Annotated in this window: 49 protein-coding genes and 2 pseudogenes (2 of these 51 cut by a window edge); 27 read left to right on the top strand and 24 right to left on the bottom strand. The window is 65.2% G+C overall.

Annotated elements, in window-relative coordinates; translation table 11 throughout:
* A protein-coding gene (locus ACIBW7_RS18930; protein ID WP_397047823.1) for a Gfo/Idh/MocA family oxidoreductase crosses the window boundary here: on the top strand, nt 1-547 show its 3' portion. Its footprint begins 503 nt before the window's first position; the window shows 547 of its 1,050 coding nt (coding positions 504-1,050); the start codon falls outside the window, past its left edge; the stop codon is at nt 545-547.
* Between the two features lie 51 nt (nt 548-598).
* Nucleotides 599-1,399: a M50 family metallopeptidase gene (locus ACIBW7_RS18935; protein WP_040695980.1), complete on the top strand. Its 801-nt coding sequence runs from the start codon at nt 599-601 to the stop codon at nt 1,397-1,399.
* 17 nt (nt 1,400-1,416) lie between these two features.
* On the opposite strand, the pseudogene ACIBW7_RS18940 reads toward ACIBW7_RS18935, so the two are convergent.
* Nucleotides 1,417-2,010 (bottom strand): annotated as a pseudogene (locus tag ACIBW7_RS18940) (phosphatase PAP2 family protein); the annotation flags it as partial.
* 94 nt (nt 2,011-2,104) lie between these two features.
* Here ACIBW7_RS18940 and ACIBW7_RS18945 point away from each other — a divergent pair.
* The gene (locus ACIBW7_RS18945; protein ID WP_397047826.1) at nt 2,105-2,326 is read left to right on the top strand and encodes a hypothetical protein; all 222 of its coding nucleotides are present in this window, start codon (nt 2,105-2,107) and stop codon (nt 2,324-2,326) included.
* A 2-nt stretch (nt 2,327-2,328) separates the two neighbouring features.
* On the opposite strand, the gene ACIBW7_RS18950 is transcribed toward ACIBW7_RS18945, so the two are convergent.
* The 3 genes from ACIBW7_RS18950 to ACIBW7_RS18960 all read right to left on the bottom strand — a co-directional run bounded on the left by ACIBW7_RS18950 (nt 2,329) and on the right by ACIBW7_RS18960 (nt 3,852).
* The gene (locus ACIBW7_RS18950) at nt 2,329-2,832 is read right to left on the bottom strand and encodes a gluconokinase (protein ID WP_397048180.1); all 504 of its coding nucleotides are present in this window, start codon (nt 2,830-2,832) and stop codon (nt 2,329-2,331) included.
* 38 nt (nt 2,833-2,870) lie between these two features.
* Nucleotides 2,871-3,323 (bottom strand): RDD family protein, encoded by a 453-nt coding sequence (locus ACIBW7_RS18955; protein WP_397047828.1) that lies wholly within the window; start codon nt 3,321-3,323, stop codon nt 2,871-2,873.
* 229 nt (nt 3,324-3,552) lie between these two features.
* The gene (locus ACIBW7_RS18960) at nt 3,553-3,852 is read right to left on the bottom strand and encodes a hypothetical protein (protein ID WP_397047830.1); all 300 of its coding nucleotides are present in this window, start codon (nt 3,850-3,852) and stop codon (nt 3,553-3,555) included.
* Between the two features lie 67 nt (nt 3,853-3,919).
* Between ACIBW7_RS18960 and ACIBW7_RS18965 the strand changes: the two genes are divergently transcribed.
* Nucleotides 3,920-4,840, top strand: coding sequence for an LLM class F420-dependent oxidoreductase (locus ACIBW7_RS18965; protein ID WP_397047832.1), 921 nt, complete (start codon nt 3,920-3,922; stop codon nt 4,838-4,840).
* Here ACIBW7_RS18965 and ACIBW7_RS18970 read toward each other — a convergent pair.
* Together ACIBW7_RS18970 and ACIBW7_RS18975 are read right to left on the bottom strand one after the other, a co-directional pair.
* Nucleotides 4,829-8,275, bottom strand: coding sequence for a DNA-directed RNA polymerase subunit beta (locus ACIBW7_RS18970; RefSeq protein WP_397047834.1), 3,447 nt, complete (start codon nt 8,273-8,275; stop codon nt 4,829-4,831). The two genes, ACIBW7_RS18965 and ACIBW7_RS18970, sit on opposite strands and share 12 nt — an antisense overlap.
* A gap of 316 nt (nt 8,276-8,591) precedes the next feature.
* Nucleotides 8,592-10,616, bottom strand: coding sequence for a CocE/NonD family hydrolase (locus ACIBW7_RS18975; RefSeq protein ID WP_397047836.1), 2,025 nt, complete (start codon nt 10,614-10,616; stop codon nt 8,592-8,594).
* A gap of 280 nt (nt 10,617-10,896) precedes the next feature.
* Here ACIBW7_RS18975 and ACIBW7_RS18980 point away from each other — a divergent pair, with 280 nt between their 5' ends.
* Nucleotides 10,897-11,490 (top strand): dihydrofolate reductase family protein, encoded by a 594-nt coding sequence (locus ACIBW7_RS18980; protein WP_397047838.1) that lies wholly within the window; start codon nt 10,897-10,899, stop codon nt 11,488-11,490.
* Nucleotide 11,491: 1 nt separating this feature from the next.
* On the opposite strand, the gene ACIBW7_RS18985 is transcribed toward ACIBW7_RS18980, so the two are convergent.
* Entirely contained in the window at nt 11,492-12,223 is a 732-nt protein-coding gene (locus ACIBW7_RS18985; RefSeq protein WP_397047840.1) for a TetR/AcrR family transcriptional regulator, read from the bottom strand.
* Nucleotides 12,224-12,269: 46 nt separating this feature from the next.
* On the opposite strand from ACIBW7_RS18985, the gene ACIBW7_RS18990 reads away from it, so the two are divergent.
* Nucleotides 12,270-13,778, top strand: coding sequence for an FAD-dependent monooxygenase (locus ACIBW7_RS18990; RefSeq protein ID WP_397047842.1), 1,509 nt, complete (start codon nt 12,270-12,272; stop codon nt 13,776-13,778).
* Between the two features lie 8 nt (nt 13,779-13,786).
* Here the strand turns inward: ACIBW7_RS18990 and ACIBW7_RS18995 are convergent, their stop codons facing one another.
* Nucleotides 13,787-14,335, bottom strand: coding sequence for an LppP/LprE family lipoprotein (locus tag ACIBW7_RS18995; RefSeq protein ID WP_397047844.1), 549 nt, complete (start codon nt 14,333-14,335; stop codon nt 13,787-13,789).
* 171 nt (nt 14,336-14,506) lie between these two features.
* Between ACIBW7_RS18995 and ACIBW7_RS19000 the strand changes: the two genes are divergently transcribed.
* The 3 genes from ACIBW7_RS19000 (at nt 14,507) to ACIBW7_RS19010 (ending at nt 17,653) form a co-directional block, all read left to right on the top strand.
* The gene (locus ACIBW7_RS19000; protein ID WP_397047846.1) at nt 14,507-15,397 is read left to right on the top strand and encodes a bile acid:sodium symporter family protein; all 891 of its coding nucleotides are present in this window, start codon (nt 14,507-14,509) and stop codon (nt 15,395-15,397) included.
* A gap of 66 nt (nt 15,398-15,463) precedes the next feature.
* Nucleotides 15,464-17,185 carry a serine/threonine-protein kinase gene (locus tag ACIBW7_RS19005; RefSeq protein ID WP_397047848.1) on the top strand — a complete coding sequence of 574 codons (1,722 nt, stop codon included), beginning with the start codon at nt 15,464-15,466 and terminating at the stop codon, nt 17,183-17,185.
* Between the two features lie 99 nt (nt 17,186-17,284).
* Nucleotides 17,285-17,653 (top strand): DUF1304 domain-containing protein, encoded by a 369-nt coding sequence (locus ACIBW7_RS19010; protein ID WP_397047850.1) that lies wholly within the window; start codon nt 17,285-17,287, stop codon nt 17,651-17,653.
* Here the strand turns inward: ACIBW7_RS19010 and ACIBW7_RS19015 are convergent.
* On the bottom strand, nt 17,650-18,405 hold the full coding sequence (locus ACIBW7_RS19015) for a DJ-1/PfpI family protein (RefSeq protein WP_397047852.1): 756 nt from the start codon (nt 18,403-18,405) through the stop codon (nt 17,650-17,652). The two genes, ACIBW7_RS19010 and ACIBW7_RS19015, sit on opposite strands and share 4 nt — an antisense overlap.
* Nucleotides 18,406-18,531: 126 nt before the next feature.
* Here ACIBW7_RS19015 and ACIBW7_RS19020 point away from each other — a divergent pair, with 126 nt between their 5' ends.
* Entirely contained in the window at nt 18,532-19,614 is a 1,083-nt protein-coding gene (locus ACIBW7_RS19020; RefSeq protein WP_397047854.1) for a PQQ-dependent sugar dehydrogenase, read from the top strand.
* Between the two features lie 6 nt (nt 19,615-19,620).
* Here the strand turns inward: ACIBW7_RS19020 and ACIBW7_RS19025 are convergent, their stop codons facing one another.
* Both ACIBW7_RS19025 and ACIBW7_RS19030 read right to left on the bottom strand, forming a co-directional pair.
* Nucleotides 19,621-20,310, bottom strand: a complete 690-nt coding sequence (locus ACIBW7_RS19025) for a hemerythrin domain-containing protein (RefSeq protein WP_397047856.1) — start codon at nt 20,308-20,310, stop codon at nt 19,621-19,623.
* A gap of 176 nt (nt 20,311-20,486) precedes the next feature.
* Nucleotides 20,487-21,647, bottom strand: coding sequence for an RNA-guided endonuclease InsQ/TnpB family protein (locus tag ACIBW7_RS19030; protein WP_397048182.1), 1,161 nt, complete (start codon nt 21,645-21,647; stop codon nt 20,487-20,489).
* Nucleotides 21,648-21,704: 57 nt separating this feature from the next.
* Between ACIBW7_RS19030 and ACIBW7_RS19035 the strand changes: the two genes are divergently transcribed.
* Nucleotides 21,705-22,400: a TetR/AcrR family transcriptional regulator gene (locus ACIBW7_RS19035; protein ID WP_397047858.1), complete on the top strand. Its 696-nt coding sequence runs from the start codon at nt 21,705-21,707 to the stop codon at nt 22,398-22,400.
* Nucleotides 22,401-22,422: 22 nt separating this feature from the next.
* Here ACIBW7_RS19035 and hutI read toward each other — a convergent pair whose 3' ends face one another.
* The 5 genes from hutI to hutH all read right to left on the bottom strand — a co-directional run bounded on the left by hutI (nt 22,423) and on the right by hutH (nt 29,569).
* A complete protein-coding gene (hutI, locus tag ACIBW7_RS19040) occupies nt 22,423-23,592 on the bottom strand; it encodes an imidazolonepropionase (RefSeq protein ID WP_397047860.1) in 1,170 nt (389 codons plus the stop codon).
* Between the two features lie 53 nt (nt 23,593-23,645).
* On the bottom strand, nt 23,646-24,950 hold the full coding sequence (locus tag ACIBW7_RS19045; RefSeq protein WP_397047862.1) for a formimidoylglutamate deiminase: 1,305 nt from the start codon (nt 24,948-24,950) through the stop codon (nt 23,646-23,648).
* Between the two features lie 73 nt (nt 24,951-25,023).
* The gene (locus tag ACIBW7_RS19050; protein WP_397047864.1) at nt 25,024-26,223 is read right to left on the bottom strand and encodes an allantoate amidohydrolase; all 1,200 of its coding nucleotides are present in this window, start codon (nt 26,221-26,223) and stop codon (nt 25,024-25,026) included.
* Nucleotides 26,220-27,872 carry a urocanate hydratase gene (gene hutU, locus ACIBW7_RS19055; RefSeq protein ID WP_397047866.1) on the bottom strand — a complete coding sequence of 551 codons (1,653 nt, stop codon included), beginning with the start codon at nt 27,870-27,872 and terminating at the stop codon, nt 26,220-26,222. The genes ACIBW7_RS19050 and hutU overlap by 4 nt, the downstream gene beginning before the upstream one ends.
* A 140-nt stretch (nt 27,873-28,012) precedes the next feature.
* Nucleotides 28,013-29,569 (bottom strand): histidine ammonia-lyase, encoded by a 1,557-nt coding sequence (gene hutH / locus ACIBW7_RS19060; protein WP_397047868.1) that lies wholly within the window; start codon nt 29,567-29,569, stop codon nt 28,013-28,015.
* Nucleotides 29,570-29,670: 101 nt separating this feature from the next.
* On the opposite strand from hutH, the gene ACIBW7_RS19065 reads away from it, so the two are divergent.
* Nucleotides 29,671-30,453 (top strand): IclR family transcriptional regulator, encoded by a 783-nt coding sequence (locus ACIBW7_RS19065; RefSeq protein WP_397047870.1) that lies wholly within the window; start codon nt 29,671-29,673, stop codon nt 30,451-30,453.
* A gap of 176 nt (nt 30,454-30,629) precedes the next feature.
* The gene (locus ACIBW7_RS19070; protein WP_397047872.1) at nt 30,630-31,952 is read left to right on the top strand and encodes a family 1 glycosylhydrolase; all 1,323 of its coding nucleotides are present in this window, start codon (nt 30,630-30,632) and stop codon (nt 31,950-31,952) included.
* Between the two features lie 89 nt (nt 31,953-32,041).
* Here ACIBW7_RS19070 and ACIBW7_RS19075 read toward each other — a convergent pair whose 3' ends face one another.
* The 5 genes from ACIBW7_RS19075 to ACIBW7_RS19095 form a co-directional block, all read right to left on the bottom strand.
* Complete coding sequence (locus tag ACIBW7_RS19075) at nt 32,042-32,734, bottom strand: DUF1275 family protein (RefSeq protein WP_397047874.1); 693 nt, start codon at nt 32,732-32,734, stop codon at nt 32,042-32,044.
* Nucleotides 32,735-32,776: 42 nt separating this feature from the next.
* The gene (gene dmpI / locus ACIBW7_RS19080) at nt 32,777-32,962 is read right to left on the bottom strand and encodes a 4-oxalocrotonate tautomerase DmpI (protein ID WP_040689632.1); all 186 of its coding nucleotides are present in this window, start codon (nt 32,960-32,962) and stop codon (nt 32,777-32,779) included.
* 150 nt (nt 32,963-33,112) lie between these two features.
* The gene (locus ACIBW7_RS19085) at nt 33,113-33,994 is read right to left on the bottom strand and encodes a LysR substrate-binding domain-containing protein (protein WP_397047876.1); all 882 of its coding nucleotides are present in this window, start codon (nt 33,992-33,994) and stop codon (nt 33,113-33,115) included.
* 295 nt (nt 33,995-34,289) lie between these two features.
* Nucleotides 34,290-34,994: a hypothetical protein gene (locus ACIBW7_RS19090; protein ID WP_397047878.1), complete on the bottom strand. Its 705-nt coding sequence runs from the start codon at nt 34,992-34,994 to the stop codon at nt 34,290-34,292.
* 366 nt (nt 34,995-35,360) lie between these two features.
* The gene (locus ACIBW7_RS19095; protein ID WP_397048184.1) at nt 35,361-36,890 is read right to left on the bottom strand and encodes a phytoene desaturase family protein; all 1,530 of its coding nucleotides are present in this window, start codon (nt 36,888-36,890) and stop codon (nt 35,361-35,363) included.
* A 171-nt stretch (nt 36,891-37,061) separates the two neighbouring features.
* On the opposite strand from ACIBW7_RS19095, the gene ACIBW7_RS19100 reads away from it, so the two are divergent.
* The 3 genes from ACIBW7_RS19100 (at nt 37,062) to ACIBW7_RS19110 (ending at nt 42,326) form a co-directional block, all read left to right on the top strand.
* Nucleotides 37,062-38,612, top strand: coding sequence for an amino acid permease (locus tag ACIBW7_RS19100; RefSeq protein WP_397047880.1), 1,551 nt, complete (start codon nt 37,062-37,064; stop codon nt 38,610-38,612).
* 43 nt (nt 38,613-38,655) lie between these two features.
* A complete protein-coding gene (locus ACIBW7_RS19105; protein WP_397047882.1) occupies nt 38,656-41,049 on the top strand; it encodes an ATP-binding protein in 2,394 nt (797 codons plus the stop codon).
* 116 nt (nt 41,050-41,165) lie between these two features.
* Complete coding sequence (locus ACIBW7_RS19110) at nt 41,166-42,326, top strand: glycoside hydrolase family 19 protein (protein ID WP_397047884.1); 1,161 nt, start codon at nt 41,166-41,168, stop codon at nt 42,324-42,326.
* 78 nt (nt 42,327-42,404) lie between these two features.
* Here the strand turns inward: ACIBW7_RS19110 and ACIBW7_RS19115 are convergent, their stop codons facing one another.
* A complete protein-coding gene (locus ACIBW7_RS19115; protein WP_397047886.1) occupies nt 42,405-43,019 on the bottom strand; it encodes a dihydrofolate reductase family protein in 615 nt (204 codons plus the stop codon).
* A gap of 83 nt (nt 43,020-43,102) precedes the next feature.
* Nucleotides 43,103-44,299, bottom strand: a pseudogene (locus ACIBW7_RS19120) (PucR family transcriptional regulator); the annotation flags it as partial.
* Between the two features lie 180 nt (nt 44,300-44,479).
* Here ACIBW7_RS19120 and pruA point away from each other — a divergent pair.
* The 11 genes from pruA to ACIBW7_RS19175 all read left to right on the top strand — a co-directional run bounded on the left by pruA (nt 44,480) and on the right by ACIBW7_RS19175 (nt 57,637).
* Nucleotides 44,480-46,126 carry an L-glutamate gamma-semialdehyde dehydrogenase gene (pruA, locus tag ACIBW7_RS19125; RefSeq protein WP_397047888.1) on the top strand — a complete coding sequence of 549 codons (1,647 nt, stop codon included), beginning with the start codon at nt 44,480-44,482 and terminating at the stop codon, nt 46,124-46,126.
* Nucleotides 46,126-47,085 (top strand): proline dehydrogenase family protein, encoded by a 960-nt coding sequence (locus tag ACIBW7_RS19130; RefSeq protein ID WP_397047890.1) that lies wholly within the window; start codon nt 46,126-46,128, stop codon nt 47,083-47,085. The genes pruA and ACIBW7_RS19130 overlap by 1 nt, the downstream gene beginning before the upstream one ends.
* A gap of 165 nt (nt 47,086-47,250) precedes the next feature.
* On the top strand, nt 47,251-48,684 hold the full coding sequence (locus ACIBW7_RS19135) for an amino acid permease (RefSeq protein ID WP_397047892.1): 1,434 nt from the start codon (nt 47,251-47,253) through the stop codon (nt 48,682-48,684).
* A 232-nt stretch (nt 48,685-48,916) separates the two neighbouring features.
* Nucleotides 48,917-49,138 carry a divalent cation tolerance protein CutA gene (cutA, locus tag ACIBW7_RS19140; RefSeq protein ID WP_397047894.1) on the top strand — a complete coding sequence of 74 codons (222 nt, stop codon included), beginning with the start codon at nt 48,917-48,919 and terminating at the stop codon, nt 49,136-49,138.
* A 579-nt stretch (nt 49,139-49,717) separates the two neighbouring features.
* Nucleotides 49,718-50,518, top strand: coding sequence for an NAD-dependent epimerase/dehydratase family protein (locus ACIBW7_RS19145; protein WP_397047896.1), 801 nt, complete (start codon nt 49,718-49,720; stop codon nt 50,516-50,518).
* Nucleotides 50,461-51,948 carry a sugar porter family MFS transporter gene (locus tag ACIBW7_RS19150; RefSeq protein ID WP_397047898.1) on the top strand — a complete coding sequence of 496 codons (1,488 nt, stop codon included), beginning with the start codon at nt 50,461-50,463 and terminating at the stop codon, nt 51,946-51,948. Before ACIBW7_RS19145 ends, ACIBW7_RS19150 begins: the two co-directional genes overlap by 58 nt.
* Nucleotides 51,945-52,949, top strand: a complete 1,005-nt coding sequence (locus ACIBW7_RS19155) for a lactonase family protein (protein WP_397047900.1) — start codon at nt 51,945-51,947, stop codon at nt 52,947-52,949. The genes ACIBW7_RS19150 and ACIBW7_RS19155 overlap by 4 nt, the downstream gene beginning before the upstream one ends.
* Nucleotides 52,950-53,073: 124 nt before the next feature.
* Nucleotides 53,074-53,964 carry a LysR family transcriptional regulator gene (locus tag ACIBW7_RS19160; protein ID WP_397047902.1) on the top strand — a complete coding sequence of 297 codons (891 nt, stop codon included), beginning with the start codon at nt 53,074-53,076 and terminating at the stop codon, nt 53,962-53,964.
* 10 nt (nt 53,965-53,974) lie between these two features.
* The gene (gene kdgD, locus ACIBW7_RS19165; protein ID WP_397047904.1) at nt 53,975-54,889 is read left to right on the top strand and encodes a 5-dehydro-4-deoxyglucarate dehydratase; all 915 of its coding nucleotides are present in this window, start codon (nt 53,975-53,977) and stop codon (nt 54,887-54,889) included.
* Nucleotides 54,886-56,358, top strand: coding sequence for an aldehyde dehydrogenase (NADP(+)) (locus ACIBW7_RS19170; protein ID WP_397047906.1), 1,473 nt, complete (start codon nt 54,886-54,888; stop codon nt 56,356-56,358). The genes kdgD and ACIBW7_RS19170 overlap by 4 nt, the downstream gene beginning before the upstream one ends.
* A 1-nt stretch (nt 56,359) precedes the next feature.
* On the top strand, nt 56,360-57,637 hold the full coding sequence (locus ACIBW7_RS19175) for a glucarate dehydratase family protein (RefSeq protein ID WP_397047908.1): 1,278 nt from the start codon (nt 56,360-56,362) through the stop codon (nt 57,635-57,637).
* Here ACIBW7_RS19175 and ACIBW7_RS19180 read toward each other — a convergent pair.
* A protein-coding gene (locus ACIBW7_RS19180) for a cyclase family protein (protein WP_397047910.1) crosses the window boundary here: on the bottom strand, nt 57,623-57,671 show its final stretch. 620 nt of this gene lie beyond the right edge of the window; only the last 49 of its 669 coding nucleotides appear in the window; its start codon lies off the right edge, out of view; it ends in the stop codon at nt 57,623-57,625. The genes ACIBW7_RS19175 and ACIBW7_RS19180 overlap by 15 nt on opposite strands.

The following is a 57,671-nucleotide window of genomic DNA, read 5'->3' on the forward strand; positions in this document are numbered from 1 at the left end:
GGTCGGTTCCGCCGACGACGGCGCCGGACTGCTGTTCGACCTCGGCAGTCATCTGATCGATCAGGCGGTGACGCTGTTCGGACCGGTGCGCTCGGTGTACGGCGAGCTGGACCGGCGACGGCCGAATATCCAGACCGACGATGACGCCTTCGTCGCACTCACCCACACCTCGGGTGTGCGATCGCATCTCTGGATGAGCGCGGTAACTCCGCAGCTGGGACCACGTTTTCGGGTGCTCGGTTCCGAAGCCGGCTACGTCACTTACGGATTGGATCCACAAGAAGAGGCGCTGCGGTCGGGCCGTCGCCCCGGCGACGGTCCATGGGGCACGGTCCAACCCGAGCGGTGGGGAACCGTGGGCGCGGACCCCGCCGTCGAACCGGTCCCCACGATCGCGGGCAACTACCCCGCATTCTACGAGGCCATGGCCGCCGCACTCCTCGACGGCGCACCCGTTCCGGTCGACCCGCGCGATGCCGTCACCACTTTGCGATTGCTCGATGCCGCCCGCAGATCGGCGGATCTCGGCGAGCTCGTCACCACCTGACCGGCTCGCGACGACTCAGCGAAGCTCGCCGCGGCCGGATAAGGTGCGGCGGTGCAAACAGCGGAATTCGTCGAGCGCGGCGCCTCCATCGCGGACCGGCTCACCACAACCCAGGCCGCGCCACCATGGTGGTTGGTCATCGCGACGGCAGTAGCGGCCCTGATTCTGGTCGGATACAGCCCGCTGTGGCGGATCACCCGCAATGTGGTCACCATCGCGCACGAGGGCGGCCATGCGCTCACCGCACTGCTCACCGGCCGCAGGCTCAACAGCATCACGCTGCACTCCGACACCTCCGGGCTGACCGTATCGAGCGGAAAACCCTACGGCCTCGGCATGATTCTGACCGCGATGGCGGGCTATCCCTCGCCACCGCTGCTCGGTCTCGGCTTCGCCGCATTGCTCGGCGCCAACCGGATCACCCTCATGCTCTGGACCGCGATCGCGTTGCTCGCCGCCGTCCTGATCAAGGTGCGCAACGTCTACGGACTGCTGACGGTATTCGGCTTGGGCGCCATCGTCTTCGCGGTGTCCTGGTTCGGAACCGATACGGTGCAGGCCGGTTTCGCATATCTCGGCGCGTGGTTCCTACTGCTCGCGGGCACCCGGCCGGTGATCGAATTGCAGCGCGGGCGGGTCCGCCGCTGGAATATGCCGCAGGGCGCGGACTCCGACGCCGATCAGCTCGCCCGGCTCACTCACATCCCCGCGCTGCTGTGGGTCTTCGTCTTCGGCGCGATCGCGGTGGCCGCGCTGGTCGGCGGGGCGCTACTGCTGTCCGAGGCCGCGGGTGTCTGCATACCCAATGTCTCCGGCGGAGAGTGCACCACGCCTGCTCTGCCGACCAGATAAGCCCGGTACGCCGCCAGACACAGCGCGAGCCATAGCGCGCCGATACACCAACCCCCGAGCACATCGGTCGGCCAGTGCACGCCGAGATACCAGCGGGAAAGACCAACGGCCCCAACGAATACGGCCGCGACGGTCACCGTGATCCGGCGGGCGGCCGGGCGGTGCAGTTGCAATAGCACCACCGCGGCAAGGAGTCCGACCACCACGATCGATCCGAGACTGTGTCCGGACGGAAACGCCTGATTGGTCACGGTGACGAGACGATCCGCCTCGGGCGGGCGAGTACGCCCGACGAGATGTTTGCCGACTACGACGAGCGGCCACGCACCTGCGGATGCCACACCAGCCAGTACCACTTCCGGCCACCGCCGACGCCAGGCCAGCACGGCACAGAGGACCACCGCGAGCACGGTCATCGCCAGCGTGCCACCCAAGTAGCTGGCACCGATCGCGACCGGCGTGATCGGCGCGGTACGACGCTGGATCATCCAATCGGTCCCCGGCTGATCGATCGCGGTGATGCCGTCGCGCCCGAGCACGCTTCCGGTAATGGCGAAGACCATCACGGTCAGCACCGCGATACTCCAAACCGGTAGCGAACGACTTGCCATACCTCCACGATGCCAGATTCGCAGCTGTGAGGTTGCTGAGTGTCCGGCCGAGGAACTAGCGGATATACCGATTCGATGTCGTAGGGTGTTGGCCGTGAATCGATGGCCGGATCATGCCAGCACCGGACCCGACGAGCACTCGCCAGTGGCGGCTCTGGCGCGCGCCATGATCGACGCGATATGCGATACCGTCGCGGGCTGGCTGCATCCACTCGCGGGTGCGGCGACGGTCCCGCTGCTGCTGCTCACCCCGCTGCTCATTCTGGGCGTCGCCTGGCTGGCGACCCGGCTCGTGCGGCGACGCACGAACACCTGAGGTCAGCTCGACTCCCACGCGGCTACCGCCTCACGAACCAGTTCGGCGGGATCCGCGGTCGCGTCCACGGTGACGCCGAATTCATCCGGGGCCAATGGCTGCAACGCGGCGAGCTGTGAGTCGAGCAACGTCGCGGGCATGAAATGGCCACGGCGCGTCTCCATTCGGCGGGCCAGTTCCGCGCGCGATGCGGACAGATGGACGAAGAACGCCGCGGGTGCGGCCGCACGCAATCGATCGCGATAGCTGCGCTTGAGCGCCGAGCAGCTGACCACCCCGCCGCGCTCGCGCCGCTCCCCCAGCCACGCCGCCACGATATCGAGCCACGGCGCGCGATCCGCATCCGTCAGCGGCACACCGGCCGCCATCTTCTCGATATTCGAAGCCGGATGGAAATCGTCACCCTCGGCGTATTCGACCTGGAGTGTCTCGGCAAGCAGTGCACCGACCGTCGACTTTCCGCATCCGGAGACGCCCATCACGACGACAACCGGCCGATATGTCATGCCTCCACTCACCAGGCCGACCCTATCGGTAGCCCGCGTCACGCCGCCGCGAGGACGAAAGTCTTGGCAACCATGTCATGCCAGCCCCGCCGGGCGACATGATCGAAATACGGCGACACCGCACAGAGCACACCCCAAATAACACACACGACGCTCGGAAGCACGAGAGTCGCCCAGCGGATCAAGGCCGCCGCAAAGCCGATACCCTCGCCCGGCGCGTCGGCGGTGTCGATCCGCGCGACGCGAATGCCGAGCGCCTTCTTTCCGAAGGTCGCGCCCTGGGTCGCGGTCAAGCCGACCTCATAAGCGATGCAGGCGAGCAAGCCGAGTCCGACGACCAGCAGTGCGGTGCCCACGCCGAATCCGGAGTCGGTCTCGGCGGGGAATTCGTTCGACGAGTCCGCGCTCGCGACTGCGACCGCGGCGACAATACCTATCGGTATGCCGACGATGACGGTATCGATGAGCCGCGCGCCCAGCCGGGTCCCCATGCCCGCGAGCCGATACCGACCAGAGGGGATTGTGAGGTAGGGGGTACTGGACGTACTCGAGATTCCCCTCCGTGTGCTGACGACCGCGGGAACAGGATTCGCACCCGCCGAACTCCCCTCCACATGGCCCGGCCGGTGTGATTCCTGCTCCCGCTCCACGACCGGACGTTATGCCGCGGCGCGTGCATGTAGCTACCGATCGGCATGCCGAGTGACGCATCTGCGCAGTTCACAGGCACGCACCGGAATTCCGGACCGGAATGCCGGTATTTTGGAGTGGTTGCAGCAGCGTCTCGAATTGCGCGGGGACGTTGCGGCCCGAGCGCCAGTCGCTGATCCGCTGCAGCGATGCGGTACCGCCCTTGGCCGGCCCGCGAGTGGCCTTCATCCGCGCCTCGGCGGCGGCCGCAACCTGCCGCAGTTTCGGATTACCCGCGGCCTCGAACGGGCTCGTCAGACGTTGGGCGAGTACCGATCTCGGTGACACACCCCTGCGTAGATCGGATTCCGATTCGACCGCGCCAACCACGGGCCAATGATAAGCAGCGGCAGATCAGACCCGACCAACAAGATCAATCTCGGGCACCATGGTCGGCATGGACCTACGCATCTTCACCGAACCGCAGCAGGGCGCAAGCTACGACACGCTGCTCACCGTCGCCAAAGCCACCGAGGATTTGGGTTTCGACGCGTTCTTCCGCTCCGACCACTATCTCGCCATGGGCGGCATCGATGGCCTGCCCGGCCCGACCGACGCCTGGATCACCCTGGCCGGGCTGGCCAGGGAGACCAAGCGAATCCGGCTCGGCACCCTGGTGACGGCCGCCACCTTCCGACTACCCGGACCGCTGGCCATCCAGGTGGCCCAGGTGGATCAGATGTCCGGCGGCCGAGTCGAGTTCGGCCTGGGCAGCGGCTGGTTCGGCGAGGAACATGCCGCCTACGGCATACCGTTCCCGCAGGACAAGTTCACCAGGTTCGAGGAGCAGCTGGAGATCATCACCGGCCTGTGGGCGACCAAGGTCGGCGACAAGTTCACCTTCGACGGTGCCCATTACGCGATCACGGACTCCCCCGCCCTGCCGAAGCCGGTGCAGGATCCGGTGCCGGTGCTGATCGGTGGACAAGGCGCGACCCGCACCCCGCGCCTGGCCGCCACGTACGCGACCGAATTCAATATGCCTTTCGCCTCGCCCGAGGACAGCGCCCGCCAATTCGACCGGGTGCGTGCCGCCGCCGATGCTCGCGGCCGCCGTCCTGACGATCTGGTGTACTCCAATGCCCTGGTGGCCTGTGTCGGTGCCTCCGATGCCGAGGTGGCGCGCCGGGCCGCCGCCATCGGTCGTGAGGTCGAGGAACTGAAGGCCAACGGGCTCGCGGGCTCACCCGCCGAGGTTGTCGACAAGATCGCCCGCTACGCCGAAATCGGCGCTACCCGTCTCTATCTCCAGATCCTCGACCTCGACGATCTGGCGCACCTGGAACTCATTGCGGCCCAGGTGATGTCACAGCTGTAGATCATCCACGGTGGCGGATTCGTTGCGGGACAGGTTGATGCCCAGATTCGCCGCCGTCCGATCGATATCGTCCTCGTCGGCGCCGCCCATTTCGATGGCAGCGCCGTCGGAGGACAGTACCTCGACGTTGAGGCACAGCGACTGGAGCTCCTTCAGGAGCACCTTGAACGACTCCGGAATGCCCGGCTCCGGAATGTTCTCGCCCTTGACGATCGCCTCGTACACCTTGACCCGGCCCGCGATATCGTCGGATTTGATGGTGAGCAGTTCCTGCAGTGTGTAGGCGGCGCCGTAGGCCTGCATGGCCCAGCACTCCATCTCACCGAAGCGCTGACCACCGAACTGCGCCTTACCACCGAGCGGCTGCTGGGTGATCATCGAGTACGGACCGGTCGAACGGGCGTGGATCTTGTCGTCGACCAAGTGGTGCAGCTTCAGGATGTACATGTAGCCGACGGCCACCGGGTACGGGAACGGTTCACCGGAACGTCCGTCGAACAATGTCGCTTTACCATCCGCACCGACCATCACCTCACCGTCGCGGTTCGGCAGGGTCGAGGCGAGCAGACCGGTCAGCTCTTCCTCACGTGCGCCGTCGAAGACCGGGGTGGCGAGATTGCTGTCGGCAGGCGCGGCCCGCATCTCCTCCGGCAGCGAAATCGCCCAGTCGGGTGTGCCCTGAATCTCCCAGCCCGCCTTGCCGATCCAGCCGAGATGGGTCTCCAAGATCTGGCCGATGTTCATCCGACGCGGCACACCGTGACTGTTCAGGATGATGTCCACCGGAGTGCCATCGGGCAGGAACGGCATGTCCTCGGTCGGGAGGATCTTGCCGATGACACCCTTGTTGCCGTGGCGACCGGCCAGCTTGTCGCCGTCCTGGATCTTGCGCTTCTGCGCCACATAGACGCGCACGAGTTCATTGACCCCGGGTGGCAGATCATCATCGTCCTCGCGCGAAAACACCCGAATACCAATGACTTTGCCCGATTGACCATGCGGCACCTTCATCGAGGTGTCGCGCACTTCGCGAGCCTTCTCACCGAAGATCGCCCGCAGCAATCGTTCCTCCGGCGTCAACTCGGTCTCCCCCTTGGGAGTGACCTTGCCGACCAGGATGTCGCCGTCGCGCACCTCCGCACCGACGCGGATGATGCCGCGCTCGTCGAGATCGGCGAGCACTTCGTCGGAGACGTTCGGGATATCGCGGGTGATCTCCTCGGCACCGAGTTTCGTATCACGGGCATCGACTTCGTGCTCCTCGATGTGGATCGAGGTGAGCACATCCTGTTCGACGATGCGCTGCGACAGGATGATCGCGTCCTCGTAGTTGTGCCCTTCCCACGGCATGATCGCCACCAGCAGGTTCTTGCCGAGCGCCAACTCACCGTTCTCGGTGCACGGACCATCGGCGAGCACTTGACCGGACTCGACCCGCTGCCCGTCGTCCACGATCGGGCGTTGATTGACGCAATTGCCTTGATTCGAGCGCGCGAACTTGCGTAACCGATAGCTCTTGCGGGTGCCGTCGTCGGCCATCACGGTGATGAAGTCACCCGAAACCTCCTCGACCACACCGGCTTTCGCATTGACAACCACATCGCCCGAATCGAGGGCGGCACGAAACTCCATACCGGTGCCGACAATCGGCGACTCGGAGCGGATCAGTGGCACGGCCTGGCGCTGCATGTTCGCACCCATGAGGGCACGGTTGGCGTCGTCGTGCTCGAGGAACGGAATCATCGCGGTCGCGACCGAAACCATCTGGCGCGGTGAGACATCCATGTAGTCGACCTCGTCGGCCGGAACCGATTCGACCTCCTCGCCGAGGCGCCGGGCCAGGATCTTGTCCTCCACCAGGTATCCGTCCGCGTCGATCAGCGAATTGGCCTGCGCACGCACATACCGTTCCTCTTCGTCGGCGGTGAGGTACTCGACCTCATCGGTCACTCTGCCATCGACCACCTTGCGGTACGGCGTCTCGATGAAGCCGAACGGATTGACCCGCGCATATACCGACAGGTAGCCGATCAGGCCGATATTCGGGCCTTCCGGGGTCTCGATCGGGCACATCCGGCCGTAGTGACTGTGGTGCACATCGCGCAGTTCGAGGCTGGCGCGTTCCCGGGACAGACCACCGGGGCCCAGCGCCGAGAGCCGACGCTTATTGGTCAGACCCGACAGCGGGTTGTTCTGGTCCATGAACACCGACAGCTGCGAAGTGCCGAAGAATTCCCTGATCGACGCGGTGACCGGACGGATATTGATCAGCGTCTGCGGGGTAATGGCCTCGACGTCCTGGGTGGTCATCCGCTCGCGGACCACCCGCTCGATCCGCGACATACCGACCCGAATCTGGTTCTGGATCAGCTCGCCGACCCTGCGCAGGCGACGGTTACCGAAATGGTCGATGTCGTCGACCTCGACCGGAACCTCGACACCACCGGGCGCGGTCATAGTCCTTTCGCCCGCGTGCAATCGGACCAGGTACTCGATGATCGCGATGAGATCCTCCTCGCTCAGCACCTGGTCCGTGGTAGTGCTGATGCCGAGCTTCTTGTTCATTTTGTAGCGACCCACGCGCGCCAAGTCGTAGCGCTTGTCCTTGAAGAACAGGTTCTCCAGGAGCGCTTGCGCGGACTCCTTGGTCGGCGGCTCGCCCGGACGCAGCTTGCGATAGATATCGAGCAAGGCATCATCGGTGCCGACCGTATGGTCCTTCTCCAGGGTCGACATCATGACCTCGGAGAAACCGAAGCGCTGCGTGATCTGCTCGGAACTCCAGCCGAGCGCCTTGAGGAAGACCGTCACGGGTTGGCGGCGCTTGCGGTCGATGCGCACACCGACGGTGTCGCGCTTGTCGACATCGAACTCCAGCCACGCACCACGCGACGGAATGACCCGCACACTGTGCAGATCCTTCTCCGTGCCCTTGTCGACGCTGTGATCGAAATACACACCCGGCGAACGCACCAGCTGCGAAACGACGACGCGCTCGGTGCCGTTGATGATGAACGTGCCCTTATCGGTCATCATCGGGAAATCACCCATGAAGACCGTCTGGCTCTTGATCTCACCGGTGTTGTTGTTGATGAACTCGGCGGTCACGAACAACGGCGCCGCATAGGTCATGTCCTTGTCTTTGCACTCGTCGACGGAGGCCTTGACCTCCTCGAAACGAGGATCCGAGAAAGAAAGGGACATCGATCCGGAGAAGTCCTCGATCGGCGAGAGCTCCTCGAGCACCTCCTCCAGACCGCCTGTCGAACTACCCACGCCGAGCTCGGCGGCGCGGGCTTCCCATTCCGGGCCGCCGATCAACCAGGCGAACGAATCGGTCTGCACGTCGAGCAGGCCGGGGACCTCCAGCGGCTCCCGGATCCTGGCGAAGGAAATCCGCTTCGGTGCACCGACCGTCCGGCTCGATTCTGACAAGGTGCGTCCTTCCCCTCACGCAATGCGCAACATCGCTTGTCTACTGACGAATTTCGCCCCGGCCGCGCACCCGAACGAAACTCGCGCACCACGAAGGAAACATCACCACAGCGAATGATGTTTACAACGATTGGTTCGTGAGGTGGACAGGAGGCAACCAGCGCAACGTCCAAAATTACACTCGCACTCGCTGAATGTCGAGTGCGGAATCAGAATAGGGATCCATGTTTTTGGGCCACGTCAGACCCGCGCTGAATTGCTTCCCATTTATAGAATAACTTACGCATCCCGCCTACGTCAACCTTTTCGCCACATTTCAGGCGATGGGCCGGTTCGTGGGCAGATTGACGAAGCTGGGCACATCCGGATCCAGCTGCAGGTATTGCGGCTTGAGTTCGGTGGCGTTGAGCATCGGCCGAAAAGCCAATGCCTTCGGCACGTTTCCGGCGAACACATCCACCCGCAGCCGGTGGCCGGGCAACAAGACGGCCTGCGTCGGGATGACCGCGATATCCAGCGTCATCGGCTTTCCCGGCACGACTGGCAGCAGGCTCTCCAGGGTGATCGGATTGTAGGGCGCGGTGTAATCGCCGCTCGCCGAGCGCATGCTCCGCGCCTCGTCCACCGCGCGCAGCGACGCGGTGAGCTGGCCGGTGGTCAACACGGTCGACGTGCCGTCGGGCGAGACATCGTTGACGGTGACGTCCCAATAGCCGTCCGTCGCATCGTGAACCGCATTGAGGTGCACATTGATCGGCCCGGAGATCACTGTCGGCTCACTCATCTCCGCACTGGTGAAGGTCAGCCCGTTGCCCTCGGCGACGCGAGAATCCTTGGCGCAGATGTCGAATGGCGCGGCTAGACCGGCGGAGCCCTGAGCGGCATCGCGTGAGCACGCCATGGTCACCCCCGGCGATACCTGCAGCGCGGTACGCTCGGTCGGCTTCGCCGAGGACAATGATCCGTCGTGCACCGAATGCTCGGCGGTATCGCTCGACGCTGAGGACAGGTAGACACGGCGATGCGTGACATCGGATTCCGGGAACTGCCCCAAGGTCTTCCAGCCCGAGCCCTGCTCCCACAGCGTGATCGGCCCGAAGTCGCCGATGCCGTTATCGATGCCCTTGAGCCACTTGTCGAACCACACGCGCTGCAGCACATCCAGCCGCGGTGGCGCACCGACAGCACCCGTACCGGCACCCGGATTCGCATGATAGGTATCGCCGATCAGCAACTGCTTCTTCGCCTGTGGCAGCGGGATCACGTTGTAGAGTTTGGCCGCACTATTGGCGAAGATGTCATGCCAGCCGCCGTACATGAAGGTGGGCACCGTAATTCGGTCGGGATGCCCGAGAATCCCCTGCCGGAATTCACTGTCGTCGTCGAGTGCGGCGGCCAATGTCGTCGGTACCCGGTCCAGCGACGGGGTGAGCAGCGCCTGGGCCAGCAGATCGGAATTGGTTGCCGGATCGGCCATCCTGGACTGGAGCCATTTCCAGTCGAAGGTGCCGTTGAGCATCGACTGCACGTTGGGAATCAACTTCGCCTGGTTCACATTGCTCAACCACAGCGGCAGGAAGGTCGTGCCGACACCGCCGCCCGGCGCGACGACATCACGCATCAGATCGCTACCCGCCTCCACCGGAAAGATGGCTTTCAGTGCGGCAGGAGCGTTTTCGGCCGCGCGAAGTTGATTGATGCCCGCATAGGAGCCGCCGCTCATACCGACAGTGCCGTTGGACCATGGCTGCTTCGCCGCCCAATCGATCACCTCGCGGGTGTCCAATTGTTCACGCTTGCCGAGCGTGTTCCATGCGCCCTGGGAGAAGCCGGTGCCGCGGACGTCCGCGACCACCAACGTGTACCCGCTGCGGATGAGATTTCGGTCGATGCCGAGCACGGTCTGGATCATGCCGCCGTCGAGTGCGTGCATCAGCTCGCCGAATCCGCTGATCGGCGTGCCGGACAGATTGATGCGCCGGACCATATCCATGGTGAACGGCCGCAGTCCGGGCGCGGCGAATGCCGAATCGATCAGATTGCCCATGAGTTTGGTGTACGGCGTGAGATTCACGATCGTCGGCAACGGCTTGCCGACCACCGTCTTCGCCGCATCGACGGGCCGATACACATTGGCCTTGAGTACGACTCCGTCACTCATGCGAATCGGGACATCCCAGTCGATATGGACATCGGCATACTCCTGCGGGCCGTCGTGCATAGCGGTCCACCGCTCGCCGAGAGCGCTGTCGATGCTTTGCTCGGCGGTCGCGGAGCCGCCCCCACTCGAAGCCAGTGCCACCACGGCGGCGACCACGGTCGCCAGTCGAACGAAATGCATAAGCGCAGGTGCCACTCCATGCCCCGACAACTCGTGATCCCCTCTCGACTGGTAGGCAGCATGTAGACAAGATCGCCCGACTCGACGCGCGACGACCATAGCAACCCATTGGCGAATGTCCCGCCAGGTACGGTCCGTTCGGTTCGTCGAATCTCCCCGCAGGCTCGCTGGACCCACAACACCGTGTTACCGAACCGTGACCGATCTACGTCGAAGCACCGTTCCGCGCTCCGACCCACGGATACACGCCACCGCGGCGTGATGAACCGAAGGGATCGAAATGCGCAAGCTCATCGTCGTCAACATCATGTCGCTGGACGGCTACTTCGAAGGCCCGGGCGGCAATGTCATGGCCCTGCCGATGGATGAATCGTTCGACCGCACCAACCTCGAGCACATCCAGAATGCCGATACCGTCCTGCTCGGCGGCACGTCCTATGGGATGTTCAGCGGCTTCTGGCCGAATGTCGAGCAAGACCCGACGTTCTCGACCACCAATCGCGAATTCTCCAAGCGCTACAACGCCATCGACAAGGTCGTCGTCTCCGACCACGTGGAATCTCCGGCCACGGACCACCCCTGGGCGGACAATACCCGCATCGTCCCCCGCTCCGATTCCTACGAGGCGATCAGTCAACTGAAGCGACAGCAGGGCGGCGATATTGTCGTCTTCGCCAGCCGAATCCTCTGGAACGACCTGCTGATCCACGGCCTGGTCGATGAATTGCATCTGATGATCGGCGCGACCACACTCGGTGCCGGCACCCCGATCTTCAGCGGCGACCATCCGGCCCTGCGGCGGCTGGAAACCCGAACTTTCGAAGACTCCGACAACATCCTCGTGCGCTACGCCCCGTTCGATGCCGCGAACTGAGTTATTCGGGCAGTCCGAGGCGATCCGTGATGCCGTCGAGCAGACTGGTCAAAGTCCACTCGACGGGGTCCACGCCACCGGTGGTGGTGCGCGCGGCGATCCAGCGTGCGAAGGCCGGGTAGCGGCCGTCGGCGAGGATCGGCGCCAGCATCGGTTGTGCGGCGGCGGCCAACTCGTCGTCGGTGTGCAGTCCGGAACGGGCCCGCATGCGGTTCTCTTCGGCGAGTTGCAGTGCGGCGCCGATGAGATGGCCGTCGACGGCAGCGGTGATCAGCGTCATATCGTCGGCGGCGATATCGAGGGGTTCCAAGAGGGCGAAGCGGAAATCGAAGTAGCGCAGTGCATTCGGCCCGAGTGGCGGGCGGGTGTGCACGAGTTCACCGAACCAGAGGTGACGCTGGATCACCGACCAGGTGGCCAGCGAAAGCTGTTCGAGCGCGGCGCGCCAATGACCCGAAGGTGTCGCGGGCAGCGGAATCTCGCCGTAGACGGCGTCGATCATCAAGTCGACCAGACCGTCCTTGCTTCCGACATAGCGATACAGCGACATCGGCGTGGAAGCACCGACCGCCGTGGCGATCCGCCGCATGGTCAGCGCCCGCGCCCCCTCGGCATCGGCCACGGTCAATGCCGCACGCAGGATGCTCGCCCGGCTCAATGTCGTGGTCGGTCGGCCCGGCGGTTCCGGTAGCGACCAGATCAACGGTCCGGGCGGCGACGATTCCTCGGTCATTGCCACCTCCTTGCCGGGCATTCAACCATTCGTGTACAAGGTACACATGATGTACAACGTACACGAACCTCGGGTTCTCATCGTCGGCGGCGGACTGGTCGGACTGTCTGCCGCGCTGTTCCTACAGCGGCAGGGCGTGGCATCGGTGCTGGTCGAACGCAGACCGGCCACCTCACCGCAGCCCAAAGCTCGGCGCATCAATATCCGGACCATGGAACTGTTCGGCCAGCTCGACATTGCCGAGGAGGTGCTGGATGCGGCCCGCGACCTCGCGGCGTACCAGTACTTCGCGGCCGGTCCGACGCTCGCGCAGGCCGAACGGATCCCCTTCACGCTGCCGGGCGGAGTGCCGGACTGGTCGACCATCACCCCGGCCACCGCCTGCCTGTGTGCCCAGGATCTACTCGAGCCGGTGCTGCGGCGCATCGCTGTGGCCCGCGGCTGCGATGTGCGGTTCGGCGTCGAGCTCACGGACTTCGCCGACGAGCCCGAGGGCATCACCGCCACGATTCGCGCCGCCGACGGCACGACCGAGCGGTTGCACGCGGCCTATCTGATCGCCGCCGACGGTGCGTCGAGTCCGATCCGCGAGCGGCTCGGCATTCCGCGCGATGGTCGTGGCATGCTCGGCCGAGCCGTCAATGTCTACTTCCGCGCTGATCTCGCCGAGCTGGTGCGCGGCCGCGAATTCAACCTCTGCCAGATCGAGAATGCCGATGCACCAGGAGCTTTCGCCTCGATCGACGGCTCACAGCGGTGGATATTCACCACCACCGAGGGAGCCGGCCGTTCCCTGGATGAATGGCCGAGCGTATTGCGAACGGCCATCGGTGTTCCCGGGATTCCGATCGAGCTGCTCAGCGTATTATCTTGGGAGCCAGGGATGTTCGTCGCCGAGCAATACCGTGCGGGCCGCATCTTCCTGGCCGGTGACGCCGCTCATGTCATGCCGCCCTTCGCCGCCGCGGGCGCGAATACCGGCATCGAGGACGTGCACAACCTCGCCTGGAAGTTGGCGGCCGTCCTGCGCGAGGAGGCCGATCCGGCATTGCTGGACACCTACCACACCGAACGCCGCCCGGTCGGCTGGTACATCGCCGACCAGTCGAGCATCCGAACCGCCGACCTGCGCACCATGAATCGCGAATCCACCGACGCCACACCACTCGCCGATCCGATTGCCTTGATCCTGGGCAATCGCTACCGCGCGGGTGCGCTCATCGACGACGGCAGCCCGCACACCATGGCGCATCTCGATCTCACCGGCCAACCCGGCACCCGGCTGCCTCATCGCCGGCTGTCCGACGGTCGCTCCACACTCGACCTCATCGGAACGTCCTGCGCTGTCCTGGTCGGCCCGGCAGGCACCGCATGGAAGACCGATCTACCGCTGGAAATCCATGAGCTGGACCAGGATTGGCCCGACACCGTCGGCCTCTGCCCTACCGGCGCACTCCTGGTGCGCCCCGATCAGATCATTGCCTGGCGTATGCCGAGCCTGCCGAGCGATCCGGCTGCCGAGCTGCACGCAGCCCTGGATCGCATAATGCGATGAGCCCGCGGTTATTTCGGTGGCGTCCCGATCGTCTGGACTTGCTTTCCATCCCAATGGAATTGGACCGGCGTCAGCGTGCCGTCCGGGCAGGCATTGCAACTGCCGGGCGTCTTGTAGGTCACGCCGACGGTGTCATCGGTCGTGCGCCCGGGATCCAGTGACGTGAACCCGAGACTCTCGTGCGTCGCCGTGCCGACGAACTCGCCCTTGTGGAACAGCAGCACATGATTCGGTGAACTGCCGGTCGCGCCCTCGACCGCAATGATCACGGCCGACAGTGTGACGCACGGATCGAAGGTGCCCTCGAATCCGGCCGGATCGGTCGACCACGGCACTTTGGTAAGCGGATCGACGGGCAACGTCGCGATGGCGGAACCGATCACCGGTGCGTTCAGATCAACTCCGCATTTCGCCGTCGGTGCGGCACTCGACGTGGTCACCACCGAAGGGGTCGGTCCGTAATCGGTTATCCGGCCGCCGTTGTCGCCCGAGCCGCACGCGGTCACGCAGGTGAGTCCGATACCGAGGGTGAGCAGTACGAGCCGATAGGTCTGCATAGAGCGTAAGGCCCCTTCAAGTCGGACGAGTGTCTCGATCGCGCTCCGCACACCATCATCGCATCGTCGAATCCGGCGGTAGCCACGGCCGGGCTCCCACCGGTGGGGTCGCTGCCAGGGCGGTGAGTCGATAACGTCGATATCCGTCCGAGTCCTGATGAGGAGATCTGAATGGGTTCAACGATTTTCGCCGTGTTCCTACCGCTGGCCCTGGCGCTGGTGATGTTCGGGCTCGGGTTGACCTTGACCGTCGACGATTTCGCCAGGGTGCTGCGGTATCCCAAGGCGGCGGTGGTCGCGCTGGTGTGCCAGATGATCGTGCTGCCCGCGATCTGCCTGGGTCTGGTCTATCTGTTCCGGCTCGAGGGTGCGCTGGCGGTCGGGGTCATGTTGCTCGTCGCCTCGCCGGGCGGGCCGTCGGCGAATCTGTTCAGCCATATCGCCGGTGGCAATGTGGCCCTGAATATCACACTGACCGCGATCAATTCGATTCTGGCCGTCTTCACCCTGCCGCTGGTGGTCACGCTGTCGTTCACGCTGTTCATGGACGATGGCGCCGCGATCGGGCTGCGGCCGGATAAGTTCGCCCAGGTGTTCGCGATCGTGCTGGTCCCGGTCGCGGTGGGGATGTGGGTGCATCGCCGGTTCACCGATTGGGCCGAGCGGATGCGCAAGAACGTCAAGGTCGTCTCGGCGGTGGTGCTGCTGCTGGTCGTGGTGGCGGCGGTGGGGCGCGAGTTCGACACGCTGACCGAGAACATCGGCAAGCTCGCCACCCTCAGCCTGCTGCTGTCGACGCTGAGCTTCGCCATCGGGTACACCGTGCCGCGCCTGTTCCGGGTGGCGACCGATCAGGCGATCGCCTCGGCGATGGAGATCGGCATCCACAACGGCGCGTTGGCCATCGCCGTCGCCTCCAGTGTGCTGCACAATTCGCAGATGGCGGTGCCACCCGCGGTCTACGGGGTGCTGATGAATATTCCCGCCGCCATCGCCGCATACTTGTTGGCGCGGCAGCTACGCCGCGCGGCTCCCACACCGATTCCGGCCGCCACCGGCTAGGGCAACCGAGCGCGGCCTGGGTAACCTTTGCGTGTTCGACGTCAGGTGAGAGGACCCCAGTTCGCGATGCGACCGCTCGGCACAGACGATCCCACGCGGATCGGGGACTACCGGCTCCTCGGCCTGCTCGGTGCGGGCGGTATGGGCCGGGTGTACCTCGGGCGCAGCGCGGGCGGGCGCACCGTCGCGGTGAAGGTGATCCGGCCGGATCTGATCGGCAACGAGTTCCGGGAGCGGTTCCGGCGCGAGGTCACCGCGGCGCGGCGGGTCGGCGGGAAGTTCACCGCGACGGTGCTCGACGCGGATGTGGATTCGACGCCGCCGTGGCTGGCGACCGGCTATGTGGCCGGATTCTCGTTGACCGATGCGGTCGAGCAGTTCGGCACGTTCAGCGAGAACACGCTGCTGGTGCTCGCGCACGGGCTGGCCGAGGCATTGATCGCCGTGCACGGCGCCGGGATCGTGCATCGCGATCTGAAACCGTCCAATGTGCTGCTCGCCGTGGACGGTCCGAAGGTGATCGACTTCGGTATCGCACGCGCCGCCGAGGACAGCGCATTGACGACCACCGGAAATGTCATCGGCTCACCGGGATTCATGTGTCCCGAGCAGGTGGTCGGACCGACCATGGGACCCGAAGGTGATGTATTCGCACTCGGCGGCGTGCTCGTCTACGCGGCGACCGGGCAGGGGCCGTTCGGCGCCGGCGAGACCGTACAGATGCTGTATCGGGTGGTGTACGAGGAACCACGGCTCACGGCGGTGCCGGACCGGCTGCGGCCGATCATCGCGGCCTGCCTGAACAAGGACGTGGCGGCCCGCCCGACACCGCAGCGGTTGCTCGATCAGCTCGCCGAACTCGGGGTTCCGGAACGCGGCGGCTGGCTGCCCGCGCCAGTTCTCGAAGAGGTGAGCAGGCGGGCGGTTGCGCTGCTCGATCTGGAATCCGGGCCGGTCGAGGCAGTCGGACCGGATCCGGCGCGGGCGACGGCGACGATTTCGCGGCCGTTGCCGCAATCGAATTCGGGACCGCACACATCGCACCACCCGCTGTCCGGGCCTGCGGCCGATACGGTGGCTTGGCAGTCGGGAAATACCGCATGGCAATCCGGACCCCCTGGGCCGCAAGCCAATTCGAGCCGCGTGTACGCGCCGTATCCGTCGGCACAGGACCAGTCGGGGCCGCAACCCGCCTACTACTACCCGCCGCCTGCACCGAAGAGTCGTTCACGTCGGACCGCACTGATCGTCGCGGCCGTGGTGGTCGGTCTCATCGTCGCGGGCGGCGCATTCCTCATCGGGACGAAACTCACCGACAAGTCCTCCGATACCGCGGCGGTGGTGAGCACTTCGGCGGTGGCCACCTCCGTCGCGCCCACGACCGCCGCGACGACGCAGACCTCCGCGACGAGCACTTCGGCAGCGGCCACCGACTCCGCGGTACCCGAAACGTTCGTCGGCAAGTGGACCGGCACCGCAAGGGATGCGCTCGCCACCTTCGATATCGAGTTGACCATTCACGACGGGAAAATCGGCGAGGAGATCGCCACCTCGGCCAATACCGGTCAGGCATCGCGCAGTCGGTGCGAACGCGCCGAACGTCTGACCAATGCCACCGACACCCAGCTCACCTTCGTGGCACGGCTCAGCGGCGGTGCGAGTGGCTGTATGGACGAAGGGTCGACCTCGAAGGTCGTCCTGCAGCCGGACGGTTCGGTCACCTACAGCTTCAGCGGCGGTTTCAGCGGTGTACTCGGCGATGTCAGCGGCAATCTGCACAAGAACTAACGGGCATACTTCGTCGGGCGCGCCTTCCGACGCTTCCGACACCGATCGTCCATCCTGTGGACCGACAACGAGCCGGATCTGTGTGAAGGGATCATTCGAATGCGCGTAGTAGCCGAGGTGCTGGTCGGCCTGGTGGCGTTGCTGCACATCTACATCTTGGTCATGGAGATGTTCCTGTGGACCACGCCGCGGGTGCGCGAGTCCTTCGGCAGCACCGCCGAATTCGCCGAGCAGACCAAGGTTCTGGCCGCCAATCAGGGCCTCTACAACGGCTTCCTGGCGGCCGGTCTGATCTGGGGCATCATCGCCTCGGACCCGGTCGGGTTCGCCGCCATGATCTTCTTCACCGCATGCGTTGTCGTCGCCGGGATCTACGGTGCGGCGACCGCGAACCGCAGAATCCTGTTCGTCCAAGCGCTGCCCGGAGCGATCGCCCTTGTCGCCGTGCTGATCGCGGGCAGCAACTAACGCTTGCCGAACCGTCGACGCGCGCGAGCTCGCTCGATGGCCGAGGCCCAGGACAGCTTCGCGATCGCACTCGCCTCCCGCACCACGGCACGCGGATCGGCCGTGAGCAGATCGGCACCCTCGCGACCGACCAGCCCGGTCACCTTGCGCCGCGTCGCCGAACTCGCCTTGCTCATATGGCCGCTGTCGAAGGGCGGCTGGGGATCGTATTCGATCATCAGCTGGATTGCCTCGGCTTGGTCCTTGCCCGCGATTTCACCGGCCAGCCACAACCCGAGGTCGATTCCCGCGGACACGCCCGCGGCGGTCACGATCTTGCCATCGCGCACAACGCGTTCCTCGGCGCGTGGTTCGGCACCGAGCGCCTTCAGCATCGGCAAACCGGCCCAATGCGATGTCGCGGGCTTACCCTTCAGGATCCCGGCGGCGGCGAGGATCACCGATCCGGTGCATACCGAGGTGGTCCAGGTCGAGGTCTCGTGTACCTGACGCAGCCAGGCGAGCAGCTTTTCGTCGGCCGCCGTGGCCGCGGTCGCGGGCCCCGAGCCGCCGATGAGCACGATATCGGGCGACGGCGTCTCGTCGAGGGAGTGCGTCGCGCCGAGCAGCAGCACACCGCTGTCGGTGGTGATCGGTCCCGGCTCGTGCCAGACGAAACGCAGCCGCGCACCCGGCAGCATCCGAAGCACCTCGTAGGGCCCGATCACATCGAGCGCGGTCATACCCGGATAGACGACGATGGCGATCTGCATTGATCTTCCCTCCCAAGGTGGATACCGCCCTCGACAGTAGCCGTGACATCGCGGCGGATGGCGGACCGGCGCCGCAGCGGGCACGATCGAGACAGCACCGCCGAATGATCAATCGGAGGGATACGCATGCGGAGATTCATCGGGATCGCGATCGCTGTGCTGATGATCGGCGCGGTGGCCGGATGCGGCAGCGATTCCGGCGCCGGGCCGGACATTGCCACGAGCACCGCGCCCAGCACGTCATCGAGGGTGCCGGATCTGGCTGCGGGGGAGGAAATCGCGCACGGTATCGATGTGCCGTGGGGACTGGCCTTTCTGCCCGATGGTGGCGCCCTGGTCGCGGAGCGAGATACCGGCCGAATTCTGCGGGTGGTGCCTGGACGCGAGCCCGAGCAGGTGTACGAGGTTCCGGGTGTGGTCGCGGGCGGCGAGGGCGGTCTGCTCGGGCTCGCCGTGGCGCCGGATTATGCCCAAACACGGTATGTCTATGCGTATTTCACCGCTGCGGACGACAACCGGATCGTGCGGTTCCGGCTCGACGGGCAACCGGAGGTCATCTTCGACGGTATCGCCAAGGCGGGGAACCACAATGGCGGCCGGATCGCGTTCGGGCCCGACGGCATGTTGTATGTCGGAACCGGAGATGCGGGGCAAGGCGCCAGATCTCAGGATCCCGCGAGCCCCAATGGCAAGATCCTGCGGCTGACAGCCGATGGCGCTCCGGCACCGGGCAATCCAACGTCCGGTTCGCCGGTTTACAGCCTGGGGCACCGCAACGTGCAAGGTCTGGCTTGGGATCGGGCAGGCAGATTCTTCGCCGCGGAGTTCGGTCAGAACGCCTTCGACGAGATCAATCTGATCGAGCCGGGTCGCAACTACGGCTGGCCGATCGTCGAAGGTAAAGGCGGCACCGATCAGGGATTCACCGACCCCCAGATCATTTGGAGACCTTCGGAGGCATCGCCGTCCGGCATCGCCATCTCCGGCGACATCCTCTATGTCGCGGCGCTGCGCGGCGAACGACTGTGGACGGTTCCGCTGCACGACGGCACGCTGGGCACACCACAGGCCCGGTTGCCCGACCTGGGCCGCCTGCGCACGGTGACGATAGCCCCGGACGGCGCACTATGGCTGACCACCTCCAACACGGACGGCCGCGGTGATGTCCGTGCCGGCGATGATCGGATCATCCGCTTCCCGGCACGCTGAGTTCCCTTATTTCACAACCCTTCCGACCGAGCGCAGATCGCGGCGCAGCAGTGCGGTCTCCCTGGCGTAGCCACGGCGGCCGAATAATCGATACAGCAGCCGGACGGGAGCCGGGATATGCCCGGCGAACTCCGACCACTCGCGCGCATCGGCCTCCTCGGCGATATGACCGAGGAATACCAGGGCCCGTCCCTTCGAAAACGACGCCATACCGCGCTTGCCGAGTTCGGCCCACTCCGACTCGGTCAGCGTCTCGGCCACGATCGGCAGTACCGAATCTTCCTCCAGGCGAAGATGTTCGGTGAGCGCCTCATGTAGTCGACGTAGCCCCTCGACCAGCAGATCCGCCGTTTCCGCGCCGCCCTGATGTTCCCACTCGGACAGTTCGGAATCGACGCGGCGCATGAGCGCATCGACCTCTTCGTGCTGGGTCTGCATGAGATCGATCAGCGTCGAATCCAGTTCCGCCCAACGCAGTTTCGGCCAAACCAGCTCGTCCTCGTTGCTGTGATGGTGATGCAGAGCGGCGAGCATCTCGCGCGCATGTGTGCTCACCCGCGCCACCTGTTCGGCATCCATGGGCGAGGTCGCCTCGACAATGTCTGCTAGCAAACGGAATTCGCGTCGGAACACCCGGTGCACCAGCACCATGTCGTGGGTATCACAACCCGGCGACTCGGCCGCCCGGCGGCTCATAACACCTGCTCCAGCGCAGACAGAAGATCCCCGATAGTCATTTAGTTCCTCCCGATACTAAATGCACTCCTGTGCAATAAGTGCAACTTAGTATAGTTTTGGCTGAGGCAGCGCTCAAGATGGCACCCGGAGGACACGCAGCGATTAACGCTTCTTCCGCTCGAGGGCGGGAGATTTCACGCTCGGACCGCAACCCCACCAGCCACCCGAGGGAGGTGATCGAATTGTCTGACGTCGTCAACACGTGTGTGGCCGCGCTCTGCCACAGCCAGAATCACTCTGGCGGCGTTCCGATCCCGACAGAAGGTAAACCCACATGCCCGGCACCGGAAAGTTCGTTCGGCGAGTTCGAGGGGCTGCTTGGCTCTCGCGAAACACCTCGAACACGTCATCGTCGTATAGGCGGGCCGCACCAACACCACCTTCCGGCCGGCCCGCATGCCACGGTTGATCAGTTCGGTCTTCGTCGCGCCGATAGCCGCGTCGGCCGCCTTGCGGGCCATCGTGGATTTGGCCAGAAACTTCGGCATGAAGTCCTCCACCGCGATCAAGTCGTGGTGGTCGACAATGCTTTTCGCCCACACGCGCGCCTCGTGCTGGGTTTGGCGGGCGGCTTTCTTGTGCAGCTTGGTGGCCTCGCGGGCGGCTCGCCGGTATCCCTTCGACTGCGGGCCGCGTGTGCCGCGGCGGCGTCTGGCCATCTTGCGTTGCGACCGGCCGAGTTCGGCGGCACAACGCGCATGATGTCCGCGATAGGGCAAATCGAACGACGGGTCGGTGGTTGTCGCCGTGGCACGCACACCCCAGTCAACACCGATACCGCCCTCGGTCACCGGTGCAGAATTGACGGTGCGGCGGACGACGAACGAGGCGTACCAGTGCCCGAGCGCATCACGAGTGACACGCACGCTGGTCGGTGCCGACGGCAACTCCCGCGACCACACCACCGGAATGCTCGCGCCCTTTGCCAGCACCAGCCGCCCGTCCTGGAGACTGAACCCACGCTGGGTGTACTCCAGCGACAGCTCGGTCGTCTTGCGGGGCTTGAACACTGGCCGACCCCGCCCCATGACGGTGAACGACTGAGCAAGCGCCTGCGCGTACGTTCGCAGCGTCTGCTGTTGGGCGACCTGCGAACCCTCCCGCAACCACGCGCTCCCCGCACGAGCAGCGGTGAGCAGCTTGCTCAGTGTGCCGAACGTCGGCTTGTTACCCGACTTCTGTTGGTGGACAGCCTCGTTCCACAGGAACCGGCAGCGATGCCACTCGGCCAGCAACGCGGACTGCGCGGCACTGCCCGGCCGCAGCCGGTAGTTGTACCGCACCACCTCCTCCATGGCCGACAACATATCCGACACCACCGACACAAGAACCCCTCGAAAGGAGGACGGCGCTTGCTCACCCCCGTGAGCGAGGGAGTCTCCGCGCCCAAACATCTGATGACCGAGCACCACGCCCAGCTCAGCGAGACCACTCAGGTCGAGGAAACCGCCCAGCTCACTTCGGGCCGCGTAGCCCAGCGCCGACGCACCCGCAAGGCCATCGTCGACGCCTCCATGACACTGCTGAACCGCGGCATCGAACCCTCGGTCAACGACATCGCCGCCGCTGCGGAGGTGTCCAGACGCACCGTCTACCTGCATTTCCCCACTCTCGACCAGTTGATGCTCGACGCCACCATCGGCCTGCTCAGCGCGAATACCGATGGGGCGCTGACGAATATCCATTCCGCGGACCCGCGCGTGCGCATCGCCGAACTGGTGCGGGCGATGGGTGCGGAGATCACCGACCTGCTACCAATGGGGCGGCGGCTGGTGAAGCTCACCGTCGCCCCACCCGCGGAGGACGCACCACGACGTGGGCATCGTCGGGTGCGTTGGATCGAATGGGCGCTCGAACCATTGCGTGATCGCATGCCCCAGCGGCAGTTCGACGATCTCGTGTCGAGTATCGCGCTCGTGGTGGGTTGGGAGGCGTTCATCGTGCTGATCGATGTGCGCGGCCTCGAGCCCGATGCGGCCGTCGAGGTATGCGCCCGCGCCGCAACGACTCTCGTGGATGCCGCGCTACGCTCGCTCGAAAACTCATAGGCCAGCACAACACCGCACTCGATCATCCTGTGGCACTGGGCCATTCGGCGGCCGGTATGCGTTGCCCCAAGCGCCAGACGGCCAGCGTCAGCGGGACGCCCGGACGGTACGCGATATGGGTGACCGAGGGGGCGTCGAGCACCTGTAGATCGGCTCGGGCACCGACTTCGATGACCCCGACATCGTCGCGGCGCAATGCTTTCGCGCCCGCTGCGGTGGCCGCGTACACCGCTTCGGCGATCGAGAGGCCCATCTGGAGTACGGCCGTTGCAACGCAATAGGCCATGGATGTGGTGTAGGAACTGCCCGGATTGGCATTGGTGGCCAGTGCGACGGTCGCACCCGCGTCGAGCAGTGCGCGGGCGGGAGCGAGGGGTTGGCGGGTGGACAGGTCACAGGCGGGCAGGACAGTTGCGACGGTGTCCGAGGCGGCGAGGGCCTCGACATCGGCGTCGGTGAGGTAGGTGCAGTGATCCACGCTGGCCGCGCCGTGCCGGACGGCCAGTTGCACGCCGGGGCCGGTGCCCAACTGGTTGCCGTGGACGCGCAGACCGAGTCCGCGTGCGGCGGCGGCGCGCAGCACGCGATCGGACTGATCCTCATCGAAAGCGCCTGTCTCGCAGAAGACGTCGGCCCAGCGCACATGCGGTGCGACCGCGTCGAGCATCTCGCCGCAGACCAGGTCGACATATGTTTCGGCATCGGCACCGGGCGGCACCAGGTGTGCGCCGAGGTAGGTCACCTCGTCGGCGATGGCGGCGGCGATGCGGGCCGAGCGCGCCTCGTCGGGCACACTGAGGCCGTATCCGGTTTTGGTCTCCAGGCAGGTTGTGCCCTGGCGGTAGGCCTCGGTGACGTGGCGGCGCAGGTTGGCCGAAAGCTGGTCGTCCGAGGCACTTCTGGTGGCGGCGACAGTCGTTGCGATACCGCCGGCACGGTAGGGCTGACCGGCCATTCTGGCCTCGAATTCAGCGGTGCGATCACCGGCGAAGACCAGGTGGGTGTGGCTGTCGACCCACCCGGGCAACGCCGCGCGGCCGCCGATATCGACCCGATCATCGGCGGCGGGTGCGGATCTCGCCGGGCCGATCCAGGCGAAACGTTCCCCCTCGAGCACCACTGCGGCATCGTGCAGCGGGCCGCCCGGTGCGTTGGTGGTCAGCTCGCCGATTCCGGTGATGAGGGTCGACAACGGTGCCCTTCCTGTCGCGGTGGAGACTCTGGTGTCTTGGCTTCTGCGAGCGATCACGGTGGGCACAAAGCCCGAATCTCTTCTCGCAGAATAATTTCGGGACTTTCCACCAATACATGGCGGCCTTCGGAGACCACCTGCCGACCGGCGATCAACACCTCACGGATATCGGTGGCCGAAGCGGCGAACAGTGCGGCCGCGGGTTCGGTGCCCGCGGTTCGGATCGAATCGAGATCGACGGTGACCAGATCGGCCGCCGCACCCGCTTCGATGCGGCCTGCCTCCGGCCAACCGATAGCTGCGTGATCTGTTGCCGCACCGAACAACTCCGCAATCTCGAATCGTCCGCGCGTGTGGGAGGCCAGACGTTCGTTCAACTCCAGCGCACGCCACTCTTCGAAGCCGTCGACGACCGCGTGACTGTCAGTGCCGAGGCACAGCCGGACTTCGGCGTCGAGAAGTTCGCGGGCGGGGCCGATGCCGTCGCCGAGATCGCGTTCGGTGGTCGGGCAGAAACATGCCCGCGACCTCGCGCCGGCCAGCATCTGGATATCGGCGGTGCTCAAATGCGTGGCATGCACGGCCACCGTATCCGGCCCGAGCAGCCCGCTGTCTGCCAACAGTGCGGTTGGCGTAAGCCCGTGTGCAGCAAGGCAATCACGATTCTCGGCGGGTTGTTCGGACAGGTGGACGTGCACCGGCCGACCGTCGGCCTGTCGGGCGACCACAGCCAGTGCTTGCGGGGGCACCGCGCGCACCGAATGTGCGGCCACACCGGTCCGCACCAGTTCCGACTCCGGCTTGAACGCGGCGGAACGCTCGGCCCAAGCCGCCGCATCACCGTCACTGAAGCGAAGCTGGTGTTCGTCGAGCTGCTGACCGAATCCGCCACTGAGATAGCAGGTATCGAGCAGGGTGAGCCGTAATCCAGCGTCCTGTGCCGCCGCGGCCAGGGCCACGCTCATCGCATTCGGATCGGCGTAGGCAACACCGCCGGGCGCGTGATGCAGATAGTGAAATTCACCGACGCTGGTGTATCCGGCGAGCACCATCTCCGCGTACACCCCGCGTGCGAGCCGGTAGTAGGAGTCGGGATCCAGTCGATCTGCGATCGCGTACATCCGTTCCCGCCACGTCCAGAACGAGCCCCGGCCATGGTGGGTGCGGCCGCGCAAGGCGCGATGGAAGGCATGTGAGTGCGCATTCGCAAGACCAGGAATGGTCAAGCCGCGCAAAATGTTTCCGTTCGGCGCGGTTCCTCCGGCCACCGATCGGATCGTCGATCCGGCGATATCGATCGTCACCCGTTCGGCCAATCCGTCCGGTAGCCAGGCATATTCGGCCCAATAGACGCTCATCCGGCCGAACTCCCGCACATCGGATTCCGGTCACGCCGATCCGACAGCTGAACCCGCGCCCAGCACTCCGCGCTCATTTCGCCAAGTCCTCGAGCACGCGAGCCAGGCTCTCCGCACCGAAATCCACGTCCGCGGGTTCCGAATATTCCTGCGGCGCATGGCTGATACCGGTCGGATTGCGGACATAGAGCATGCCGGACGGCACGTGGGCCGCCAGAATGCCCGCGTCGTGCCCCGCGCCGGTCGGTAGAGCGGGGACACCGCCGAGTACGGCGTCCATTCGGCCCCGCAGAGTCTCGTCGAAAACGACATCGTCGGAATACGATTCCTCGGTCACGGTCACCTCGCAGCCCTCGGCGGCCGCGGCCTCGCGTGCGAATCCGGCAATATCCTCGACCAATGCGGCGGTGCGTCCGTCTCCGGCGACGCGCGCATCCAGCCACAGGTCCACCGTCGAGGCAATGACATTCGTGCCGCCCGGTGTTGGTATCAGCTTGCCGACGGTGGCTCTGGCATCGTCGGTGGCCGCGGCTACCTGGCGGGCAGCCGCGATCACGGCGGCCGCGGGCAGCATCGGATCGTGGCGGTCGGGCATGCGTGTCGCGCCCGCGTGATTGCCCTGTCCGGTGAAGGAGAACCGGTAGCGGCCGTGCGCGATGATGCTGCTGCCGGTGGCGACCGCGCTGTCCAGGTCGATCAGCCCGCGTCCCTGTTCGACATGCAATTCGACGAAGCAGCCGATACTGGCAAGCGCTTCGGGATCAGCGCCGAATCGATCCGCGTCCTGACCCGCGTTGGCCGCGGCCTCGGCGAAGGTGATCCCGGCGGCGTCCCGTAGTCCGCGGGCGCGGTCGGCGTCGATGGCGCCAGTGAGCAGTCTGGACCCCAGACACGGCACACCGAAGCGTCCGCCCTCCTCCTCCGCGAACACCAATAGCGCAAGCGGCTTCGCGGGAGTGAAACCCTTGGCGCGCAGGATATCCACGGCGGCAAGTGCGCTCGTCACCCCGAGCGGGCCGTCGAACGCGCCGCCGCCGGGCACCGAGTCCAGATGACTTCCCGTGACCACCGCATCGGAACCGGGCCTCCCCCACCATGCCCAGATGTTCCCGTTGCGGTCGGTCGTCACATCGAGCCCGCGCCGCGCCGCCTGCTCGATGAACCAGTCCCGCAATTCCATCTCGGCACGATCGAAGGCGTGCCGGGAGTATCCGCCGCGCCGCGTATCCCGGCCCACCTCGGCAATTTCGGCGAGCAGGCCGTTCGCTGTCACTTGTTCTCCTGCATGGGGATCCGCACGCCACGCTCGTCGGCGACCGCGCCGGCCCGCTCATACCCGGCATCCACATGCCGAATGACGCCCATACCGGGGTCATTGGTGAGCACGCGCTCGATCTTCTGCCCGGCCAACGCGGTTCCGTCGGCGACGCAGACCTGTCCGGCGTGAATGGACCGGCCCATGCCGACGCCACCACCGTGGTGGATCGACACCCAGCTCGCGCCCGAAGCGGTGTTGACCAGTGCGTTGAGCAGCGGCCAGTCGGCAATGGCATCGGATCCATCGGCCATGGCCTCGGTTTCGCGATACGGCGAGGCGACACTGCCGGAGTCGAGGTGGTCACGGCCGATCACCACCGGAGCCTGCAACTCACCGTTGGCGACCATCTCGTTGAAGCGGAGACCGGCCAGGTGCCGTTCACCGTAGCCGAGCCAGCAGATGCGGGCCGGAAGTCCTTGATAGGCAATGCGTTCCCCGGCCATGGTGATCCAGCGGCGCAGAGATTCGTTCTCCGGGAACAGTTCCAGCATGGCGCGATCGGTCGCGGCGATATCCGCCGGATCACCGGAGAGCGCGGCCCAACGGAACGGCCCCTTGCCCTCGCAGAACAGCGGCCGGATATAGGCGGGCACGAATCCCGGGAAGTCGAAGGCCCGTTCGCAGCCACCGAGTTTCGCCTCGCCGCGCAGTGAATTGCCGTAGTCGAAGACCTCGGCGCCGCGGTCGAGGAACCCGAGCATCGCATCGACGTGTTCGGCCATGGATTCGCGGGAGCGGTCGGTGAATTCGTCGGGCTTCTTCGCGGCATAATCGGCCCAGTCTTCGAGTGCGACACCACGCGGCAGGTACGCGAGGGGGTCGTGCGCCGAGGTCTGATCGGTGACGATATCGATCTCGACTCCTGCCGCCAACAGCCTCGGCAGCACCTCGGAGGCGTTGCCGATCAGACCGACCGACAATGCCTTTCGCTCCTTGCGCGCTTTCGAGACCCGACGCACCGCATCGTCGAAATCGGTGGCGATCTCGTCGAGATAGCGGTCGTGCACCCGTCGCTCGGCACGTGCCGGATCGCATTCGACGACCAGGGCGACACCACCGTTCATGGTGACCGCCAGCGGCTGCGCGCCGCCCATGCCACCCAATCCCGCTGTGAGCGTGAGGGTGCCCGCGAGGGTGCCGCCGAAACGCTTATCCGCCACGGCGGCGAAGGTCTCGTAGGTGCCCTGCAGAATGCCCTGGGTGCCGATGTAGATCCACGAACCCGCGGTCATCTGGCCGTACATGGTGAGGCCGAGCGATTCCAGTCTGCGGAACTCGGGCCAGGTCGCCCAGTCCCCCACCAGATTCGAATTGGCGATCAGCACCCGCGGCGCCCATTCGTGCGTCCGGAATACGCCGACGGGCTTACCCGACTGGACCAGCAGGGTCTCATCGGCCTCGAGCGCGGTGAGCGTGCGGGTGATCGCATCGAAGCTTGCCCAGTTCCGCGCCGCCTTACCGGTACCGCCGTACACGACCAGGTCCTGCGGGCGCTCCGCAACCTCGGGATCGAGATTGTTCTGCAGCATCCGGAGGGCGCCCTCGGTCTGCCAGTTCTTGGCCGTCAGTTGCGTGCCACGTGCCGCGCGCACTGTCCGTGTCATCGAATTGCCTCCATATCAACGAATTTCCCGTCCGCCCCGCTGGTCGGCGTCGCAGAGCTAGTGGTGACCGCGTATAGCCATGTGCGCGAGCCTGATTCGCTGTGCGGGAACCGGATTGCTTCGGGTGTTGTCAAGGGAGCTCACTTTCCTGAGGTGCCGAGGTGGGGTGTGACCGCGCCCAGCAGTTCGCCGGAACGGACCAGTTCCGCTGCGGCGGCGATTTCCGGGGCGAGGTGTCGGTCCGGTCCCGGGCCGTCGACCTCGGTGCGAAGCAGAGCGAGGGCCGCCGCGGTTGCCGGACCAGGACGCAGCGGTGCTCGCAAGTCCAATGCCCGTGCGGCCGTGAGATATTCGATGGCGAGCACGGTAGCCAGACCGTCGACGGCCCTGCGCAATTTGCGCGCGGCCGACCAGCCCATCGACACATGGTCTTCCTGCATCGCGCTGCTCGGAATCGAATCCACCGAGGCCGGCATCGCGAGGCGTTTCAGCTCGCTGACGATTCCCGCCTGGGTGTACTGCGCGATCATGTGACCGGAATCGACACCCGGATCGGCCGCGAGGAAGGCCGGAAGACCGTGTGAGCGTGCGACATCCAGCATCCGGTCGGTGCGCCGCTCGGCCATGCCGGCGACATCGGCGACCGGAATGGCCAGGAAGTCCAGGACATACGCCACCGGAGCACCGTGGAAGTTGCCGTTGGATTCCAATCTGCCATCGGCGAGCACGACGGGGTTGTCGATCGCCGAGGCCATTTCGCGCTCGGCGACCAGTTCGGCGTGTGCGAGGGTGTCGCGGGCGGCGCCGTGCACCTGCGGTGCGCAACGCAACGAATACGCGTCCTGCACCCGGTTGCAGTCCGGACCCCGGTGGCTGGCAACGATTTCCGATCCCGCCAAGGCGGCCGCCATGCGCCGTGCCGAGAGGGCTTGTCCCGGATGCGGGCGCAGCGCCTGTAGATCATCGGCGAAGACCCGGTCGGTGCCGAGCAGTGCCTCCACGCTCATCGCGGCGGTGATATCGGCGACGTCGAGCAGTTGGCGCAGGTCATTGATCGCGAGCGCCAGCATGCCGAGCATGCCGTCCGTGCCGTTGGTGAGCGCGAGGCCTTCCTTCTCGGCGAGGGTCACCGGCTCGATTCTCTTGGCGTGCAACGCTTCCGCCGCCGTAATCACATTGCCAGCGGAGTCCGTGACCTCGCCCTCCCCCATCAGCGCCAACGCGACCGCGGCCAGTGGCGCGAGATCGCCGGAGCAGCCGAGCGATCCGAACTCGTGCACTACCGGCGTAATGCCCGCATTGATCAACGCGGCCAAGGTGAGCGCCGTTTCCGGTCGCACGCCGGTATGTCCGGTGGCCAGCGTGCGCAGCCGCAACAGCATCATGGCGCGCACCACCTCGGTCTCGACCGTCGCGCCCGCTCCCGCCGCATGCGAGCGGATCAGCGACCGCTGTAGCGCGGCCCGGCTCTCCGGCGGAATGTGCCGGGTGGCCAGAGCACCGAAGCCGGTGGAGACGCCGTAGGTCGGGACCGCGCCCGCCGCCAGCGCGTCGACATGCTGGCGCGCGTCGGTCAGCCGCTTCTCGGCGGCCTCGCTGAATCGAACTTCTGCGCCGTCGCGGGCAACGGCGACGATGCGTTCGACGGTCAGCGGCCCGTCCAGCTCCACGGGCGGTAACTGCGTGGTATCCGGCATAGGTCCATTCCACCGCCACGGGGGCAGGTGGAGAATGAGGCTGAGCCAGGTTCTGTCTGGTATCCGAGACGCCGAGCCTAATCGGCTTGGGAGGAAGTGGCATGGGAACGAGCAGCGACATCCCGGCGCTGCGGCGCGGCCTGGCCGTGCTGCAGCTGATGGCGACCCGGGCCGGGCCGGTCTCCGCATCCACGATCGCGCGCGAACTCGGCATCCCCCGCTCGACCACCTATCACCTGCTCGCCGAGTTGGAGCAGGCCCGCTTCGTCACCCGGCTGGCCGCCGAACGGCGCTACGGCCTCGGTATCGCCGCCTTCGAACTGGGTTCGGCCTATCTGCGCCACGATCCGCTGGAGCGGGTGGCCGGACCGTTGCTGCGCGAGTTGGCCGGACGGGTCGGGCACAACGCGCACCTCGGGGTCCTGCACGGCAATGAACTGCTGTATCTGATCAAAGAACGCCCGGCGCGTCCCGAAACGCTGGTGACCGATGTCGGCGTCCGCCTGCCCGCACAGCTGACCGCATCGGGCCGGGCGATCCTGGCCCATCTGCCCGCCGCCCATGTGCGTGCACTGTTCCCGTCGGCGGCGGCCTTCGTACGCCGCACCGACCGCGGGCCGACCAGCCTCGCGGCGCTGCGCACCATCCTGGCCGCCGAGCGTCGGCGCGGCTGGGCGAGCGAGGACGGACATGTCACCGCCGGATTCGCCTCGGTCGCCTATCCGGCCTTCGATCACGACCATCGGCCGATCGCGGCGATCAGCGTGACGCTGCGACACCACTGCGAGCAGATCCCCTGTGCCGCCGATTGGTCCGGCCTCGCCGCCCAGGTGCGGTCCACCGCTGACGATCTCACCCGCCGCATCGGTGGGCGGGTGAGCTGACGACGCGAATAGTCAGCAATTTCGACGAACGACCAGGTCTTTCGACCACAGCCGCGACACACCGATCGACTGCCCGGATTTCAGCAATCAGACAGTTACGCTGATGGATCATCCACCGGGGCAATGACCCGCCGGGTGACGCACGACCAACAGTGCCGGATGGGGACAGGAGCACGATGCGAACACCGATGCGCCGCCGCGCCCTGGTCGGGCTCGCGATCATCGCGAGCGCGCTACTGCTGCCGAGCCTCGCCATACCGACCGCACAGGCCACCATCGCACCGTTCGGCCGGGAATTCCTCTGGGGCGTTGCATCATCGGGTTTTCAATCCGAAGGCCGTGCGCCGGACAGCAATTGGACCCGCTACATCGAAACCGGCAAGGCCGGGGACGACTACGAGAATTCGGTCGACTTCTACAAGCGCTACATCTCCGATATCAACCTGGCCGCACATCTCGGGGTCCGGGTGTATCGGATCGGCATCGAATGGGCGCGGGTACAGCCGCAACCCGATACCTGGGACGAGGCGGCATTCGGCTTCTACGACAATGTGATCGCGCGTATCCTCGCGGCCGGTATGCGACCGATGCTCACCCTGGATCATTGGGTGTATCCCGGCTGGGCCGCCGATCGCGGCGGCTGGCGCAATCCGGGCATGGTCGAGGATTGGCTGGCCAATATGCGAAAGGTGGTGAACCGCTATGCCTCTCGCAATCCGCTGTGGATCACCTTCAACGAGCCCGCCGCCTACATCGGCACCGAACTGCGCATCGGTGCCATCACCCCCGACGAAGCGCCGGCAATGCTGGACCGAATCGCCCAGGCGCACAACGCGATCTACGACACCATCCATCAAAGCCTGCCCGATGCGCAGGTCACCAGCAATCTGGGCTATGTCGCGGGCGCCGAAACCGAGGTGAATCAGCCGATTGTGGACCGGATCGCCGACAAGCTCGATTTCATCGGCGTCGACTACTATTTCGCGCCCCTGCCGGAAACGAACAAAGCGGTACAGGGTGGCTCCAACGAAGGTCCGGCGATCTGGGAACTCCCGATTCACACCGAGGGCATCTACTACGCACTGCGCCATTACGCGCAGTTGTTTCCCGACCGCCCGCTGTATGTCGTGGAGAACGGCATGCCCACCGAGGACAGTGAACCGCGCGCCGACGGCTACACCCGCTCCGACCACCTCCGCGACACCGTCTACTGGCTCCAGCGCGCCAAGTCCGACGGCATAAATGTCGTCGGCTACAACTACTGGAGCCTGACCGACAACTACGAATGGGGCAGCTACACACCCCGTTTCGGCCTCTACACCGTCGACGTCCGCACCGACCCCACCCTGACCCGCAAACCCACCGACGCAGTCGACGCGTACCGCGGGATCATCCAATCCGGCGGCGTACCCACCAGCTACCGTCCGACCCGCCCACCGGTCGAATGCGGATTGGTCGATCCACCCGACAGCTGCGACGAAACCGTCGCCGTTCCCTAGCCGAAATCGGATCGGGGTTCGACCGACCGGATTCGAACGACTGATTCAGCCCTGCCGTCGCCCGATTACGCCGTTGATGCGACAGGTGGCTATTCGTCCGGCATCGGTTGTGCTGCATCACGCCAAGAGCGCGTGTACGCGAGGCTTGCCGCCGATGCGATCAGGGCGGCGGGGATGACGAAACCCCAATGGGCGCTTGCGGAATAGAGTGCGACAGCGGCGGTGGCACCGAGGATGACAGCGGCGATTCGGGCTATGGCCAATGGGTCGGCACGGTGGTTCGCGGCAAGGTCGCTGACCAGACCGGTGAATGTGCTCGTCATGTAGGTGGTCGGCGATCCGCGATCGATGACCAGGACTGCGGCGGACTGGACTCCCATGGCCAATGCCGCCACGGCCAGCAGGACCATGCGAATGGCACCGACCGCATCGGCTGAGACAGCGATAGCGGCGACGACGACCACCAAGGCGGCCTCACCCGCGAGACAGTGACGGATGCGTGCGGTGCGCTGTATCCCCGGTGGGATTGCGCGACACCACCGCGCGGCCGCCGCCACGCCGACGAGATAGGCAGCGAGCACAGTGAGCGGCGGTGTCAGTTCGATGCCGGATAACCCGACGGCCGTGCCGAGCAGCACCAGATTGCCGGTCAGGATGCTGGCGAATACCTTGCCGAGTTCGGTGAAGACCAGGGCGTCGGTCGCGCCGGCTCCGGCGGATAGCAACACCAGGACCACCGGCCCGACCGGTAACCAGCGCGGCAAGTCATGCTTCATCGGCATGATCGCGACGGTATCGGTCGGGCTTCGGCATCCTGCGGTCGGCTATTTCTTATCGGCGGTCAGCTGTCCGGCCGCGCCCCAGCTGTCGGCGGGGGTCTCATGGATCCACACCTGTACGGTTTCGGCCGGAATCTGGTAGGCGTCGACGAAGGCGTCGGTGATCCGGCGGACCAGATCCCGCTTGAGTTCGACGGTGCGCGGACCCTGCTGGACGGTGACGATGGGCATGACTGATCTCCTACCTGAAAAGGGTTGGGACAGACCGCATCCGGGTGTTTCCGGCTTGTTCGGCGGCCTGTTGTAAGTTCACCGGAACGAAGATCATCGACCAAGGGCCAGTTCGTTCGCACAGCGATAACGAATGCTTATTGTTCGCGGCTACATCGCCAGAAGGTCGCGCAACAACTCCGAGCTCGGCGAATCAATCCCGGCTCGCAGGGCGACGGCAATCGGCAGGCTCAGGCCGCCGTCGGCGAACGGACGGAAGGCCACTCGCGGGTTGTGTACCTGGTCGGCATTCGCGGCGTAGATCACCGTCCACATCGCGGCTGCGGTGCCGATCGCGGCCAAATTGTCCTGCAACGTGGTTGCGGTCGGGGCCGGAACGGGCTCGAAACCCGCACGCTCACAAGACATCAGCACCAGATCCACCAGTGCCGGATGATTGCGCCGCTCGGTCATCCGCAGTGGCACCGAGGCCAGATCGGCCAATCGCACCGTCGCATGCGCGGCCAGCGGATGCCGGGCCGGGAGCACCGCGACGAGCGGGTCGTCCCATGCGCGCAGATACTCCAGTTCCGGAGTGTCGTCGGCGGCGGGCGCACGCACGAAGGCCGCGTCCAGTCGTCCGTCGGCGACCTGGGCCAACCGCTCGCGTACCGGCAGCGTGACCAACTCGATCCGCACCTGCGGAAGATGCTCGGCAAAGGCATCGAGGATGGTGTCCAGCCGGGGACCGAGTCCGGTGACCGTGCCGAGCCGGAACACCTCGGCACGCGAACCAGCCAGATCGGCCACCGCTGCCCGCGCCTGATCGGCGGCGATCAATACGCTGCGCGCCGCGGGCAGAAAACGCTGCCCGGCCTCCGTCAGCCGCACCCGGCGCGGCGACCGATCCAGCAGCTGCACCTTCAACTCCCGTTCCAGCCGCTGCACCTGCTGACTCACCGCCGGTTGCGCGATATGCAGCCGCTCGGCCGCGCGCCCGAAGTGCAGTTCCTCGGCCACGGTGACGAAATAGCGCAATTGACGCAGCTCCATGTGGCACGGGCTCCTCGAGACGGCGGTCCTGACGATCCATGAAACCAGCCGCCGCGATCAGCGCATGCGGCAGCAAGCGGATTACGCGCCGTCCAACCTCGGCTTCTCATAGAGATTCAGTCCGTCCTGGCCGGAATCCGTTCCGACGAGTCGCGAAGTGCCCGGCGCCAAGTCAGGGCGACCAGAGCCCAGCCGGGGCGGCCAGTGCCGAATTGGGGGGGCCGGTTGGCTTGGGGACAGACAGAACAAATCGGCGGGCGCTCGGTTCGAGCGCCCGCCGATTTGGGTGCCGGGGTTACTTCGGTGCGGTAAAGGGCTGGTTGATGGTGGTGAAGTACTGGAGTGCGGCGGCGATGGCGACCGGGGCCGTGACGAAAATCTGTCCGGCGAGGGTGCCTAGCGCGCCGACGGCGATGATGCCCCCGATGCAGCCGATGGCCGCGGCCGGGATGAATGGGCCGAAGAGGCCGACAATGGTGGCCGCAGCGACGGTCGCGCCCGCGATACCGCCGAGGACACAGCCGACGGCGCCGCCGCCGAGACCGCCGACCAGGGTGCCGACGGTGGCGCCCATGCTGATGGTGCTGGTCAGGCGGTTCCAGGCGGCCTGCTCACGGTCGTAGTCGGACTTCCACGGGGCCTTGTCCTCGAACGGCAGCGCGACCGGCTTGTACACGGCGTGGGCCGTATCGAACTGCGGAGTCAGCGTCGCGGTGTGATCCTGGATATTCGCCGCAATCGGGAAGACGAAATCGTCCACCCGGAACGACAGGTCGGTGCCCGCAAGGGTGGTTCCGTCGACGGCCTTGATCTTGAAGACACCGTTCTCGTCGACCAGCGAACCGGCATCGGTCTTGATAATGGTCGAGGACTCGGTCGTGGTGGCCGTGTAGTTCACGACGCCGTTGTCGGTTTCGGGAGCCGCATTCACAGTTCCGGCCGTGACACCGAGCGCCGCGATCACCAGCGCCGAGGTCGCGGCGAATTTCCTCATCAACATGCTTTGGTTCCTAACAGGGGGGACTTCGGAAGCAGCCCCATTAAAGCCGCAGTACGCCATCCATGTGTGACCAAATCGTTATCGTTTGCCAATAAATTGCCGGCGGGCCATGCGCGATTCGATCATGATGAGATCTACATCACACTGACGCCCCGACTGGCGTTGACGCCCAGCCGATTGCACCCCATGCAGGAAATCGAAACGCCACAACTGGATTCCATCATGCGCAAAGTCGAAATCCTCCACGCAAACCGCCGCAGCACATCCGGCTCCAACCAATTCGCCACGAGTCGGTAATGCAGAATGTGCATTATTTGATTTCTTTAGTGATGTGGCACACACTCGCGGCGCATCGCCTATCCGAAGTCAGCCAGTTTCGAGAACCGCCATGGCGGCATTGTGCCCAGGGATACCGCTGACACCACCGCCGCGAATCGCGCCCGCACCGCAGATGAAGACGTTGGGCACGTCCGTCGCCACACCCCAGCGCGCCGCGGGACTGTCGGCTTCGTCAGAGCGATAAGGGAAGGCCAGGTCTCGGTGGAAGATATGCCCGCCGGGGAGGGCCACCTCACGTTCCAGGTCTACCGGTGACTTGGCCTCGATACAGGGTGCACCGTCCTCGTCGAGTGCGAGGCAATCGACAAGCGGTTCGGCGAGTACCGCATCTAGTTGAGCGAGTGCGGCTTTCACTGCCGTCGCCTTCGCAGCCTCTGGATCGGACTCGAAAAGCCTTGCCGGAGTGTGTAATCCGAACAGCGTGAGGGTGTGCAGATCGGAGTCGGGCGCGAGGATCGAGGGATCAGTCAGGGTGTGACAGTAGATCTCCGATGGCGGGGCCGACGGGATCCGTCCGCCGGACGCCTCGCGATATGCCTGCTCCAGTTGCGAATACGATTCAGCGATATGAAATGTCCCGGCGAATGCCTCGTGCGGATCTGTCGAACCGTCGCGCAACCGAGGTAACCGCCGCAGCACCATATTCACTTTCAATTGGGAGCCTTCGGGTTTCGGCTCCCCCGGTATGCCGAGCAGCTGCGCGAGCTCGTGCGGTGCCGCATTGACGAGCACCTGCCGCGCGCTGATCACACCGTCCGCATAGCGCACTTCGGCTGTGAAATCGTCGGATTCGACCTCGGTCACCGCACAACCGGTAATCAGCTCCGCACCGGCCGCGCGGGCCGCGTCGGCGAGTGCGTCGGTGAGCGCGCCCATACCGCCGATCGGCACATCCCAGTCGCCGGTGCCGCCACCGATCACGTGGTAGAGGAAGCATCGGTTCTGCCGCAGCTCAGGATCGTGCGCATGAGTGAAGGTCCCGATGAGTGCGTCGGTGAGCACGACCCCGCGCACGGTGTCGTCGGCAAAGGACGACTCGACCACCTCCCCCAGCGGTCGCTCGAACAGCGCCGCCCACGTGCCGGGATCGTCGACAACCCGCTCGAGCTCCGATTGCGTCGGCAACGGTTGCGTCAGCGTCGGAAACACCCGCTGCGCGAGCCGACCCGTGGCGCCGTAGAACTCCTGCCATGCCCGAAAATCCCGGTCCGATCCGGTGAGCCGCACGAAGCTCTCCCTGGTCCTGGCCGCGGAACCGGTATCGACCAGCAGTCCACCGTCCCCGACCGGGGTATACGACGAGATCCGCCGACGCCGCGTCGCGAATCGCAGCCCGAGTTCCTCGACGATCTGCCGGGGCAGCAGACTCACCAGATACGAATACCGCGACAATCGCGCATCGACCCCCGGAAACACCCGCGCCGAAACCGCGGCCCCACCGGTGTGCTCCTGCCGCTCCAGCACCAGCACCGAACGCCCGGCTCGCGCCAGATATGCGGCGGCCACCAGCCCATTGTGACCACCACCGACCACCACCACGTCATAGGAGGAGCGCATCGGTCGCATCCGCCCTGCTTACCACGGATTCCGCGGATCGCGCCCGGAATGTGCGATTGCCGAGAGATTACGGCCCGGTTTCCATATTTCCCTGCGATTGACCAGCACTCACTTCACACTTAGCTTCTGGCAAACGCTGTATGAGGGCCGCGTTTTCACCCGGGAGCGATCATGACCGAAGCCACCACCCCATCCGATGACGAACGGCGCCTGGCCGAACTCGGCTACAAACAGGAATTGGCCAGATCCTGGTCCGGATTCTCCAACTTCGCCATCAGTTTCACCATCGTCTCCATCCTGACCGGCGGATTGGCCAGTTATGGCATCGGTCTGGCCAACGGCGGCCCGATCACCATGGCGTGGGGCTGGCCGCTGGTCTCGGTCATGGTGTTGTTCGTAGGCCTGGCGATGGCCGAATTGGCCTCGGCCTACCCGACTTCCGGCGGTCTGTACTGGTGGGCGTCCGAATTGGGCGGCCCGGTCTGGGGCTGGTTCACCGGGTGGTTCAACCTGATCGGCCAGATCGCGGTGACCGCCGCCATCGACTACGGGGCGGCCATCTTCACCACGGCGGTGCTCAATGTGATCGGCATCGACATCGGAACCGACCGCACCGCAATCTTTTTGGTCTTCACCGCGATCCTGATCCTGCACGCCGTACTCAATGCGATCGGCCCGCATCTGTCCGCGGTGATCAACAATATCTCCGCCTGGTGGCATGTCGGCGGTGTGGCGATCTTCGTCGTGGTACTTGGGTTCGGCGCGAGCCACCACCAGAGCGTCGGCTTCGTCTTCACCGAAACCGTGGACAACAGCGCGGTCGGCTTCGGCGGGGTGGCGTTCAGCTTTCTGCTCGGATTGCTGCACGCGCAGTACACATTCACCGGCTACGACGCGTCGGCGCATATGTCGGAGGAGACCCACGATGCCGCGCGCACGGCGGCCAAGGGCATCATCAACACCATTGTCGTCTCGGCCGTCGCCGGTTATCTGCTCATCATGGCGGTGACCTTCGCCATTCCGAATCTCGACGATGCGCTGGATCCGACGAAGAACAGCGGTTACCCGGTGATCTACATCCTGCAGAACTCGCTGAATTCGTTCTGGTCCGGGCTGCTGCTGATCATCGCGGCGATCGCGCAATTGTTCTGCGGCTACGCCTCGGTCACCTCGGCCTCGCGCATGCTGTTCGCCTTCTCCCGTGACGGCGCGGTACCTGGATCGGCCTACTGGTCCCGACTTTCGGCCCGCAAGGTGCCGGTGCACGCGGTGCTGTTCATCTCGTTCTTCTCGTTCGTCCTGCTGATCCCGTCGATGCTGGTGCCCGCGGAGAACGCGCCGACCGCCTACGCGGCAGCCACTTCGGTCGCCACCATCGGCCTCTACATCGCCTACGGCATCCCGATCCTGTTGCGTCAACTGCACGGCAGCCGATTCCATACCGGCCCTTGGCAACTCGGCACCTGGTATCGACCCGTCGGCATTATCGCCCTGATCTGGATCGTGCTGATCAGCTTGCTGTTCATCCTGCCGACCGATGACCGCGGCTATCCATGGAACAGCGCATTCACTTGGAACACTGTCAATTACGCACCGATCACCCTGGTCGGCGTGGTGGGCGCGATCGGCATCTGGTGGCTCGCATCGGCCAGACATTGGTTCACCGGACCCCGGCGAACGGTCGTGGAGACCGGCGAGCCCGAGGCGCCCATACAGGCCTGACCTGCCCATATCGGTGGCCGCAGGGTGGGGATAGAGTCGACGTGTGCCCGTGGAGATCGATTTCCGCGCCGTCTTCGAGTCCGCACCAGGTCTGTACCTGGTACTCGATGCCGACCTGTGCATTGTCGCGGTGACCGACGCATATGCCGCCGCGACCATGACCGAACGACAAGACATCCTCGGCAAGAACATTTTCGAGGCATTTCCGGACAATCCGGATGATTCGTCGGCAGAAGGTGTCCGTAACCTGCGGGTATCGCTGGAACGGGTACTGCGCGACCGGATAACTGATGCGATGCCGGTTCAGCGCTACGACATCCGCAAGCCCGACGGCGCCTTCGAACCGCGATTCTGGAGTCCGACCAACTCCCCGGTCCTCGGTACCGACGGCGAGCTGCGCTATGTCATCCACCGCGTCGAGGATGTCACCGACTTCATCCGACTCGAAGCATCCGACGCGGCGAAACAAGAGGAGACGGCCGCGCTACGGGCATCGAGCCAGGAAATGGAACAGGAGGTGTTCGCCCGAGCCCGTCAGGTCGCCGAAACCAGCAGGCAGCTCAAGGAGGCCAATATCGAGCTGGTTCAGTTGTACGCTCGCGCGAAGGAACTGGACGAACTGAAGAGCCAGTTCGTCGCCAATATCAGCCACGAGCTGCGAACCCCGCTCATGTTGATCTTGGCGCCGACACAGAAGTTGCTCGACCAGTGCGCGCCCGCCGACCGCGATGAGCTAGAGCTGATCCTGCGCAATGCGCGCATACTGCAGCGTCAGATCGACGATCTGCTCGACGCCTCGAAGCTGGAGTCGGGGGCGATACGACCCGATTATGCCTGGATCGATGTCACCGAGCAGGTGCGGCTCGGCTCGGCTTTCTTCGAGTCGATGGCGGTCGACCGCGGCATCCGCCTGGCCGTCGACGCGTCGCAGCCCGTCCCCGCCGCACTCGATCCCGAACACCTGCAGCGCATTCTGCTGAACCTGCTGTCCAACGCCTTCAAGTTCGTCCCCGAAGGCGGCATGATCCGCTGCACCGTACGCCCTGCCGATGACGACGTGGTCATCGAGATCGCCGATAGCGGCCCGGGTATACCGGCATCGCACCGCACCGCGGTCTTCGAGCGGTTCCGTCAGGTCGATGGCGCAGCGACCCGCGCGGTGGGCGGCACGGGTTTGGGCCTCAGCATCGTCCATGACCTGGTGCGCCTGCAGCGCGGTGACATCACTATCACCGACGCACCCGAGGGCGGCGCGATGATCGTGATCGAGTTGCCGCGAGCCGCCCCACCGGGCACCCCGGTCCGCCGCTCGGTCACCGAGCCCACACCGATTCGGGCAGGTAACGCCGCCGACGCGCTGATCGCGGAGCTGGCGACCGGAAGCGGCGACCGCGCCATACCCGCGGATACCGGATCGGATGAGTCGGAACCGAAGCCGTCGGTCATTGTCGTCGAGGACAACGCCGACCTCAGCGCCCTGATGCGGGAAGCGCTTTCCGAGTCCTACCGGGTCACCGCCGCCGACAACGGCGGCATGGGACTGCTGCTGGCCCGAGCACACCGGCCGGATCTGATCCTGTGCGACCTCATGATGCCGGGCATGAGCGGCGACGAACTTCTGCGCGAGATCCGCGCCGACCACGAGCTGCGCAACACCCCGGTACTTATCGTCAGCGCACGCGCAGACGAGCAGTCGCGGCTGGATCTGCTGCGGGCCGGTGCCAACGACTTCCTGCGGAAGCCATTCGAGGTCGCCGAACTCCGAGCACGGGTGGACAATCTGGTGAACCTGCGGCTGGCCGAGACACAACTGCGGGCCTTGCGGATCATCAACGAACGCGACCGCATCGCCCACGAACTGCACCGCACGGTGATCGATCAACTGTTCGGCATCGGGATGCGATTGAGCGGGATCCGTCCCCTGGCCCGTGTGCCGGCCGTCGCCACCCGCATCGACGACGCGGTCCAAGAACTGGACGCCGTCATCGATCACATCCGCAACACCGTCGCGGAACTCGCCTCGGAAGTCGAAAACGAGACCCCATTCCGCACGGAGATCATGGAACTGGCCAGCGAGGCCGCCGAGGCGCTCGGCGCGCAGTCCCAAGTCGGCTTCGCCGGACCGGTCAACGATCTCGATCACGCACTCGCATCCGCAGCGCTCGAAGTCGTAGAACGGGTACTGCGGACAGTGCGCCAGCGGGCGATCGCCGAGGATATCCGAGTCAACGTCCTTCTCGACGACCGCGAACTTGCCATCGCTATGCACGAAATTGCCAGGACACCAACCGATCTCGCAATAGCGGACCATGCGCCGGACCCATTGTCCGAAGCACTTGTCGGCTGCGGCGCGACCCTGACGGTCACCACGCCCACACCCACCGAAACCGCTTGGTCCCTGACGATCCCCCACGCCGACCAGGTGCTATCCGAGTAGGGCGAGCAGGGTAGGAGCGATCGCCACGAACAACAAAGGACAGTGGACTTGTCACCGGCCACCGCTGGGGAGTCGAGGCCCGAAAGCGCCGGACCGGTTGTGCGAGAATTCCACGAATGGGCTCCCGATACGACCCGGTCACCGATGATCCTTGGGGGGGAGCACAATACGGACTGCTACCACCGAAAGGGGAAAAGCCGACCGTATCGCCGGTGGTGGCCGAGGCACGCGAGCAGATCGATAAGCTCGCCGCTCCGCCAGGTGCTTCGGATGCCGTGCAGCGCGCAGTCGAACTCGCTCGGACGGCATTTCGATTGATGATCGACCAACTCGGCACCGGAAACCCGTCCGATATCCCTGATCTGACGGCACTGCTCGATGTGGCGAACCTCTACGATGTGGCCAATAAATCCGTGGTGACTGCGCATTACAATACGAAATCGGCCAGAATCGCAGAGCTGACCGCTGGTTTGAAAGAGCGGGATTCCAAGCTCTCGGGCAAAGTTGGCAATGTTGCGGGCGATAACGCGAAGATGGCCAAGGAGATCCGCGACGAAGCGCAAATGCTGGGGTTGGTACTGCAAGCGGCTTCGTTGGCGGTCTCCGCGCGATCTGGCAAGTTGACGGCGAGTGAGGAAAAGTCGCTGTTGACCGACATTATCACGCGGGTCCTGCATGTGGAGAAGGACTTCCGCGACCTCCTCGGGACCAATTCGGACCGGGCTGAGCAGATGAGCCCCGTAACACTGGCACAACTCGAAAAGATTTTCCCCGGTACATCCAAGAGTAAACTGGCGAGGTATCTCCCCTACCTCGATCAGGCGATGCGTGACTACGGGATCGACACGCCCAAGCGTGCGGCCGCTTTCCTTGCACAGGTCGGAGTGGAGACCGACAATCTGAAAACCCTCGAAGAATACGGTGACAAGGCCTACTTCGAGCGGAACTACGGGGCGCGTAAGGACCTCGGAAACGATCGGCCCAGTGACGGCGCGAACTTTCACGGCCGAGGCGCTCTGCAATTGACCGGACGCACCAACTACCGGAAGGCAAGCGATGCCCTCGAGGTCGATTTCGTCGGAAACCCCGACCGGGCCGAAGACCCGAAGTACGCCTTCGCTACTGCGGGATGGTACTGGGACTCCAAGGATTTGAACGACGACGCCGATAAATCGGACATCGACGCGATCACACATGCGATCAATGGCGGAAGCAACGGGAGCGCGGAGCGCAACGAGAATTACAGCCACGCGCGTAAGGTCCTCGACACAGAATGATCGAATCGAAGACGATGGCTCCGCGATCGTAGACGCCCGAGTGGCACATGGTTACGAAACCATGTGCCACTTATAGCCTCAATCCTCTTGGGGCAGGAACTGTTTCGCGTACTCGTACCCTTCGGCACCTTCGGCCGCCGCCTTGGCGTACACCAGATGGACGACACCGGTTTCGAAGGTATTGGACGAAAGCAGTTGCAGCGGAAGCGCAGCGTCGGTCTCCTCGAACAATCGCAGGCCCTTGCGCACCGCGATCGGGTGCACCAGCAGGTGCAGTTCGTCCAAGAGCCCGGCCTCGAGCAGTTGGCGGACAACGGATACCGATCCGCTGATCGCGATGGGTGCGTCGCCGGGCTCATCTTTCAGCGCCGCGACGGCCTCCACCAGATCACCCTTCAGCACCTCGGAATTGCGCCAGGTGAAGGTGAGATCCTGATGCGTGACCACGATCTTGCGCGCGTCGCCGAGCTTCTTGGCCATCTCGGCGTCCACATCGCCAGCGGCCTCCCGCTCCGGCCACGCCCCGGCGAACCCCTCGTAGGTCTTGCGGCCCAACAGCAGCGTATCGGCCGCGCCGAGCTGACCGTCGACGGCCGTGGCCATCTCCTCGTTGAAGTACGGGAAGTGCCAATCCTGGGGGTTCTCGACGACGCCGTCGAGTGCGATGAACAGTCCGGCGGTGATTTTCCGCATCGGTATCTCCTTGGTCGGTGGTTGATGCCGCGTCACCAGATCAGACGGACAGGAGCCGGAAAAATCATCGCTCGCATGCGCGCCTATTCCGGCGACCGGCGATGCAGGGCGAGTTGGAGTTCGAGCAGCAAGCGATCGGCGGGATCGGTGAGATCCATCCCGAGAATGTCCTCGACCCGACGGATCCGGTAGCGCAGGGTATTCGGATGCACCTGCAGCGCCGTCGCGGCATTGCGTACATCGCCGTGTTCACGCAGATAGGTCTCGACGCTCTCGCACAGATTCGCGGAGTGCTTGCGGTCGTAGTCCAGCAACTTGCGCAGGCGCGGATCGTGTAGTTCCGGGCGCGTGCCGACGAGATCGAGGATTTCGCCGAGCAGTACCGCGGTGCGCGATTCGGCCAGCGTGGTCACCCGGCCGCGCGGATAGGTCGCGGCCGTGCTGTCGAGGACCCGGTCCACCTCGGAGCGCGCGCCCGCGACATGGGCCAGATCCGGTATGGGACAGGCGATGGCGGCGCGCAATTCGAATTTGGCTTCGAGCTGTTCGACCAGCTGACGGGTCCACGCGGTCACGGCATGCGCCGAACGGTATTGCGGCAGTAGCACATACACCCGATCGCCGAGGATGGTGGTCACCGAATCACCGCGAAATGAGCTGGCGCGCAAGCGAAGCGTATTGCCGAAAGCTGCGGGCGACTTCACACCGGGAGCGACCGCGAAGCCGACCACCGCGGCCGGACCGGTCAGCGATAGCTTCAACGCACTCGCCACGGCAGGCACATCGGCGGTGCCACCACCCGTTCCGAACAGCCGTTGAATCAGCAGCGCCTCGGTGGACGGCGCGTCCAGACTCCGCGAAATCAGCCGGGCGGCAATGGCCGACGCACCGCGCAGGATCTCCGCGGCATCCGGTTTGAACGGCCGGTCCCCCTGCTGCAGCCAGATCGACCCGAGCACCCGCGGCGCACTGCCCTCGGCATGTTCGCGAATGCTCACCACCAGGCGGCGCTTGATATCCAGCTCTTCGTGCGCCGGTATGTCGATGACATCGTCGGTACCGCGCAGCCGATCGAACACACCCCACTTGCGCAGCACCTGCAGATAGTCGCGCGGACCCTCCCGGCCGAGGATCGACAGCACCCGAAGCTGGTCGGCAGCCTGATCCGAGGCCGAATACGCGAGCACATGCGATTGCGGGTCCTCGATGGACACCATCCCGCCCGCATTCTGGGCGACCATCTGCGCCAATCCGAACAGGTCCAGGTCCGCGGCCACCAATTCACCCTCGCTAGCCACGACCACTGCCCACTTTCATACGACTCGCCAATCCGGTCATCCCATCTTTGTCCGCTTGTCCGATTCTGCGGGCTGTTTTGCCGTGTTGACTTCGGCTCACCGTCATATACCAGCGCCGCTAGCGATTGCTTGCAGATCGCTCGAAACGACACAGGAGGACTCATGGACGCCATCGTGTCCACGCCACGCCCGGCCAACGAGCCGGTCGGCACCTTCGCACCGGGCAGCGCCGAACGCGCACGACTGCGGGCGAAACTGACCGAACTCGCCGCGACGCCGACCGAGATCCACCATGTCATCGGCGGCGAGCATCGGCGCACCTCGGGTAAGAGCATCGACGTCGTGCAGCCGCACAATCATGCCGCCGTACTCGGCACCCTCACCACCGCCGAGGCCGGCGATGTCCAGGATGCGATCGCCGCAGCCTCCGCCGCCGCACCCGGCTGGCGGGCGCTGTCGTTCGAGGATCGCGCCGCGATCTTCCTGCGGGCCGCCGATCTGCTGTCCGGGCCGTGGCGCGAGACCATTGCCGCCGCAACCATGTTGGGGCAGTCCAAGACCGCCTACCAGGCCGAGATCGACGCACCGTGCGAACTGGTCGACTTCTGGCGTTTCAATGTGCATTTCGCCCGGCAGATCCTGGCCGACCAGCCGATCTCGACCCCGGGTGTGTGGAACAAGGTCGAGTACCGCCCGCTGGAGGGCTTCGTCTACGCGATCACCCCGTTCAACTTCACCGCGATCGCGGGCAATCTGCCGACCGCGCCCGCCCTGATAGGCAATACGGTCCTGTGGAAGCCATCGCCCACCCAGGCGGTGGCCGCGTATTGGACGATGAAACTGCTGGAGGCCGCGGGGCTGCCGCCCGGTGTCATCAATATGGTGCACGGGGCGGGCCCGAAGATCTCCGATGTCGCGCTGACTGATCGGCGGCTGGCGGGTATCCACTTCACCGGTTCGACCGCGACCTTCCAGCATCTGTGGCGTTCGGTGGCGATGAATATCGCCGACTACAACACCTACCCGCGTCTGGTCGGTGAGACCGGCGGTAAGGATTTCGTGCTGGCGCACAGCTCGGCAGATCCGGATGTCCTGACCACCGCGCTGATCCGCGGCGCGTTCGACTATCAGGGTCAGAAGTGCTCGGCCGCTTCGCGCGCCTTCATTCCGAAGTCGGTGTGGGCCGAGATGGGTCGCGATCTCATCGATAAGGTCGGTGCGCTGAGCTACGGCGATGTCACCGATTTCGCGAACTTCGGCGGCGCGGTCATCGACCAGCGCGCCTTCGATCGCAATGCCGACGCCATCGCCCGCGCCAAGGCCACCTCGGGCTTGACCATCGCGGTGGGCGGACATGCCGACGACACCGTCGGATATTTCGTCGACCCGACCATCCTGCTCGGCGACGACCCCACCGACGAGGTATTCAGCACCGAATACTTCGGCCCGATTCTCGCCGTCCACGTCTACGACGATTCGGTCGCCGGATCCTTCGAGGCAGCACTCGAACTGGTCGACGGCGGTTCGGCATACGGCCTGACCGGCGCGATCATCGCCGACGACCGCAATGCCGTGGCCAAGGCGACCGAAAGTCTGCGCTTCACCGCGGGCAACTTCTATATCAACGACAAGCCCACCGGCGCGGTCGTCGGTCAGCAGCCCTTCGGCGGATCTCGCGCGTCGGGCACCAATGACAAGGCCGGCTCGCCGCAGAATCTGATGCGCTGGACCTCCGCCCGCACCATCAAGGAAACCTTCGTCCCGCCGACCGAGCACACCTATCCGCACCAGGCACCCGAGGAGATCTGATGGCAATTTCCGGTCTGCTTCGCCCAGCCATGCTGGCCGCCTCGCGCTCGCCGCGCATGGAGCGCACCGTCACCCGCATGTCGGCCACCAAGAAGCTGGTGGACCGCTTCGTCGCCGGTGAATCCGAGCCGAATGCGGTTGCGGCCGTGGAGAATCTGCTGAGTTCGGGTCGCTATATCACCGTGGACTACCTCGGCGAGGACACCACCGATATCGAGCAGGCGCGCAATACGGTGATGCATTATCTGTCGCTGCTGTCGCTGCTCACTTTGCTGCGTGAGTCAGGAACCGTTGGGACGCTGGAGGTTTCGCTCAAGCTGTCGGCGCTCGGTCAATCCCTGCCCGCGGACGGTCACGCGATCGCTCACGAGCACGCGCACCAGATCTGTACCGCCGCAGCGGATGCGGGCGTGCTGGTCACCATCGACGCCGAGGATCACACGACCACCGATTCGACCCTGTCGATCGTGCGGGAGTTGCGCGCCGACTTCCCGTCGCTCGGAACCGTCCTGCAGGCGTATCTGCGTCGCACCGTGGCCGACTGCCGAGACTTTTCCGACCCGGGCTCGCGAATTCGCCTGTGCAAGGGTGCATATCGCGAACCCGCTTCGGTGGCGTATCAGAGCCGGGCCGAGGTCGACCAGTCCTATCTGGACTGTCTTCGGGTGCTGATGAACGGTGACGGCTATCCGATGGTCGCCACCCACGATCCGGCACTCATCGAGGCCGCCGAAGTATTCGCCACAGCGACCCGGCGCGGCTCCGACGATTTCGAGTTCCAGATGCTGTACGGCATCCGCGACGCCGAACAGCGCCGACTCGTCCGCGAAGAGCGCCACGTTCGGGTCTATGTGCCCTACGGCGATCAGTGGTACGGCTACTTCATGCGCCGACTCGCCGAACGCCCGGCCAATGTCGCGTTCTTCCTGCGCTCGCTGCGACCGGGCAGCCAGCGCTGATCCCCAGCTCGGCGGCCTTATCTGTGCAGTCGGACAAGGCCGCCGAAATTTATTTATCCAACTCGCCGATCACAGCACGTTTGTGGTCCGATTAGCTGAGTGCTGCTCAGAATGTGATCTGCGTTACTGCACTGTCGGGTATCGCAGAGGACGAAAGGAAGACCCATGCCCCTCGCGGAGTTGCGCAGCCAGATGTTGCGCCGCAAACCCCTCGAGCAGATCGAGGAGGAGACCGGGCCCGCGGACGAGCAACTGAAACGGTCACTCGGACTGTGGCAGCTCACGGCGATCGGCGTCGGCGGCATCATCGGCGCGGGCATTTTCGCCCTGGCCGGTTCGGTCGCGCATTCCGTCACAGGCCCGGCGGTGCTCATCTCGTTCCTGATCGCCGGTGTCGCCAGCGCCTGCGCGGCGCTGTGCTACGCGGAATTCGCCGGGATGGTGCCGAAGGCCGGATCCGCCTACACCTACGGCTATGTCTCCCTCGGCGAGATCGCGGGCTGGTTCATCGGCTGGGATCTGCTGCTGGAGTACATAGCGGTGGCGGCGGTGGTCGCGATCGGCGTCTCCGGATACTTCAAATTCCTACTGGGACAAGTCGATATCACGCTGCCCGATTGGATGATGGGCGCGCACGGTACCGGCGAGGGCCACGTGATCGACATCTTCGCGGTGCTGTTCTGTCTGGGCACCGCGTGGTTGCTCTCGCGCGGCATCAAGAGCGTCGGCCGTTTCGAGACGGTCGCCGTCGGCATCAAGGTCGCCCTGGTCGTGCTGATCATCGTGCTCGGCGTCTTCCACATCGACAGCTCCAACTACACCCCGTACTTCCCGTTCGGTGCGGGCGCGGTGTGGACCGGTGCGGCAACGGTCTTCTTCGCCGTCTTCGGCTATGACGCGATGAGCACCGCCGCCGAGGAATCCGTCGACGGAAAGAAGCATCTGCCCAAGGCCATCATCTACTCGCTGGCCATCGCGATGGTGCTGTACGTGCTGGCAACACTGGTACTGACCGGGATGCAGAAGTACACCGAGATCAGCCCGACCAGCGGTTTCTCCACCGCTTTCGAGTCGGTCGGCATGCCGGGCGTCGCGAATATCATCGCGATCGGCGCGATCGTCGGCATCATCACCGTCGTGCTCACCTTCATGCTCGGCGTGACCCGCGTGTGGTTCGCGATGAGCCGCGACGGGCTGCTGCCGGAGTGGTTCGCCAAGACGCATCCGGTCCGCAAGGTGCCGACCCGGGTGACCTGGATCGTCGGCATCGGATCCGCGACCATGGCCGGTCTGCTCGATATCACCGTGGTCGCCGAGCTGACGAATATCGGCATTCTGATGGCCTTCATCGTGGTCTCCGTCGCGGTAATGGTGCTGCGCCGCACCCGCCCCGATGAGCCGCGCGCGTTCAAATTGCCGCTCATGCCGGTGGTGCCGCTGGTCGGCATCGGCTTCTCGATCTACCTGATCTGGTCGCTGCCGTGGGAGACCTGGCTGCGCTTCGCGGTGTGGCTGGTGATCGGCCTCGCCGTGTACTTCGGGTACTCGCGGATGCATTCCAAGCTGGAGCGCGGCGGGGACGTCTCGCTGGCGAAGTAGGCGCGAATCCGGTTGGGCGGGTGGACAAATGGCCACCTGCCCAACCGAATGACACTGCGGCGCCAAAACGTACGATTGCCGGGGTCGAGGATGGCCGCTGCCTGCGTACTCACATCACAGTCATGCACAGGGAATCGCCCGGATTCGTCGGGGAATTATAGGCAGGATGTAGACACCCTCGGTCGCGAGTTGGGTTCTCCCCGACGTGACGAGAACACCTAGGGTAGTTGTCATGACGGCAGCACGAGTGTGGTCGGTTACCTCGACAACCCCGACCGAAGGCGACGCGCGAGCCATCGCGAAGGCGGTTGTCGGCGAACGGCTCGCGGCCGGAGCCGAGATCACCGGACCTGCGGCGTCGGTTTTCTGGCATCTTGGCGCACTCGACGAAGGACAGGAGTGGCGGGTGACGCTTCGCACCGCCACCGCCGCCCGTGACCGGCTGGCTGGGTAGGCAGCCAGCACCCGTTCCAGCGGCGCGGTGGCCTTATCCGGGTGGTGCAGTACCGCCCAGACGCGGCCGGTCATTATGTCCAGCTCGGCGTGATCGATCCAGGCACACCAGTGCGGAGCCCCCGAGTCGGCGCGCTCGAGCGCGTCACGCGCGATGTCCAGTCCGCGGTCCGCCCCGTCGCGATCACCGGCAATCGCGCACGACCAGGCGCGCCGAGATTCCAGCAGGGCACGGGCTTTCGGGTGTGCGACGGAAGCGATTGCAGAACAAGCCGGGCCAACTCGGATGAGCGGCTGGTTCGGATTGCTGCTGGCAGTCGGGCTGCCGCTGACGGTGCTCATCTGGGCGATTTGCTGGCCGCGCCGATGAACGGCCTGCGTAGGTTATCAACCGATGCCGCTACGGCATCGGTCGATACAGAAACGGTCTTGGACAGGCATCAATTCAACGCCATACCCTTCTGACACGTTCGAGCGGAAGTGACCTACCCCACACTTCCGCTCGCACACAGGAGGACACAATGTGCGAAAACAGCAGTTCTGTCGGCATTTTCGGCTGTATGAGCGAGACCGATGCCGCATGAATGATCACCGAATCCTCATTACCGGCGCCGGCGGCGGCATCGGCACACTCATGCGGCCCCGCCTACGGCGTCCCGATCGCATTCTGCGGCTACTGGATCTGACCGAACTCCCCACGCCGACGGCAGGCGAACGGGTCGAACTCGTCACCGGATCGCTCACCGATCCGGCCACCATGGCAGCGGCCTGCCGGGATGTGGATGCGATCATCCATCTCGGCGGGATCAGCCGGGAAGACAGCTGGGACAACGTGCTCGCCGTCAATATCGATGGCACGCATACGGTTCTGGAGGCTGCGCGGCAGGCGGGTGTGTCGCGGGTCGTGCTCGCCTCGAGCAATCATGCCGTGGGATTCCGCGCCGTGGGCGAAGACCCGATTCCCGATGACGCCTCACCCCGGCCCGATACCTATTACGGCGTCAGCAAAGTGGCCGTCGAGGCGCTCGGCAGTCTCTACCACTCCCGCTTCGATATGGATGTGATCTGCATCCGGATCGGCTCGTGTTTCGAGCGTCCACACGATGTGCGCGGACTGTCGATGTGGTTGTCCCCCAATGATTGTGCGCGACTGTTCGAGGCATGCTTGGCCGCCGAGCGACCAGGCTATCGGGTGATCTGGGGCGTATCCGCCAATACCCGTGCCGTCGTATCCCTGCGCGAGGCCGAAGCACTCGGCTACCGCAGCCAGGACGACGCCGAACAGTTCGCCACCGATATTCCGTCCGTCGGCGAACCCGGTCCGTGGCTTATCGGCGGCCCCTTCGTGGAAACGCCACTCGGCAAACCGAATCCGCTCTGACCTCCAAATTTGCTTCATCGCGAAAGCAGCGCAGCACCATGCAATTCAAAGCAACGACGGCCGCGCCGATATCGGCGCTCGCGTCCAATGTCAAATTTCTCTATTTCTTCGGCGCCCTCGGCGGCATCCTCTTCGGTTACGACCTCGGGGTCATCTCCGGTGTGCTGTTGTTCATCAAGAAGTCGTGGCAGCTGTCCTCGGTGACGCAGGGTGTGATCGGTGGCTGCCTGGCCGCCGGTGCGGTGATCGGCGCGGCCATTGCCGGACGGATCACCGATCGGCTGGGACGGCGACGAACCATCATGTTGGCAGCCGCGGTTTTCGCGGTCGGCGCACTGGGCTGTGCGCTCGCGCCCAATGTGACGGCGCTGGTGATCGCCCGTTTCATTACCGGTATCGCGGTGGGATGTTCGTCGGCGACGGTGCCCACCTACCTGTCCGAACTGGCCCCGACCAGGGCACGCGGTGCATTGTCGACGTTGAATCAGCTGATGATCGTCTCGGGCATCCTGATCGCCTACATCGTGGACTGGGCGCTGTCCGGCAGCGGTAACTGGCGCATGATGTTCGCGGTCGCGGCGATTCCCGCAGTGGCGCTGTTGGCCGGTATGTCGGTGCTGCCGGAGACGCCGCGCTGGCTGGTCCATGCCGGGCGCGAGGAGGAAGCGCGGGTCGTGCTGGCGGGTACCCATCGCGCCGATGAGATCGAATCCGAGATCAGCAGCATTCGCTCGGTGATTCGATTGGATGAGCAGCAGAAGGGGCGGCTGCGGGATCTGTTGGCGCCGTGGGCGCGGCCGGCTTTGGTGGTGGCGCTTATTCTGGCTGTCGGACAACAGTTCTCGGGTGTCAATGCCGTGAATGTGTACGCGCCGACCATGTTCAAGGATCTCGGCTTCGGAAATTCGACATCACTGCTGGCGTCCATTGTGCTCGGGGCGATCAAGGTGGCATTCACGGCCTGGGTGATCTTCGTCGTGGACCGTTGGGGCCGAAAGCCTTTGCTGCTGCTCGGCAACGTGTGTATGGCCTCGTCCCTGTTCCTGCTCGGCGCCATCGTGCTCGGCGTGCACAATCACACTATTACCGGCCTCACGACGCTGATTCTGCTCAATGTCTATCTCGCGGGTTACGAATTGGGTTGGGGCGCGGTGGTGTGGGTGATGATGGCGGAGATCTTCCCGCTGCGGGTACGCGGTGTCGGCATGGGCGTCGGCAGTGTCGTGCTGTGGAGTTCGACCTTCGCCATCACCTTCCTGTTCCCGGTGATGAACGATCATCTCGGACTGGGCTATTCGGCCTGGATCTTCGCCGCAGTCAGCGTGGTGATGTTCATACTGGTGCAGCGGTTCGTACCGGAGACCAATGGTCGCAGTCTGGAGCAGATCGAGTTGGAGCTGCGGGCCCGGGTCAGCGGTAAATCCGCATGAGCGTGGTTTATGTCTCGAATGCCGACAGTCGCGAAATCTCGGTGCTGCGACTCGACGACGACGGGGCGCTGACGCTCGTCGAGTCGCAGGCGGTGGACGGCGCGGTGATGCCCTTGGCGATGAGTCCGGACCACCGGTACCTCTACGCAGCACTGCGCTCGGCGCCGTTCGCGGTGGCGGTATTCGCCAGAGATCCGGCAACGGGGCGGTTGACACCACTGTCGACCGCGCCGCTACCGGACAATACGGCCTATCTCGCGACCGATCGAAGCGGGCGTTATCTGCTGAGCGCGTCGTATTCGGGTGACAAGATCGCCGTCAATCCGGTCGCATCCGATGGCGGTGTCGGACCGCCGATCGCGGTGGAATCGACACCGCCGCACGCGCATTCGATACTCACCGATCCGTCGAACCGGTATCTGTTCGCGGCAGCGCTCGGCGGTGATGTGATTCTGCAGTACCGCTTCGATGCCGGAACCGGGCGGCTCACACCGAATGAGCCGCCGTGGGTCGAGACCGAATCTGGCGCTGGTCCGCGTCATATCGTGTTCCATCCGTCCGGCTCGTTCGCCTTCGTGACGAATGAGCTGGCCGGCACGGTGAACAGCTACCGCTTCGAATCCGATACGGGCACGCTCACTCTCATCGCATCGGCGTCGGTGCAACCGCCCGAATCCAAGGGGCCACCGTGGACTTCGGAGCTTCGCGGCACACCTGATGGCCGCTACCTCTATGTGGCCGAACGGTCTTCGAGCACGATCACGGGATTCCGTGTCGACTCGGCGACCGGGCTGCTCGATCCGCTCGGACACACACCCACCGAGACCCAGCCGCGCGGATTCGCCATCGATCCGAGCGGGCGGTTCCTGGTGGTCGCGGGGCAGAAATCTGATGCCGTCACCAGCTACGCCATCGATCCCGCGACCGGCTCGCTCACCCCACGACAGCGGCTCGAGGTCGGCCGCGATCCCAACTGGGTCGAGATCGTCGCCCCGCAATGAATACCCTCGAGGTATCGGTTGATGCCGAATTGGCGTTGGACGAGTATCAGTAGCGAGTCATAGCCTGCGGAGAGCGCAATCTGCGGGCGAGGCGGAGTGCACGCCACAACGCAGGAGGAGAACGATGTCGATGCTGTCGCTGGAGCAGGTCCGCGGCTTCGTCACGGTGGCCGAGGAGGGTAATTTCCGGCGGGCGGCCGAGCGCCTGCGGATGACGCAGCCGCCGCTGAGTCGCCAGATCCAGAAGCTCGAACGCGATATCGGCGTGGAACTGTTCGACCGCACGCAACGGCAGGTCCAACTGACCCCGGCCGGGGCGGTCTTCCTGACCGAGGCACGCCGTCTGCTGGCACTGGCCGATGCCGCGCCGGGTACCGCCCGCCTGGTCGCTGCGGGCGGGGCGGGTACGGTGCGGATCGGGTTCACCGCGGCGTCGGGTTTCGGGTTCCTCGGGCGGTTCCTCAATCACATCGAGGCCGGACTCGACCGAGTCGAGATCGTGCTGCGCGAGATGGTCAGTTCCGACCAGTTCGAGAACCTGCGCAGCGGCAGCCTCGATCTGGCGCTGGCCCGCCCGCCGTTCGACCGCACCGAATTCGATTCGCGGCTGGTGCATTCCGAAGGCTTGATGCTGGCGGTTCCGGAACAGCACAAGCTGGCCGGGGAGGGTCCGATCGCGATCGAGGATCTGGGCGGCGAAACACTGCTGGTGTATGCGCCGGGCCCGGCCCGCTATTTCGCCGATCTGGTCTCCGGCATCCTCGCCGCCGTGCCCTACACCGCCACCCACGAACTCACCCAGGTGCACACCATGCTCGCGCTGGTGGCCGCCGGACGCGGCTCGGCCCTGGTGCCCGAAACCGCCACCCATCTACATCCCGACGGCGTGCGGTTCCGCCCGCTCATCGGCGTCGAGGACCCCGTTGTCCTGCACGCGATCTGGCGACGTGACTGCGCCAATCCGGCACTGCACCGAGTCATCGAACTGCTCGATTCGCTGCCGCCCGCTCCTTGAAAGGATCCACATGTCCCATCTGTCCGCCGACGAGCTGGGCCCGGCACTGGGCCGCGGGTTACTGTCCTTCCCCGTCACGCATTTCGATGCCGAGTTGGCCTTCGACGAGGCCGCCTACCGCAAACACATTGCCTGGCTGTCCCAATACGAGGTGGCGGGCCTGTTCGCCGCGGGCGGTACCGGTGAGGGTTTCTCGCTGACGCCACCCGAAATCGATCAGGTGGTGCGCGCCGCGGTCGCCGAGACCGGTGGCCGGATCCCGGTTGTCGCACCGGCCACGGCGGGCACTGCCGCAGCGATCGAACAGGCCCGCTCCGCCGAAGCCGCTGGGGCCGAAGGCATTCTGCTCATGCCGCCGTATCTCACCGAGGCCGGACCGGACGGGCTTGTCGAACATGTCGCGGCCATCTGTGCCGCCACCTCGCTCGGAGTCATCTTCTACAGCCGCGCCAACGCGACATGCAACGACGTGACCTTGGCCAGGATGGCCGAGCGCTGCCCGAATCTGGTCGGGTTCAAGGACGGTGTCGGCAATATCGAGACGATGACCCGCATCTATGCCCGGCTCGGCGACCGGCTCACCTATATCGGCGGGCTGCCGACCGCGGAGACCTTCGCTCTCCCCTACTCCGAAATGGGTGTCACCACATACTCTTCCGCGATCTTCAACTTCGTGCCGGAGTTCGCGCTCGACTTCTACCGAGCCGTGCGGGCCCGTGACCGCGACGAGGTCTACCGGCGGTTGCGCGACTTCGTCATCCCCTATCTGGATATCCGTGACCGTGCCCCCGGTTATGCGGTGTCGATCGTCAAGGCGGGACTGACCGCCATCGGTCACCCGGCCGGGCCGGTACGGCCGCCCCTGACCGATCTCACCGCGCCCGAGCTCGCCGACCTGACCGCACTGGTAGCCACGATCGCATGAACAGCCACAACCTTCGGGAGGATTTCATGGACACCGACCTCGACGAACTGGAGCGGATCATCGCCGCGGCCACCGACGCCGCAGGCCGCCTCGCCGGCACCACACCCACCGAACGCGCACAGTGGCTCACCCATGTCGCCGACGCCCTCGATGCCGCCGCCGACGAACTCGTACCACTCGCCGCGGCCGAGACCCACCTGCCCGAAACACCACGCCTGCGTGGCGAATTGACTCGAACCACTTTCCAGTTGCGACTGTTCGCGCAGGTGCTCGCCGATGGCGAATTCCTCGCCGCCACCGTGGATCACGCCGATCCGAGCTGGCCGATGGGACCGCGACCCGATATCCGGCGCAGCCTCGTACCGATCGGCCCCACGCTCGTTTTCGCCGCGAGCAACTTTCCGTTCGCGTTCAGCGTCGCGGGCGGCGATACCGCCTCGGCACTGGCCGCGGGCTGTCCCGTTGTCCTCAAAGCACATCCGGGCCACCCACGACTGTCCGAACGGACCGGCGCGATCGTGCGCGAAGCATTGACGGCGGCCGGTGCACCGGCAGGCACCTTCGCGGTCATCCACGGTGTCGAGGCGGGCACTACCGCTCTGCGCCATCCGGATATCGCCGCCGCATCGTTCACCGGTTCCCTGGCGGGTGGCCGTGCACTGTTCGATATTGCATCGTCACGACCGCGCCCGATCCCGTTCTACGGCGAACTCGGCAGCGTCAATCCGGTAGTGGTACTGCCCGGCGCGATTCGCGCGCGTGGACAACAGATCGTCGAGGGGTTCGTCGGCTCGTTCACTCTCGGTGCCGGACAGTTCTGCACCAAACCCGGTGTGCTGCTGCTGCCTTCGGAGCACGGACTCACCGACGCGCTGACCACTGCGGTCGCGGCAGTGCCACCACGGCCGCTACTCAACGAGCACATCGCCAACGGCTTCCGATCGCGCGTCGCCACCCTGCGCGAAAATTCCGCGGTCACTGCCCTTTCGGCACCCGACGATCTGCTCGCACCGACCTTGCTGAGCGTGCGTGCCACCGATTTCCGGACAGGCGGTGCGGCCCTGCAGGCGGAATGCTTCGGCCCAGCGGCGCTGGTCGTCGAATATGCGAATCTCATCGAGTTGCAACAGGTTCTGCACGAAATCGAGCCCGGACTCACCGCGACGATCGTTGCGGAGGACTCCGAGATCGACGATGTGCGCCCCCTCGTACCCGCCCTCACCGCACTCGCGGGCCGACTGCTGTGGAACGACTGGCCCACCGGCGTCACGGTCAGCTGGGCCCAACAGCACGGCGGCCCATACCCGGCCACCACCGCACCGGCCACCACCTCGGTGGGCACCGCCGCCATCGCCCGCTTCTTGCGGCCGATCGCCTGGCAGGGCTTCCCGGATGAACTGCTCCCGCCCGCCCTGCGTGAAGCCAACCCGTGGCGGCTGCCGCGCCGCGTCGACGGAAAGCGAGACTGAGATGTCCCCCGTTATCACCGATATTCGACTGACCCCGATCCTCATCGCCGACGCTCCCCTGCTCAATGTCGGTGGCGTGCACCAGCCGTACACACCGCGCCTGATCGTTGAGATCGAAACCGACAGCGGCGCTTGCGGTCTCGGCGAAACCTATGGCGATCGCGTCTACCTCGATCGCGCGGCCGACCTTGCCCCACAGCTGATCGGCATGCCGGTCGCCGCGGTCAACGCCATCCGCCTGCTCGGCGCGAACACCACCGGGGAGGTGCTGATCGACAACCCGATCGCGGGCGGACTGCGCGGCACCCTCACCACCGACAAGGTCCGGCTCAGCGTGATATCGGCCTTCGAATCCGCCGCACTCGACGCCCACGGTCGCGAACTCGGCCTGCCGGTGCACGCCTTGCTCGGCGGCAAGGTGCGCGACCGGGTCGACTATTCCGGCTACCTGTTCTACAAGTGGGCCGACCATCCGTTCCCCGACGCACCGACCGACGACTGGGGCGAGGTCATCGATCCCGACGGCGTCGTCCGTTTGGCCGAGAAGTTCACCGCCCATGGCGGATTCCGCTCGTTCAAACTCAAGGGCGGCGTATTCCCGCCCGAGGAGGAAGTCGCCGCGATCGAGGCATTGGCCAAGGCATTTCCGGATCATCCGCTGCGGCTGGACCCCAACGGCGGTTGGTCGCTGAGCAGCGCAACGACTGTCGCCGAACAACTTTCGGGCGTCGTCGAATACCTGGAAGACCCGACCGCCCGCCGCGAGGATATGGCCGAGGTGCATCGCCGCACCGGAATGCCGTTGGCCACCAATATGATCGTCACCTCGATCGAGGAGGTGCGGCCCGCCTTCGATATCGATGCCGTCCAGATCGTGCTGTCCGACCATCACTTCTGGGGCGGTCTATTCGCCACCCGCGACCTGGCCGCCGTCTGCCACGCCTACGGCAAAGGCGTTTCGATGCACTCCAATACCCACCTCGGAATCAGCCTGGCGGCAATGACCCACGTGGCCGCCACCGTCCCCGAGTTGACCTACGCCTGCGACACCCATTACCCCTGGCAGCCCGAGGATGTGATCGCCGAACCCATCGTGTTCGAAGCAGGCGCCGTCACCGTCCCCGACGCGCCGGGTCTCGGCATCCAACTCGATACCGACGCACTCGAGCGCCTCCATCATCGCTGGAAAGCCTTGCCGCAGTGGCACAATCGCGATGACATCGCGGGCATGCGCCTGGCCGATCCGGCGTACCGGCCGCCGACCTCACCCAAGTACTGAGGGATCGCTCCAGGCGACCGCACGTAACGGAAAC

The sequence above is a fragment of the Nocardia sp. NPDC049526 genome (assembly GCF_044465765.1).
Lineage (GTDB): Bacteria > Actinomycetota > Actinomycetes > Mycobacteriales > Mycobacteriaceae > Nocardia.

Bases quoted from the DNA above. Each gene is read 5' to 3' on its own strand.
- ACIBW7_RS18950 (WP_397048180.1), bottom strand. From the start codon at position 2,832: ATGACATATCGGCCGGTTGTCGTCGTGATGGGCGTCTCCGGATGCGGA.
- ACIBW7_RS18955 (WP_397047828.1), bottom strand. From the start codon at position 3,323: ATGGGGACCCGGCTGGGCGCGCGGCTCATCGATACCGTCATCGTCGGC.
- ACIBW7_RS18965 (WP_397047832.1), top strand. From the start codon at position 3,920: ATGGACCTACGCATCTTCACCGAACCGCAGCAGGGCGCAAGCTACGAC.
- ACIBW7_RS18975 (WP_397047836.1), bottom strand. From the start codon at position 10,616: ATGCATTTCGTTCGACTGGCGACCGTGGTCGCCGCCGTGGTGGCACTG.
- ACIBW7_RS18980 (WP_397047838.1), top strand. From the start codon at position 10,897: ATGCGCAAGCTCATCGTCGTCAACATCATGTCGCTGGACGGCTACTTC.
- ACIBW7_RS18985 (WP_397047840.1), bottom strand. From the start codon at position 12,223: ATGACCGAGGAATCGTCGCCGCCCGGACCGTTGATCTGGTCGCTACCG.
- ACIBW7_RS18990 (WP_397047842.1), top strand. From the start codon at position 12,270: ATGATGTACAACGTACACGAACCTCGGGTTCTCATCGTCGGCGGCGGA.
- ACIBW7_RS18995 (WP_397047844.1), bottom strand. From the start codon at position 14,335: ATGCAGACCTATCGGCTCGTACTGCTCACCCTCGGTATCGGACTCACC.
- ACIBW7_RS19000 (WP_397047846.1), top strand. From the start codon at position 14,507: ATGGGTTCAACGATTTTCGCCGTGTTCCTACCGCTGGCCCTGGCGCTG.
- ACIBW7_RS19005 (WP_397047848.1), top strand. From the start codon at position 15,464: ATGCGACCGCTCGGCACAGACGATCCCACGCGGATCGGGGACTACCGG.
- ACIBW7_RS19010 (WP_397047850.1), top strand. From the start codon at position 17,285: ATGCGCGTAGTAGCCGAGGTGCTGGTCGGCCTGGTGGCGTTGCTGCAC.
- ACIBW7_RS19015 (WP_397047852.1), bottom strand. From the start codon at position 18,405: ATGCAGATCGCCATCGTCGTCTATCCGGGTATGACCGCGCTCGATGTG.
- ACIBW7_RS19020 (WP_397047854.1), top strand. From the start codon at position 18,532: ATGCGGAGATTCATCGGGATCGCGATCGCTGTGCTGATGATCGGCGCG.
- ACIBW7_RS19025 (WP_397047856.1), bottom strand. From the start codon at position 20,310: ATGAGCCGCCGGGCGGCCGAGTCGCCGGGTTGTGATACCCACGACATG.
- ACIBW7_RS19030 (WP_397048182.1), bottom strand. From the start codon at position 21,647: ATGGAGGAGGTGGTGCGGTACAACTACCGGCTGCGGCCGGGCAGTGCC.
- ACIBW7_RS19045 (WP_397047862.1), bottom strand. From the start codon at position 24,950: ATGAGCGTCTATTGGGCCGAATATGCCTGGCTACCGGACGGATTGGCC.
- hutU (WP_397047866.1), bottom strand. From the start codon at position 27,872: ATGACACGGACAGTGCGCGCGGCACGTGGCACGCAACTGACGGCCAAG.
- hutH (WP_397047868.1), bottom strand. From the start codon at position 29,569: ATGCCGGATACCACGCAGTTACCGCCCGTGGAGCTGGACGGGCCGCTG.
- ACIBW7_RS19065 (WP_397047870.1), top strand. From the start codon at position 29,671: ATGGGAACGAGCAGCGACATCCCGGCGCTGCGGCGCGGCCTGGCCGTG.
- ACIBW7_RS19070 (WP_397047872.1), top strand. From the start codon at position 30,630: ATGCGAACACCGATGCGCCGCCGCGCCCTGGTCGGGCTCGCGATCATC.
- ACIBW7_RS19075 (WP_397047874.1), bottom strand. From the start codon at position 32,734: ATGCCGATGAAGCATGACTTGCCGCGCTGGTTACCGGTCGGGCCGGTG.
- dmpI (WP_040689632.1), bottom strand. From the start codon at position 32,962: ATGCCCATCGTCACCGTCCAGCAGGGTCCGCGCACCGTCGAACTCAAG.
- ACIBW7_RS19085 (WP_397047876.1), bottom strand. From the start codon at position 33,994: ATGGAGCTGCGTCAATTGCGCTATTTCGTCACCGTGGCCGAGGAACTG.
- ACIBW7_RS19090 (WP_397047878.1), bottom strand. From the start codon at position 34,994: ATGTTGATGAGGAAATTCGCCGCGACCTCGGCGCTGGTGATCGCGGCG.
- ACIBW7_RS19095 (WP_397048184.1), bottom strand. From the start codon at position 36,890: ATGCGCTCCTCCTATGACGTGGTGGTGGTCGGTGGTGGTCACAATGGG.
- ACIBW7_RS19100 (WP_397047880.1), top strand. From the start codon at position 37,062: ATGACCGAAGCCACCACCCCATCCGATGACGAACGGCGCCTGGCCGAA.
- ACIBW7_RS19110 (WP_397047884.1), top strand. From the start codon at position 41,166: ATGGGCTCCCGATACGACCCGGTCACCGATGATCCTTGGGGGGGAGCA.
- ACIBW7_RS19115 (WP_397047886.1), bottom strand. From the start codon at position 43,019: ATGCGGAAAATCACCGCCGGACTGTTCATCGCACTCGACGGCGTCGTC.
- pruA (WP_397047888.1), top strand. From the start codon at position 44,480: ATGGACGCCATCGTGTCCACGCCACGCCCGGCCAACGAGCCGGTCGGC.
- ACIBW7_RS19130 (WP_397047890.1), top strand. From the start codon at position 46,126: ATGGCAATTTCCGGTCTGCTTCGCCCAGCCATGCTGGCCGCCTCGCGC.
- ACIBW7_RS19135 (WP_397047892.1), top strand. From the start codon at position 47,251: ATGCCCCTCGCGGAGTTGCGCAGCCAGATGTTGCGCCGCAAACCCCTC.
- cutA (WP_397047894.1), top strand. From the start codon at position 48,917: ATGACGGCAGCACGAGTGTGGTCGGTTACCTCGACAACCCCGACCGAA.
- ACIBW7_RS19145 (WP_397047896.1), top strand. From the start codon at position 49,718: ATGAATGATCACCGAATCCTCATTACCGGCGCCGGCGGCGGCATCGGC.
- ACIBW7_RS19155 (WP_397047900.1), top strand. From the start codon at position 51,945: ATGAGCGTGGTTTATGTCTCGAATGCCGACAGTCGCGAAATCTCGGTG.
- ACIBW7_RS19160 (WP_397047902.1), top strand. From the start codon at position 53,074: ATGTCGATGCTGTCGCTGGAGCAGGTCCGCGGCTTCGTCACGGTGGCC.
- kdgD (WP_397047904.1), top strand. From the start codon at position 53,975: ATGTCCCATCTGTCCGCCGACGAGCTGGGCCCGGCACTGGGCCGCGGG.
- ACIBW7_RS19170 (WP_397047906.1), top strand. From the start codon at position 54,886: ATGAACAGCCACAACCTTCGGGAGGATTTCATGGACACCGACCTCGAC.
- ACIBW7_RS19175 (WP_397047908.1), top strand. From the start codon at position 56,360: ATGTCCCCCGTTATCACCGATATTCGACTGACCCCGATCCTCATCGCC.